Annotated in this window: 58 protein-coding genes (1 of these 58 only partly in view); 36 read left to right on the top strand and 22 right to left on the bottom strand. The window is 61.5% G+C overall.

Annotated elements, in window-relative coordinates:
• The 5 genes from J5M66_RS01000 to J5M66_RS01020 all read left to right on the top strand — a co-directional run.
• Positions 1-261, top strand: the final stretch of a protein-coding gene (locus tag J5M66_RS01000) for a YqgE/AlgH family protein (RefSeq protein ID WP_207807518.1). It extends 312 nt beyond the left edge of the window; 261 of the gene's 573 nt are visible here — the last part of the coding sequence; its start codon lies off the left edge, out of view; it ends in the stop codon at positions 259-261.
• Entirely contained in the window at positions 261-698 is a 438-nt protein-coding gene (ruvX, locus tag J5M66_RS01005) for a Holliday junction resolvase RuvX (protein WP_016772738.1), read from the top strand. The genes J5M66_RS01000 and ruvX overlap by 1 nt, the downstream gene beginning before the upstream one ends.
• 81 nt (positions 699-779) lie before the next feature.
• Complete coding sequence (gene pyrR, locus J5M66_RS01010) at positions 780-1,286, top strand: bifunctional pyr operon transcriptional regulator/uracil phosphoribosyltransferase PyrR (RefSeq protein ID WP_024014655.1); 507 nt, start codon at positions 780-782, stop codon at positions 1,284-1,286.
• A 27-nt stretch (positions 1,287-1,313) separates the two neighbouring features.
• On the top strand, positions 1,314-2,318 hold the full coding sequence (locus J5M66_RS01015) for an aspartate carbamoyltransferase catalytic subunit (protein ID WP_123441731.1): 1,005 nt from the start codon (positions 1,314-1,316) through the stop codon (positions 2,316-2,318).
• Positions 2,315-3,586, top strand: a complete 1,272-nt coding sequence (locus tag J5M66_RS01020; protein WP_110603640.1) for a dihydroorotase — start codon at positions 2,315-2,317, stop codon at positions 3,584-3,586. Before J5M66_RS01015 ends, J5M66_RS01020 begins: the two co-directional genes overlap by 4 nt.
• A 152-nt stretch (positions 3,587-3,738) precedes the next feature.
• On the opposite strand, the gene J5M66_RS01025 is transcribed toward J5M66_RS01020, so the two are convergent.
• A complete protein-coding gene (locus tag J5M66_RS01025) occupies positions 3,739-4,173 on the bottom strand; it encodes a TM2 domain-containing protein (RefSeq protein WP_016772734.1) in 435 nt (144 codons plus the stop codon).
• 248 nt (positions 4,174-4,421) lie between these two features.
• On the opposite strand from J5M66_RS01025, the gene J5M66_RS01030 reads away from it, so the two are divergent.
• Positions 4,422-5,039, top strand: coding sequence for a C40 family peptidase (locus J5M66_RS01030; protein ID WP_207807519.1), 618 nt, complete (start codon positions 4,422-4,424; stop codon positions 5,037-5,039).
• 125 nt (positions 5,040-5,164) lie between these two features.
• On the opposite strand, the gene J5M66_RS01035 is transcribed toward J5M66_RS01030, so the two are convergent.
• The gene (locus J5M66_RS01035; RefSeq protein WP_016772732.1) at positions 5,165-6,199 is read right to left on the bottom strand and encodes a type IV pilus twitching motility protein PilT; all 1,035 of its coding nucleotides are present in this window, start codon (positions 6,197-6,199) and stop codon (positions 5,165-5,167) included.
• Positions 6,200-6,255: 56 nt separating this feature from the next.
• On the opposite strand from J5M66_RS01035, the gene J5M66_RS01040 reads away from it, so the two are divergent.
• From J5M66_RS01040 to J5M66_RS01085, 10 genes are all read left to right on the top strand, one after another.
• Complete coding sequence (locus J5M66_RS01040; protein WP_016772731.1) at positions 6,256-6,942, top strand: YggS family pyridoxal phosphate-dependent enzyme; 687 nt, start codon at positions 6,256-6,258, stop codon at positions 6,940-6,942.
• A gap of 23 nt (positions 6,943-6,965) precedes the next feature.
• Positions 6,966-7,784 carry a pyrroline-5-carboxylate reductase gene (proC, locus tag J5M66_RS01045; protein ID WP_016772730.1) on the top strand — a complete coding sequence of 273 codons (819 nt, stop codon included), beginning with the start codon at positions 6,966-6,968 and terminating at the stop codon, positions 7,782-7,784.
• An 11-nt stretch (positions 7,785-7,795) separates the two neighbouring features.
• Positions 7,796-8,386 (top strand): YggT family protein, encoded by a 591-nt coding sequence (locus tag J5M66_RS01050; protein ID WP_016772729.1) that lies wholly within the window; start codon positions 7,796-7,798, stop codon positions 8,384-8,386.
• Positions 8,387-8,591: 205 nt separating this feature from the next.
• A complete protein-coding gene (locus J5M66_RS01055) occupies positions 8,592-9,731 on the top strand; it encodes a homoserine O-acetyltransferase (RefSeq protein WP_130888301.1) in 1,140 nt (379 codons plus the stop codon).
• Positions 9,732-9,738: 7 nt separating this feature from the next.
• Positions 9,739-10,359, top strand: a complete 621-nt coding sequence (gene metW, locus J5M66_RS01060; RefSeq protein WP_039757544.1) for a methionine biosynthesis protein MetW — start codon at positions 9,739-9,741, stop codon at positions 10,357-10,359.
• Positions 10,360-10,385: 26 nt separating this feature from the next.
• Entirely contained in the window at positions 10,386-10,820 is a 435-nt protein-coding gene (locus tag J5M66_RS01065; RefSeq protein WP_125916669.1) for a DUF4426 domain-containing protein, read from the top strand.
• Entirely contained in the window at positions 10,817-11,413 is a 597-nt protein-coding gene (gene rdgB, locus J5M66_RS01070) for an RdgB/HAM1 family non-canonical purine NTP pyrophosphatase (protein ID WP_024014661.1), read from the top strand. The genes J5M66_RS01065 and rdgB overlap by 4 nt, the downstream gene beginning before the upstream one ends.
• Positions 11,410-12,615 carry a radical SAM family heme chaperone HemW gene (gene hemW / locus J5M66_RS01075; RefSeq protein ID WP_243432825.1) on the top strand — a complete coding sequence of 402 codons (1,206 nt, stop codon included), beginning with the start codon at positions 11,410-11,412 and terminating at the stop codon, positions 12,613-12,615. Before rdgB ends, hemW begins: the two co-directional genes overlap by 4 nt.
• Positions 12,616-12,637: 22 nt before the next feature.
• Positions 12,638-12,961: a DUF3392 domain-containing protein gene (locus J5M66_RS01080; RefSeq protein ID WP_008083808.1), complete on the top strand. Its 324-nt coding sequence runs from the start codon at positions 12,638-12,640 to the stop codon at positions 12,959-12,961.
• 139 nt (positions 12,962-13,100) lie between these two features.
• Positions 13,101-13,649: an RNA 2'-phosphotransferase gene (locus J5M66_RS01085; protein ID WP_123441738.1), complete on the top strand. Its 549-nt coding sequence runs from the start codon at positions 13,101-13,103 to the stop codon at positions 13,647-13,649.
• Between the two features lie 129 nt (positions 13,650-13,778).
• Here the strand turns inward: J5M66_RS01085 and trmB are convergent, their stop codons facing one another.
• From trmB to J5M66_RS01105, 4 genes are all read right to left on the bottom strand, one after another.
• Positions 13,779-14,504 carry a tRNA (guanosine(46)-N7)-methyltransferase TrmB gene (gene trmB, locus J5M66_RS01090; protein ID WP_093097446.1) on the bottom strand — a complete coding sequence of 242 codons (726 nt, stop codon included), beginning with the start codon at positions 14,502-14,504 and terminating at the stop codon, positions 13,779-13,781.
• A gap of 9 nt (positions 14,505-14,513) precedes the next feature.
• A complete protein-coding gene (locus tag J5M66_RS01095; protein ID WP_007964131.1) occupies positions 14,514-15,308 on the bottom strand; it encodes a thiazole synthase in 795 nt (264 codons plus the stop codon).
• Between the two features lie 61 nt (positions 15,309-15,369).
• Complete coding sequence (thiS, locus tag J5M66_RS01100; protein ID WP_038861193.1) at positions 15,370-15,570, bottom strand: sulfur carrier protein ThiS; 201 nt, start codon at positions 15,568-15,570, stop codon at positions 15,370-15,372.
• A 71-nt stretch (positions 15,571-15,641) separates the two neighbouring features.
• Positions 15,642-16,022, bottom strand: a complete 381-nt coding sequence (locus tag J5M66_RS01105; protein WP_207807520.1) for a DUF423 domain-containing protein — start codon at positions 16,020-16,022, stop codon at positions 15,642-15,644.
• Between the two features lie 74 nt (positions 16,023-16,096).
• On the opposite strand from J5M66_RS01105, the gene mtgA reads away from it, so the two are divergent.
• Positions 16,097-16,819, top strand: coding sequence for a monofunctional biosynthetic peptidoglycan transglycosylase (mtgA, locus tag J5M66_RS01110; RefSeq protein WP_095181330.1), 723 nt, complete (start codon positions 16,097-16,099; stop codon positions 16,817-16,819).
• 179 nt (positions 16,820-16,998) lie between these two features.
• Here the strand turns inward: mtgA and rpoH are convergent, their stop codons facing one another.
• From rpoH to ftsY, 4 genes are all read right to left on the bottom strand, one after another.
• Positions 16,999-17,853, bottom strand: coding sequence for an RNA polymerase sigma factor RpoH (gene rpoH / locus J5M66_RS01115; RefSeq protein WP_016772717.1), 855 nt, complete (start codon positions 17,851-17,853; stop codon positions 16,999-17,001).
• 115 nt (positions 17,854-17,968) lie between these two features.
• Complete coding sequence (gene ftsX, locus J5M66_RS01120; protein WP_016772716.1) at positions 17,969-18,994, bottom strand: permease-like cell division protein FtsX; 1,026 nt, start codon at positions 18,992-18,994, stop codon at positions 17,969-17,971.
• Positions 18,991-19,662, bottom strand: coding sequence for a cell division ATP-binding protein FtsE (gene ftsE, locus J5M66_RS01125; protein ID WP_016772715.1), 672 nt, complete (start codon positions 19,660-19,662; stop codon positions 18,991-18,993). Before ftsE ends, ftsX begins: the two co-directional genes overlap by 4 nt.
• Entirely contained in the window at positions 19,659-21,137 is a 1,479-nt protein-coding gene (ftsY, locus tag J5M66_RS01130; protein WP_123441740.1) for a signal recognition particle-docking protein FtsY, read from the bottom strand. Before ftsY ends, ftsE begins: the two co-directional genes overlap by 4 nt.
• Between ftsY and J5M66_RS01135 the strand changes: the two genes are divergently transcribed.
• From J5M66_RS01135 to J5M66_RS01155, 5 genes are all read left to right on the top strand, one after another.
• On the top strand, positions 21,136-21,330 hold the full coding sequence (locus J5M66_RS01135) for a hypothetical protein (protein WP_016772713.1): 195 nt from the start codon (positions 21,136-21,138) through the stop codon (positions 21,328-21,330). The two genes, ftsY and J5M66_RS01135, sit on opposite strands and share 2 nt — an antisense overlap.
• 151 nt (positions 21,331-21,481) lie before the next feature.
• Entirely contained in the window at positions 21,482-22,837 is a 1,356-nt protein-coding gene (locus J5M66_RS01140; RefSeq protein ID WP_207807521.1) for a pitrilysin family protein, read from the top strand.
• The gene (locus J5M66_RS01145) at positions 22,830-24,320 is read left to right on the top strand and encodes a pitrilysin family protein (RefSeq protein ID WP_207807522.1); all 1,491 of its coding nucleotides are present in this window, start codon (positions 22,830-22,832) and stop codon (positions 24,318-24,320) included. Before J5M66_RS01140 ends, J5M66_RS01145 begins: the two co-directional genes overlap by 8 nt.
• Positions 24,320-24,934, top strand: coding sequence for a 16S rRNA (guanine(966)-N(2))-methyltransferase RsmD (rsmD, locus tag J5M66_RS01150; protein ID WP_123441743.1), 615 nt, complete (start codon positions 24,320-24,322; stop codon positions 24,932-24,934). The genes J5M66_RS01145 and rsmD overlap by 1 nt, the downstream gene beginning before the upstream one ends.
• Positions 24,935-24,999: 65 nt before the next feature.
• Positions 25,000-25,995, top strand: coding sequence for a hydrolase (locus J5M66_RS01155; protein ID WP_133335890.1), 996 nt, complete (start codon positions 25,000-25,002; stop codon positions 25,993-25,995).
• Between the two features lie 119 nt (positions 25,996-26,114).
• Here the strand turns inward: J5M66_RS01155 and J5M66_RS01160 are convergent, their stop codons facing one another.
• Together J5M66_RS01160 and J5M66_RS01165 are read right to left on the bottom strand one after the other, a co-directional pair.
• Complete coding sequence (locus J5M66_RS01160) at positions 26,115-26,969, bottom strand: sulfurtransferase (RefSeq protein ID WP_073471025.1); 855 nt, start codon at positions 26,967-26,969, stop codon at positions 26,115-26,117.
• Positions 26,970-27,000: 31 nt separating this feature from the next.
• Positions 27,001-27,672 (bottom strand): TetR/AcrR family transcriptional regulator, encoded by a 672-nt coding sequence (locus J5M66_RS01165; RefSeq protein ID WP_016772708.1) that lies wholly within the window; start codon positions 27,670-27,672, stop codon positions 27,001-27,003.
• Positions 27,673-27,819: 147 nt separating this feature from the next.
• Between J5M66_RS01165 and J5M66_RS01170 the strand changes: the two genes are divergently transcribed.
• From J5M66_RS01170 to J5M66_RS01190, 5 genes are all read left to right on the top strand, one after another.
• Positions 27,820-29,250 (top strand): coniferyl aldehyde dehydrogenase, encoded by a 1,431-nt coding sequence (locus tag J5M66_RS01170; RefSeq protein WP_207807523.1) that lies wholly within the window; start codon positions 27,820-27,822, stop codon positions 29,248-29,250.
• Between the two features lie 29 nt (positions 29,251-29,279).
• A complete protein-coding gene (locus J5M66_RS01175; protein ID WP_122698597.1) occupies positions 29,280-29,825 on the top strand; it encodes a twin-arginine translocation pathway signal protein in 546 nt (181 codons plus the stop codon).
• 133 nt (positions 29,826-29,958) lie between these two features.
• Positions 29,959-31,554 carry a GMC family oxidoreductase gene (locus J5M66_RS01180; RefSeq protein ID WP_207807524.1) on the top strand — a complete coding sequence of 532 codons (1,596 nt, stop codon included), beginning with the start codon at positions 29,959-29,961 and terminating at the stop codon, positions 31,552-31,554.
• Between the two features lie 115 nt (positions 31,555-31,669).
• Positions 31,670-32,149 carry a pantetheine-phosphate adenylyltransferase gene (coaD, locus tag J5M66_RS01185; protein ID WP_003229157.1) on the top strand — a complete coding sequence of 160 codons (480 nt, stop codon included), beginning with the start codon at positions 31,670-31,672 and terminating at the stop codon, positions 32,147-32,149.
• Positions 32,150-32,294: 145 nt separating this feature from the next.
• A complete protein-coding gene (locus tag J5M66_RS01190; protein ID WP_003195146.1) occupies positions 32,295-32,546 on the top strand; it encodes a YfhL family 4Fe-4S dicluster ferredoxin in 252 nt (83 codons plus the stop codon).
• A gap of 125 nt (positions 32,547-32,671) precedes the next feature.
• Here J5M66_RS01190 and J5M66_RS01195 read toward each other — a convergent pair whose 3' ends face one another.
• The 3 genes from J5M66_RS01195 to J5M66_RS01205 are packed head-to-tail and all read right to left on the bottom strand — an operon-like array spanning position 32,672 to position 34,689.
• Positions 32,672-32,995 (bottom strand): multidrug transporter, encoded by a 324-nt coding sequence (locus J5M66_RS01195; protein WP_076564452.1) that lies wholly within the window; start codon positions 32,993-32,995, stop codon positions 32,672-32,674.
• A 56-nt stretch (positions 32,996-33,051) separates the two neighbouring features.
• Complete coding sequence (gene mutM / locus J5M66_RS01200; RefSeq protein ID WP_207807525.1) at positions 33,052-33,864, bottom strand: bifunctional DNA-formamidopyrimidine glycosylase/DNA-(apurinic or apyrimidinic site) lyase; 813 nt, start codon at positions 33,862-33,864, stop codon at positions 33,052-33,054.
• Between the two features lie 12 nt (positions 33,865-33,876).
• Positions 33,877-34,689 carry an HDOD domain-containing protein gene (locus J5M66_RS01205; RefSeq protein ID WP_160769650.1) on the bottom strand — a complete coding sequence of 271 codons (813 nt, stop codon included), beginning with the start codon at positions 34,687-34,689 and terminating at the stop codon, positions 33,877-33,879.
• A 228-nt stretch (positions 34,690-34,917) separates the two neighbouring features.
• Here J5M66_RS01205 and J5M66_RS01210 point away from each other — a divergent pair, with 228 nt between their 5' ends.
• From J5M66_RS01210 to ilvD, 6 genes are all read left to right on the top strand, one after another.
• Positions 34,918-35,457, top strand: a complete 540-nt coding sequence (locus J5M66_RS01210; RefSeq protein ID WP_207807526.1) for a type 1 glutamine amidotransferase domain-containing protein — start codon at positions 34,918-34,920, stop codon at positions 35,455-35,457.
• Between the two features lie 162 nt (positions 35,458-35,619).
• Positions 35,620-36,816, top strand: coding sequence for a class I SAM-dependent rRNA methyltransferase (locus tag J5M66_RS01215; protein WP_016772700.1), 1,197 nt, complete (start codon positions 35,620-35,622; stop codon positions 36,814-36,816).
• 449 nt (positions 36,817-37,265) lie between these two features.
• Complete coding sequence (locus J5M66_RS01220) at positions 37,266-38,339, top strand: SagB family peptide dehydrogenase (protein WP_207807527.1); 1,074 nt, start codon at positions 37,266-37,268, stop codon at positions 38,337-38,339.
• Positions 38,336-39,313: a diiron oxygenase gene (locus tag J5M66_RS01225; RefSeq protein WP_071172201.1), complete on the top strand. Its 978-nt coding sequence runs from the start codon at positions 38,336-38,338 to the stop codon at positions 39,311-39,313. The genes J5M66_RS01220 and J5M66_RS01225 overlap by 4 nt, the downstream gene beginning before the upstream one ends.
• Positions 39,306-40,538 carry an MFS transporter gene (locus J5M66_RS01230; RefSeq protein ID WP_207807528.1) on the top strand — a complete coding sequence of 411 codons (1,233 nt, stop codon included), beginning with the start codon at positions 39,306-39,308 and terminating at the stop codon, positions 40,536-40,538. The genes J5M66_RS01225 and J5M66_RS01230 overlap by 8 nt, the downstream gene beginning before the upstream one ends.
• A gap of 256 nt (positions 40,539-40,794) precedes the next feature.
• Positions 40,795-42,636, top strand: coding sequence for a dihydroxy-acid dehydratase (ilvD, locus tag J5M66_RS01235; RefSeq protein WP_016772696.1), 1,842 nt, complete (start codon positions 40,795-40,797; stop codon positions 42,634-42,636).
• Positions 42,637-42,814: 178 nt separating this feature from the next.
• On the opposite strand, the gene J5M66_RS01240 is transcribed toward ilvD, so the two are convergent.
• On the bottom strand, positions 42,815-43,870 hold the full coding sequence (locus tag J5M66_RS01240; protein ID WP_123441753.1) for a haloacid dehalogenase-like hydrolase: 1,056 nt from the start codon (positions 43,868-43,870) through the stop codon (positions 42,815-42,817).
• A gap of 239 nt (positions 43,871-44,109) precedes the next feature.
• Here J5M66_RS01240 and J5M66_RS01245 point away from each other — a divergent pair, with 239 nt between their 5' ends.
• A complete protein-coding gene (locus J5M66_RS01245) occupies positions 44,110-45,498 on the top strand; it encodes an L-cystine transporter (RefSeq protein ID WP_123441754.1) in 1,389 nt (462 codons plus the stop codon).
• 73 nt (positions 45,499-45,571) lie between these two features.
• Here J5M66_RS01245 and J5M66_RS01250 read toward each other — a convergent pair whose 3' ends face one another.
• Positions 45,572-46,090, bottom strand: coding sequence for a dihydrofolate reductase (locus J5M66_RS01250; RefSeq protein ID WP_207807529.1), 519 nt, complete (start codon positions 46,088-46,090; stop codon positions 45,572-45,574).
• A gap of 85 nt (positions 46,091-46,175) precedes the next feature.
• Here J5M66_RS01250 and J5M66_RS01255 point away from each other — a divergent pair, with 85 nt between their 5' ends.
• Positions 46,176-47,549 carry a DUF2868 domain-containing protein gene (locus J5M66_RS01255; protein ID WP_207807530.1) on the top strand — a complete coding sequence of 458 codons (1,374 nt, stop codon included), beginning with the start codon at positions 46,176-46,178 and terminating at the stop codon, positions 47,547-47,549.
• Positions 47,542-48,918, top strand: a complete 1,377-nt coding sequence (locus tag J5M66_RS01260) for a GTPase/DUF3482 domain-containing protein (RefSeq protein WP_076564462.1) — start codon at positions 47,542-47,544, stop codon at positions 48,916-48,918. The genes J5M66_RS01255 and J5M66_RS01260 overlap by 8 nt, the downstream gene beginning before the upstream one ends.
• Positions 48,919-49,014: 96 nt before the next feature.
• Here the strand turns inward: J5M66_RS01260 and J5M66_RS01265 are convergent, their stop codons facing one another.
• The 5 genes from J5M66_RS01265 to J5M66_RS01285 all read right to left on the bottom strand — a co-directional run bounded on the left by J5M66_RS01265 (position 49,015) and on the right by J5M66_RS01285 (position 54,681).
• Complete coding sequence (locus J5M66_RS01265) at positions 49,015-49,569, bottom strand: phosphonate degradation HD-domain oxygenase (protein ID WP_207807531.1); 555 nt, start codon at positions 49,567-49,569, stop codon at positions 49,015-49,017.
• Entirely contained in the window at positions 49,566-50,699 is a 1,134-nt protein-coding gene (locus J5M66_RS01270; protein WP_207807532.1) for a TIGR03364 family FAD-dependent oxidoreductase, read from the bottom strand. The genes J5M66_RS01265 and J5M66_RS01270 overlap by 4 nt, the downstream gene beginning before the upstream one ends.
• A gap of 118 nt (positions 50,700-50,817) precedes the next feature.
• Complete coding sequence (locus tag J5M66_RS01275; protein WP_130900350.1) at positions 50,818-51,843, bottom strand: putative 2-aminoethylphosphonate ABC transporter substrate-binding protein; 1,026 nt, start codon at positions 51,841-51,843, stop codon at positions 50,818-50,820.
• A 37-nt stretch (positions 51,844-51,880) separates the two neighbouring features.
• Positions 51,881-53,605 (bottom strand): putative 2-aminoethylphosphonate ABC transporter permease subunit, encoded by a 1,725-nt coding sequence (locus tag J5M66_RS01280; protein WP_207807533.1) that lies wholly within the window; start codon positions 53,603-53,605, stop codon positions 51,881-51,883.
• Positions 53,605-54,681 carry a putative 2-aminoethylphosphonate ABC transporter ATP-binding protein gene (locus tag J5M66_RS01285; protein ID WP_207807534.1) on the bottom strand — a complete coding sequence of 359 codons (1,077 nt, stop codon included), beginning with the start codon at positions 54,679-54,681 and terminating at the stop codon, positions 53,605-53,607. Before J5M66_RS01285 ends, J5M66_RS01280 begins: the two co-directional genes overlap by 1 nt.
• Positions 54,682-54,836 lie beyond the last annotated feature (155 nt).

Here is a 54,836-nt window from a genome sequence, read left to right on the forward strand (position 1 = left end):
GACCTGGCCCTGTCGACTTCGCAGGACGTGCTGTTCGCCATCGCTGACGGCGTCGGCCCCGCGCAGAGCCTGATCACCCTCGGTTACGCCGGTTGGGAAGCCGGGCAACTGGAAGCCGAACTGGCCGACAACGCCTGGCTGACCTGCCCGTTCAACGCCGACATCCTCTTCAACACCCGCAGCGAATTGCGCCTGGAAGCGGCAGCGCGGCACTTGGGCATCGACCTCAATCTGCTCACCCGCCAGGCGGGTCACGCCTGATGGCCCTGCGCCTGATTCTCGGCTTCGACTACGGCACCAAACAGATCGGCGTCGCGGTCGGCCAGGTCATCACCGGCCAGGCCCGCGAGCTGTGCACCCTCAAAGCACAGAATGGCGTGCCGAACTGGGATCAGGTCGAAGCGCTGATAAAAGAATGGAAACCCGACGCCGTAGTGGTCGGCCTGCCGTTGAACATGGACGGCACGCCCAGCGAGATGTGCGTACGCGCGGAGAAATTCGCCCGCCGCCTCAACGGCCGCTACAACCTGCCCTTCTATACCCACGACGAACGCCTGACCACCTTCGAAGCCAAGGGCGAGCGACTGGTGCGTGGCGGGCAGAAAGGCAGTTACCGCGACAACCCGGTGGACGCCATCGCCGCCGCCCTGCTGCTGCAGGGCTGGCTCGATGAAAACACTGCATTGTTTGAATCCTGACAAGCGCTTCGGCGCTTTTCTTTTGGTTATAAACCGAGCTTCGTCCGGCAGGACGCAGCGCGGAATCACGAAGGAGCAACCATGAGCCTGCCCAATCCCGCCGATCTGATCAGCCAGATGGCGACCCGCCTCAAGGCGCACCTTGCCCAGCGTGACATCAGCGAACCGCGTTACATCGGCATCCGCACCGGCGGCATCTGGGTCGCGCAGGCGCTGCTCAAGGAACTGGCCAGCGATGCGCCACTGGGCACGCTGGATGTGTCCTTCTACCGCGACGACTTCAGCCAGAACGGCCTGCACCCGCAAGTGCGCCCGTCCGCCCTGCCCTTCGAGATCGAAGGCCAGCATCTGGTGCTGATCGACGACGTGCTGATGAGCGGTCGGACCATCCGCGCCGCCATGAATGAACTGTTCGATTATGGCCGTCCGGCCAGCGTCACCCTGGTCTGCCTGCTGGACCTGGACGCCGGTGAGCTGCCGATCCGCCCGAACGTGGTCGGCGCCACCCTGACCCTGGCCGGCAACCAGCGGGTCAAGTTGTCCGGCCCCGAGCCGCTGACGCTCGAACTGCAAGACGTCACCCTTTAATCCGCCCTATTGAGAGTCCCCCTCGCGATGACGCCTCTAGATACCAAGCGCCCGCTGCAGCTCAATGATCAGGGCCAGCTGCGCCACTTCCTCTCGCTCGACGGTTTGCACCGCGAGTTGCTGACGGAAATCCTCGACACTGCCGACTCGTTCCTTGAAGTCGGTGCCCGGGCGGTGAAGAAAGTCCCGTTGCTGCGCGGCAAGACCGTGTGCAACGTGTTCTTCGAAAACTCCACGCGCACCCGCACCACGTTTGAACTGGCGGCCCAACGGTTGTCGGCAGACGTGATCACCCTGAACGTGTCGACATCGTCGGCGAGCAAGGGTGAAACGCTGCTCGATACCCTGCGCAACCTTGAAGCGATGGCCGCCGACATGTTCGTCGTGCGCCACGGCGACTCGGGCGCGGCGCACTTCATCGCCGAGCATGTCTGCCCGCAGGTGGCGATCATCAACGGCGGCGACGGCCGGCATGCGCACCCGACCCAGGGCATGCTCGACATGCTCACCATCCGTCGGCACAAGGGCGGTTTCGAAAACCTCTCGGTGGCGATCGTCGGCGACATCCTGCATTCGCGGGTGGCGCGCTCGAACATGCTCGCGCTGAAGACCCTCGGCTGCCCGGACATCCGCGTGATCGCGCCGAAAACCCTGCTGCCGATCGGCATCGAGCAATACGGCGTCAAGGTCTACACCGACATGGCCGAAGGCCTGAAAGACGTCGACGTGGTGATCATGCTGCGTCTGCAACGTGAGCGCATGACCGGCGGCCTGCTGCCCAGCGAAGGCGAGTTCTATCGCCTGTTCGGCCTGACCACCGCACGTCTGGCCGGGGCCAAACCCGATTGCATCGTCATGCACCCGGGGCCGATCAACCGTGGCGTGGAGATCGAGTCGGCGGTGGCCGACGGCCCGCACTCGGTGATCCTCAATCAAGTGACCTACGGCATCGCGATTCGTATGGCCGTGCTGTCCATGGCCATGAGCGGGCAGACTGCGCAACGTCAATTCGAGCAGGAGAACGCCCAGTGAAGCTCAGCATTCTCGGCGCACGCGTCATCGATCCCAGCAGCGGCCTGGATCAAATCACCGACATCCACGTTGAAGCCTGCAAGATCGTCGCCCTCGGCGCCGCACCGGCCGGTTTCAGCGCAGTAGAAACCATCGATGCCCAAGGCCTGGTCGCCGCGCCTGGCCTGGTCGACCTCAACGTTGCCCTGCGCGAGCCGGGCTACAGCCGCAAAGGCTCGATCGTCAGCGAAACCCGCGCCGCTGCTGCCGGTGGCGTGACCAGCCTGTGCTGCCCGCCGAAGACCAAACCGGTGCTCGACACCTCCGCTGTGGCCGAACTGATCCTCGACCGCGCCCGCGAGGCTGGCAACACCAAAGTGTTCCCGATTGGCGCGCTGAGCAAAGGTCTGGACGGTGAGCAACTGGCCGAACTGGTCGCGCTGCGCGACGCCGGTTGCGTGGCGTTCGGCAACGGTCTGGAGAGCTTCCGCAACAGCCGCACCCTGTGCCGGGCGCTGGAATACGCGGCGACTTTCGACCTGACGGTGATCTTCAACTCGCAGGACCACGATCTGGCCGAGGGCGGTCTCGCTCACGAAGGCGCGGTCGCCAGTTTCCTAGGCCTGCCGGGCATCCCGGAAACCGCCGAAACCGTGGCGCTGGCTCGCGATCTGCTACTGGTCGAGCAGACCGGCGTGCGTGCGCACTTCAGCCAGTTGACCAGTGCTCGCGGTGTGGCGCTGATTGCTCAGGCGCAGGCCCGTGGCTTGAAGGTAACGGCGGATGTTGCGTTGTATCAGCTGATCCTGACTGACGAAGCGCTGATCGACTTCAACAGCCTTTATCACGTGCAACCGCCGCTGCGCACCCGTGCCGACCGCGATGGCCTGCGTGAGGCAGTGAAGTCCGGGGTGGTTTCGGCGATCTCCAGCCATCACCAGCCCCACGAGCGCGACGCCAAACTGGCACCGTTCGGCGCGACCGAGCCGGGCATTAGCAGTGTTGAGTTGCTGCTGCCGCTGGCGATGACGCTGGTCGAGGATGGTTTGCTCGACTTGCCGACGCTGCTGGCACGTCTCAGCGCAGGCCCGGCCGAAGCGCTGCGTCTGCCGGCGGGCAAACTGGCGGTAGGTGGTGCGGCGGATATCGTGCTGTTCGATCCGAAGGCATCGACGGTGGCTGGTGAGCACTGGCTGTCGAAGGGCGAGAACTGCCCGTTCATCGGCCACAGTCTGCCGGGCGTGGTGCGCTATACGCTGGTGGATGGGCGGATTACTCACCAGGCATGACTTGCTGCTGAGGGAGATTGTGGCGAGGGGATTTATCCCCGTTCGGCTGCGTAGCAGTCGCGAAGCCATTGCACGCGGTGGAACAAATCCACCGCGTTCTCGGATTCAGGACCGCTTCGCGGCCCAACGGGGATAAATCCCCTCGCCACTACTTACTGGAAGGCGCCGCGATTCTGCGCGTTGCGCACCGACACCTGATCGTTCAGGGTCCAGAAGTCATACAGCACACCAATAAAGAACAACCCGCCGGTCAGCAGATACAGCAGGCCGCTGATCCATTTGCCCTGATACATCCGGTGCACGCCGAACACACCGAGGAAAGTCAGCAGAATCCACGCGACGTTGTACTCGATCGGCCCGGCGGCAAAGCGCAGATCCGCTTCGCGATCCATCGCCGGGATCAGAAACAGGTCGATCAGCCAGCCAATCCCCAGCAAACCGAAGGTGAAGAACCAGATCGTCCCGGTCACCGGTTTGCCGTAATAAAAGCGGTGCGCGCCAGTGAATCCGAAAATCCACAGCAGGTAGCCGATGACTTTGCTGTGAGTGTCTTTTTCTTTCACGCGTGGGAGCTGATAGCTGTTCATTAAGACCTCATTGCACTCGATAGATAAATATTCTTCATTTCTTTGTGACTTTTTTACAGGTGGCCGACGTATGGCAAATGTTACCGTTGCTAGCGCGAAACCCTTGTAGAACCTGACTTCTGTCGGACAATTGCGTACTTTTTGAGCGTTTTTGGTTCCGTAGCCGGCGGAATGAATCGATGAACGGCCTCGGAACGGCAAAAAAAGCTGTTATAAAGTTGCGCGCTATCACTTATGAGCCACGCCTAATGCGACCATTTTTCAAGACATGGCTGACTATTTGCCTATTAATGCCACTGGCCGCCCACGCCACCAATCGTGAGCAACGTCTTCCTAACGTCAACGGCTTCACCCCAAAATCCCATGCTTCGGCTCCTTCGAGCAAAAGCAGCAAGAGCAAGACCACCACGCTGAACAGCAAGAGCCGCAGCAAGCTGGTGCCACCGATGGCGAGCAAGGAAAGCAGCAATGTGCTGAGCCGTGCGGTAAACGTCCTCGGTACACCTTATCGTTGGGGCGGCAGCAGCCCAAGTAAAGGCTTCGATTGCAGCGGTCTGGTGAAATATGCGTTCAACGACGCTACGTTCGACCTGCCACGCACCTCCAATGCCATGGCCAGCGGTCACGGCGAGAAAGTCGAGCGCAAGGATCTGAAGCCGGGCGATCTGATTTTCTTCAACATCAAGAGCCGTCGGGTCAATCACGTTGCCATCTACCTGGGCAACGACCGCTTCATCCACGCCCCGCGCCGGGGCAAAGCGGTGAGCATCGACACGCTGAACAAGCCGTACTGGGAAAAGCATTACGTCGTCGCCAAGCGCGTGTTGCCGAAAGAGCAACAGCAGCTGCGGGTAGTCCAGCGCTAACACCATACCGATCGTTCCCACGCTCCGCGTGGGAATGACTCAATGGACGCTCCGCGTCCGCTTCGGCAGGGACGCAGAGCGTCCCGGGCTGCATTCCCATGCAGAGCGTGGGAACGATCACTCCCTCAAAAGTTATCCGGGGTGCGCGCTTTCTCGCGTGCATGCTCGCGGCTGATCAAGCCCTTGGTGACCAGATCCTTCAGGCACATATCGAGTGTCTGCATGCCCAACGACCCACCGGTCTGAATCGCTGAATACATCTGCGCCACCTTGTCCTCGCGAATGAGGTTACGGATCGCCGATGTCCCGAGCATGATTTCATGCGCCGCCACCCGCCCGCCGCCGATCTTCTTGATCAACGTCTGCGACACCACCGCCAGCAACGACTCCGACAGCATCGAACGGACCATCGACTTCTCGTCGCCGGGAAACACGTCGACCACGCGGTCGATGGTCTTCGCCGCCGAGGTCGTGTGCAGCGTGCCGAACACCAGATGCCCGGTCTCAGCGGCGGTCAGCGCCAGGCGAATGGTTTCCAGATCGCGCATCTCGCCGACCAGAATCACGTCCGGGTCTTCACGCAGGGCCGAGCGCAGTGCAGTGGCGAAGCTGCGGGTATCTCGATGAACTTCGCGCTGATTGATCAGGCATTTGCGCGATTCATGGACGAACTCGATGGGGTCTTCGATGGTGAGAATGTGGTGATGGCGATGGGTGTTGAGGTAATCGATCATCGCCGCCAGCGTGGTCGACTTGCCGGAGCCGGTCGGCCCGGTGACCAGCACCAAACCGCGCGGCGCATCGGTGATCTTGCGGAAAACATCGCCCATGGCGAGGTCTTCCATGCTCAGCACTTTCGACGGGATGGTGCGGAACACCGCGCCGGCGCCACGGTTCTGGTTAAAGGCGTTGACCCGAAAGCGCGCCACGCCGGGTACATCGAAGGAAAAATCCGTTTCCAGATTTTTCTCGAATTCGATGCGCTGGGTGTCGTTCATGATGTCGTAGATCAGATCGTGCACTTGCTTGTGGTCCAGCGCCGGCAGATTGATCCGTCGCACGTCGCCATCGACACGAATCATCGGCGGCAGGCCGGCCGACAGGTGCAGGTCGGAAGCGCCCTGTTTGGCGCTGAAGGCCAGCAGTTCAGTGATATCCATAGCGTCCCTCAATTCCAGTAGAATGCCGCGAACCTACAGACCGCCGGCGCCTCTTGATGTCCACGATAGCAGACAACATCCTTCAGGTTAGTTCGCGCATCCAGGCAGCGGCGAAAGCTGCGCACCGCGACGAAAACAGCATCCATTTGCTCGCCGTGAGCAAGACCAAACCCGCCCAGGCCCTGCGGGAAGCCTATGCGGCGGGCCTGCGCGACTTCGGCGAAAACTACTTGCAGGAAGCCTTGGGCAAACAGCTGGAGCTGGCCGACCTGCCCTTGATCTGGCACTTCATCGGCCCCATTCAATCGAACAAGACTCGCGCGATTGCCGAGCATTTCGACTGGGTGCACTCCGTGGATCGTCTGAAAATTGCCCAACGCCTGTCCGAACAACGCCCGGCCGAACTGCCGCCACTGAACATCTGCATTCAGGTCAATGTCAGCGGCGAGGCGAGCAAATCCGGTTGCACCCCGGCCGATCTGCCAGCGCTGGCCGAGGCAATCAGCGCGCTGCCACGCTTGAAACTGCGCGGACTGATGGCGATTCCCGAGCCGACCGAGGAGCGCGCTGAACAGGACGCTGCCTTCGCCGCCGTACAGGCACTGCAGGCGAGCCTCGCTCTGCCGCTCGACACACTGTCCATGGGCATGAGCCACGACCTTGAGTCGGCCATCGCCCAAGGCGCCACCTGGGTGCGGATCGGTACCGCGCTGTTTGGCGCCAGAGATTATTCCCAGTCTTGAACGTTTCCAGATAAGGACCACACATGAGCAACACACGTATTGCGTTTATCGGTGCGGGCAACATGGCGGCCAGTCTGATTGGCGGCTTGCGCGCCAAAGGTCTGGAAGCGGCGCAGATCCGCGCCAGCGATCCGGGCGAAGACACCCGCGCCAAGGTCAGCGCCGAACACGGCATCGAAACCTTCGCTGACAACGCCCAGGCCATCGACGGCGTCGATGTCATCGTGCTGGCGGTCAAGCCACAGGCGATGAAAGCCGTGTGCGAGGCGATTCGCCCGAGCCTCAAGCCCAATCAACTGGTGGTGTCGATCGCCGCCGGCATCACCTGCGCGAGCATGACCGCGTGGCTCGGCGAACAGCCGATCGTGCGCTGCATGCCGAACACTCCGGCGCTGCTGCGTCAGGGTGTCAGCGGTCTGTACGCGACCAGCGAGGTGAGCGCCGAGCAGCGCCAGCAAGCCGAAGAGCTGCTGTCCGCCGTCGGCATTGCGCTGTGGCTGGAAGAAGAACAGCAACTGGACGCAGTCACCGCAGTGTCCGGCTCCGGCCCGGCGTACTTCTTCCTGCTGATCGAAGCGATGACCGCCGCCGGCGTCAAACTTGGCCTGCCAAAAGAGATCGCTGAGCAACTGACCGTGCAGACTGCTCTGGGCGCCGCGCACATGGCGGTATCCAGCGATGTCGACGCCGCCGAACTGCGTCGCCGCGTGACCTCGCCGAATGGCACCACGGAAGCTGCGATCAAATCATTCCAGGCTGGCGGCTTCGAAGCGCTGGTTGAAACCGCACTCGGCGCCGCCGCGCACCGCTCGGCCGAAATGGCCGAACAACTGGGCAAATAAAGGAGCCTTACATGATCGGATTGAACACCGCAGCGGTTTACGTGCTGCAAACCCTCGGCAGCCTGTACCTGCTGATCGTGCTGCTGCGCTTCGTCCTGCAACTGGTGCGGGCGAACTTCTACAACCCGCTGTGCCAGTTCGTGGTCAAGGCCACTCAGCCGCTGCTCAAGCCTTTGCGCCGGATCATCCCGAGCCTGTTCGGCCTCGACATGTCGTCGCTGGTGCTGGCGATTCTGGTGCAACTGCTGCTGATGGCGCTGACCCTGCTGCTGACCTACGGCACCACTGGCAACCCGCTGCAACTGGTGATCTGGTCGCTGATCGGCGTCACCGCGCTGTTCCTGAAGATCTTCTTCTTCGCCCTGATCATCAGCGTGATCCTGTCGTGGGTCGCACCGGGCAGCCACAATCCGGGCGCTGAACTGGTCAACCAGATCTGTGAACCGGCGCTGGCACCGTTCCGTCGTTTCCTGCCGAACCTCGGCGGCCTGGACCTGTCGCCGATCTTCGCCTTCCTTGCGCTGAAATTGATCGACATGCTGGTGATCAACAATCTGGCGGCGATGACGATGATGCCAGAGATTCTGCGTTTGCTGATGTAAGCCAGTGCGTTCGGTCTGACTGACCGAGTCGCCTTTTTCGCGAGCAGGCTCGCTCCCACATTGGGATGCATTTCAACTGTGGGAGCGAGCCTGCTCGCGAATGGCTGCACCTCGGTCCGAAGCGAAAACGCCGGACCTGATCGTTGCTTGCCGCTAACCCCCCCGGTCTTTAGACTTACGCCTCATTTCAACGAGAGCAGGGTCGATGCCAACTGCCTTTCCCGCCGATTCTGTTGGTCTGGTAACGCCGCAAACCGCGCATTTCAGCGAACCGCTGACGCTGGCCTGTGGCCGTTCGCTGGCCGCTTATGACCTGATTTATGAAACCTACGGCACGCTGAACGCCCAGGCGAGCAACGCCGTGCTGATCTGCCACGCGCTGTCCGGTCATCATCACGCCGCTGGTTATCACAGCGTCGACGACCGCAAGCCCGGTTGGTGGGACAGCTGCATCGGCCCCGGCAAGCCGATCGACACCAACAAGTTCTTTGTGGTCAGCCTGAACAACCTCGGTGGCTGCAACGGCTCCACCGGCCCGAGCAGTATCAACCCGGAAACCGGCAAGCCGTTCGGCGCCGATTTCCCGGTGCTCACCGTGGAAGACTGGGTGCACAGCCAAGCGCGTCTGGCTGACCTGCTCGGCATCCGCCAGTGGGCAGCGGTGATCGGCGGCAGCCTCGGCGGCATGCAGGCCCTGCAATGGACCATCACCTACCCGGATCGCGTGCGGCACTGCCTGGCGATCGCCTCGGCACCAAAACTGTCGGCGCAGAACATCGCCTTCAACGAAGTCGCGCGCCAGGCGATCCTCACCGATCCGGAATTCCACGGCGGTTCGTTCCAGGAAGCCGGCGTGATCCCCAAGCGCGGGCTGATGCTGGCGCGCATGGTCGGGCACATTACCTATCTGTCCGACGACTCCATGGGTGAGAAATTCGGCCGTGGCCTGAAGAGCGAAAAGCTCAACTACGACTTCCACAGCGTCGAGTTCCAGGTCGAAAGCTACTTGCGTTACCAGGGCGAAGAGTTCTCCGGGCGCTTCGATGCCAATACTTATCTGTTGATGACCAAAGCGCTGGATTACTTCGATCCGGCGGCGAACTTCGACGATGATCTGGCGAAAACCTTTGAAAACGCTACGGCCAAGTTCTGCGTGATGTCGTTCACCACCGACTGGCGCTTCTCCCCGGCTCGCTCGCGAGAACTGGTGGATGCGCTGATGGCCGCGCGCAAGGACGTCAGTTATCTGGAAATTGACGCACCGCAGGGCCACGACGCCTTTCTGATTCCGATCCCGCGTTACTTGCAGGCGTTCGGCAATTACATGAACCGCATTTCGTTGTGAGAAAGCCATGAGAGCTGATCTGGAAATCATCCAGGAATGGATCCCCGCCGGCAGCCGCGTCCTCGACCTGGGTTGCGGTGACGGCGAGCTGCTGACCTGGCTGCGCGACAACAAGAACGTCACCGGTTATGGCCTGGAAAACGACGCCGACAACATCGCCGAGTGCGTGGCCAAGGGCATCAACGTCATCGAGCAGGATCTGGACAAAGGCCTGGGCAATTTTGCCAGCAACAGTTTCGACATCGTCGTCATGACCCAGGCCCTGCAGGCGGTGCATTACCCGGACAGGATCCTCGACGAAATGCTCCGGGTCGGCCGTCAGTGCATCATCACCTTCCCCAACTTCGGCCACTGGCGCTGCCGCTGGTATCTGGCGAGCAAGGGCCGCATGCCGGTGTCCGAGTTTCTGCCGTACACCTGGTACAACACGCCGAACATCCACTTCTGCACCTTCGAGGATTTCGAAGAACTGTGCCGCGAACGTGATGCGAAGGTCATTGATCGGCTTGCCGTGGATCAACAGCACCGCCACGGGTGGGCCAGTAAGCTATGGCCTAATCTGTTAGGTGAAATCGGTATCTACCGCGTCAGCAGTCCGCAGTTGGCGGACCACCGAGTCGCGGTCTGAGCCTGGGCATTTGAAGGAGCACGAACATGAGTCGTCTAGCGTTGCTGTTACTCACCGCCTGCCTGAGCGCCAGTGCCATGGCGGCGGACGTCATCAAAGGTGAACGCAAGGAAACCTTCGGCGACATCACGGTACACTACAACACGTTCAACTCGACGTTCCTGCAACCGGACATCGCCAAGGCTGCCGAGCTGATCCGCAGCAAGAACCAGGGCGTGATCAACGTCTCGGTGGTCAAGGACGGCAAACCGCTGATCGCCAGCGTCACCGGCACGATCAAGGACCTGACCAGCAACAGCGTGGCGCTGAAATTCCGCCAGGTCACCGAGCAGGGCGCGATCTACTACATCGCCCAGTACCCGGTGCCGCAGCAGGAAACCCGCACCTTTGAAATCAAGGTGCAAAACGGCGACAAGATCAACACCATCAATTTCAACCAAGAACTCTTTCCCGGCGAATGATGAACATCAAGCAGCTCGTACTGGCCAGCCATAACGCCGGCAAACTCAAAGAACTCCAGGCCATGCTCGGCGACTCGGTGCAACTGCGCTCGATTGGCGAATGGAGCAAGGTCGAGCCGGAAGAAACCGGCCTGTCGTTCGTCGAGAACGCGATCCTCAAGGCCCGCAATGCCGCGCGCATTTCCGGGCTGCCGGCACTGGCCGACGATTCCGGGCTGGCAGTGGACTTCCTCGGCGGCGCACCGGGCATCTATTCGGCGCGTTACGCCGACGGCCAGGGCGACGCGGCGAACAACGCCAAACTGCTCGATGCGCTGAAGGACGTGCCGCAAGCTGAGCGCGGCGCGCAGTTCGTCTGCGTGCTGGCACTGGTGCGCCACGCCGATGATCCGCTGCCGATCCTCTGCGAAGGCCTGTGGCACGGGCGCATCCTCACCGCTGCCAGCGGCGAGCACGGCTTCGGTTATGACCCACTGTTCTGGGTGCCGGAGCGCGACTGCTCCAGCGCCGAACTGAGCCCGGCCGACAAAAACCAGATCAGCCACCGCGCCCGTGCAATGGATCTGCTGCGCCAGCGTCTGGGCTTGAAATGACCGACAGCCCCTCTGCGTCGTCGCTGATCATCGGCGGCGCCGCTTCTTCGCCTCGGGCGCCGCTGCCCACCCTGCCGCCCCTGGCGCTGTACATCCACATTCCGTGGTGTGTGCGCAAATGCCCGTACTGCGATTTCAACTCGCACACCGCCAGCCCGGTGCTGCCGGAGCAGGAATACGTCGACGCGCTGCTGGCCGATCTCGACCAGGATCTGCATGCGGTGTATGGCCGTGAGCTGACCTCGATTTTCTTTGGTGGCGGGACGCCGAGTCTGTTCAGCGCCGAAGCCCTCGGACGCTTGTTGCAGGGCGTCGAGCAACGCATCCCGTTCGCCGCCGACATCGAAATCACCCTTGAGGCCAATCCGGGCACCTTCGAGCAAGAGAAGTTTGTTGCTTATCGCAAGCTGGGGATCAATCGCCTGTCGATCGGCATCCAGAGTTTCCAGCAGGAAAAGCTAGAAGCCCTCGGCCGCATTCACAACGGTGACGAAGCCGTGCGTGCGGCGGGCATGGCCCGGCAGGCCGGGTTCGATAACTTCAATCTCGATCTCATGCACGGTTTGCCCGATCAGTCGCTGGACGATGCCTTGAGCGATCTGCGCCTGGCCATCGCGCTGAAGCCGACGCACATTTCCTGGTATCAACTGACGCTGGAGCCGAACACGGTGTTCTGGAACCAGCCGCCAGTGCTGCCGGAAGACGACACGCTGTGGGACATTCAGGAAGCCGGTCAGGCGCTGCTGGCCGAGCACGGTTACGCGCAATACGAAGTCTCGGCGTACGCCCAGGCCGGGCGACCGGCGCGGCACAACCTCAATTACTGGAGTTTCGGCGACTTCATCGGCATCGGCGCCGGCGCCCATGGCAAGCTGAGTCACCCGGACGGGCGCATCGTGCGCACATGGAAAACCCGGCTGCCGAAGGATTATCTGAACCCGGCGAAAAGCTTTCAGGCCGGCGAGAAATCCCTGAGCAATGACGAGATGCCGTTCGAGTTCCTGATGAACGCCCTGCGCCTGACTGCCGGGGTCGAATCGCGCCTGTATCCGGAGCGCACCGGCCTGTCGCTGGACACCCTCGCCGAAGGCCGGCGCGAGGCCGAACAAAGCGGCCTGTTGCAGGTCGAACCGTCACGCCTGGCGGCGACCGAACGCGGCCAGCTGTTCCTCAACGACTTGCTGCAACAATTTCTGAACTGACTTCAGCTCAAAGGGAAAACGCATGGATTTGATACTCGACCTGCTGGCCACCGTCTCCCGCTGGAGCCGCAGCAATCTCTCGGAAATCGCTCTGGCGCTGGTCGGTTGCCTGCTGGTGCTGTTCGGCGCTGACTTCAAAGGCTGGGTCGAACAACGCCTGGGCAGCATCGCCGGCGCCCTGCGCGTGCCCCTGATGGCCCTGCTCTGCCTGATCGGCAGCGGCGCCGCGCTGATCTACGCCACGCCGTGGGTGATCAAAGGCCTGAGCCAGTTCAACAACTACAGCCTGGCGCCGGTGCTGCTGGTGGTACTGGTGCTGATCGGCGTGGTTGCTGACCGCCGCTGACCCCGCAAACACCCCGAAACGAAATGTGGGAGCGAGCCTGCTCGCGAAGGCGTCATGACATCCAACATCATCGTTGATTGTCAGACCGCTTTCGCGAGCAGGCTCGCTCCCACAGTTGATTGCAATGAAAGGGAAGTTCATGAGTAAAAAACTACTGGATGAGACGAGCAAATTTCTCAGCTTCGTGTTGCGTCACCAGCCTCAAGCGATTGGTCTTACGCTGGATTCGGATGGCTGGGCAAATATCGACGCACTGATCAGCGGCGCGGCGCGTGATGGCAGACATTTAAGTCGTGAGCTGATTGAAAACGTCGTGACCAGCAGTGACAAGAAGCGTTTTACGATTTCCGCTGATGGCCACTGTATACGCGCTGTTCAAGGCCACTCGACGAAAAGCGTTGATCTGCAATTCGAGCAGAAACAGCCACCGCAAACGCTCTACCACGGAACAGCGACGCGTTTTCTCGACTCGATCCACGAACAAGGCTTGATTCCAGGACAACGCCATCAGGTGCATCTGTCCGATGAGATCGCCACCGCGTCGGCCGTGGGTCAACGCTACGGAACGCCAGTCGTTCTGAAGGTTGCCGCGAAGCAGATGGAAGAACAGGGCTTCAAGTTCTATCAGGCCGAAAATGGCGTCTGGTTGACAGAGCAGGTGCCCGCTCGATTTCTTGCCCCCCTGTAATCTCCTCATACACAAAATAATTGTGGGAGCGAGCCTGCTCGCGAAGGCGTCTTAACATCCAACATCATCGTTGATTGTCAGACCGCTTTCGCGAGCAGGCTCGCTCCCACAGTTTTTATTGCGTGATGCTTAAGCGATCTTTTCGAACTTCAGATCCCACACGCCATGGCCAAGGCGTTCGCCGCGGCGTTCGAACTTGGTGATCGGGCGTTCGGCCGGGCGCGGGACGCATTTGCCGTCTTCGGCGAGGTTGCGGTAGCCCGGGGCGACGCTCATCACTTCCAGCATGTACTCGGCGTACGGTTCCCAGTCGGTGGCCATGTGCAGAATGCCGCCGACCTTGAGCTTGCTGCGCACCAGTTCGGCGAACGAGGCCTGGACGATGCGGCGCTTGTGGTGGCGGCTCTTGTGCCACGGATCCGGGAAAAACAGCATCAGACGATCGAGGCTGTTGTCGGCGATGCAGCGGTTGAGCACTTCGATCGCGTCGCAATCGTAGACCCGCAGGTTGGTCAGCCCTTGGGTCAGCACGCCATTGAGCAGCGCGCCGACACCCGGGCGGTGCACTTCCACACCGATGAAATCCTGCTCTGGGGCAGCTGCGGCCATTTCCAGCAGCGAGTGGCCCATGCCGAAACCGATTTCCAGCGAGCGCGGCGCCGAGCGGCCGAACACCTGGTCGTAATCGACCGGCGCATCGGCCAGCGGCAGCACGTACAGCGGCGCGCCCTGGTCCAGGCCGCGTTGCTGGCCTTCGGTCATGCGCCCGGCGCGCATCACGAAGCTCTTGATGCGGCGGTGTTGGCGCTCGTCGCCTTCGTCCGGCTGGACAGGCGTGTCGTTCGATTCAGTCATCAATGGCTCTTACTTGATCAGACCATCCAGCGGCGAAGAGGCGCTGGCATAGAGTTTTTTCGGCATGCGGCCGGCGAGGTACGCCAGGCGACCGGCGACGATGGCGTGCTGCATGGCTTGGGCCATCATCACCGGTTGCTGGGCGTGGGCGATGGCCGAGTTCATCAGTACGGCGTCGCAACCCAGCTCCATGGCGATGGTCGCGTCGGAAGCGGTCCCGACACCGGCATCCACCAGCACCGGGATCTTGGCTTCTTCGAGGATGATCTGCAGGTTGTACGGATTGCAGATGCCCAGACCGGAGCCGATCAGACCGGCCAGCGGCATCACGGCGATGCAGCCGATTTCCGCCAACTGGCGAGCGATGATCGGGTCATCGCTGGTGTAGACCATCACGTCGAAGCCTTCCTTGACCAGGGTTTCGGCGGCCTTGAGGGTTTCGATCACGTTGGGGAACAGGGTTTTCTGGTCGGCCAGCACTTCCAGCTTCACCAGATTGTGGCCGTCGAGCAGCTCACGGGCCAGGCGGCAGGTGCGCACGGCTTCGATGGCGTCGTAGCAACCGGCAGTGTTCGGCAGGAAGGTGTAGCGATCCGGCGACAGCACTTCGAGCAGGTTCGGCTCGCCTTCGATCTGGCCCAGGTTGGTGCGGCGCACGGCGAAGGTGACGATCTCGGCACCCGAGGCTTCGATGGCCTGGCGGGTTTCTTCCATGTCACGGTACTTGCCGGTACCGACCAGCAAACGCGACTGGTAAGTACGACCGGCCAGCACAAAAGGCTTGTCGCTACGAACGATGCTCATGGGGAATCCTCTTTAAGGGTGAGGGTCTTGCAAAATTCTGTGCCCTTGCGGGCCGGGACAATCAGCCGCCGCCGATGGCGTGGACCACTTCGACGTTGTCGCCGTCGTTCAATGTGGTGTCGGCATGCTGGCTGCGCGGGACGATGTCCAGATTGAGCTCGACCGCCACCCGACGTCCGGCCAGATCCAGACGGGTGATCAGGCCCGCAACGGTTTCACCGTCGGGCAATTCAAAGGACTCGCCGTTCAACTGAATGCGCATGCACAACGCCGCCATCATTTTTAGGGGCTGGCATTCTAGCCCGATCATGACCTAAAGGTCAGTACCAAGCGTCAAGCGGTTGGCTGCAAGCGCCAGGCGGCGAGGCCGAGGCAAACCCAACCGATGAGAAACGCCAGGCCTCCGAACGGCGTGATGATGCCGAGTTTGCTGATGCCGGTCATGGTCAGCAGATACAGGCTGCCGGAGAACAACACAATGCCGACGGTGAAGGACAGGCCGGCCCAAGTAATCAGGCGCCCTTGAATCTGCGTGGCCAGCAGCGCAACGCCGAACAGCGCGAGTGCGTGCACCAGTTGGTAGGTGACGCCGGTGTGGAAAATCGTCAGGTATTCCGGCGTCAGACGGTTTTTCAGGCCGTGGGCGGCAAACGCACCGAGCGCAACACCGGTGAATCCGAAAAAAGCGGCCAGCATCAAAAAGCCACGCAGCATGGGGAACTCCAGTCAGACGCCATCGGCAGGGTCTGTATAATGGCCCGCTCCACGGGTTCGGCCAAGCCATCTCTATGCTGCGTTCAATTTTCCGTCGTCTCACGAAGGCTCTGCTCTGGTTCGCCGGCGGCAGCGTCTTGCTGGTGCTGGTGTTCCGCTTCGTGCCACCGCCGGGTACGGCGTTGATGGTCGAGCGCAAGGTCGAATCCTGGGTCGACGGCGAGCCGATTGACCTGCAGCGCACCTGGAAACCGTGGAACGAGATCTCCGATGACCTGAAAGTGGCGGTAATTGCTGGCGAAGACCAGAAATTCCCCGAGCACTGGGGCTTCGATCTGCGCGCGATTCAGGCCGCTCTGGCCCACAACGAACTGGGCGGTTCGATTCGCGGTGCCAGCACCTTGAGCCAGCAGGTGTCGAAAAATCTCTTTCTCTGGTCCGGCCGCAGCTATCTGCGCAAAGGCCTGGAGGCGTGGTTTACCGCGCTGATCGAGGTGTTCTGGCCCAAGCAGCGGATTCTTGAGGTGTACCTGAACAGCGTCGAGTGGGATGACGGCGTATTTGGCGCTGAAGCGGCGGCCCGCCACCACTTTGGCGTGAGCGCGAAGTCATTGTCGCGCCAGCAGGCGAGTTATCTGGCTGCCGTACTGCCCAATCCACGGGTGTGGAGCGCGAGTCATCCGACCGGTTATGTATCGCGACGTGCCGGGTGGATTCGGCAGCAGATGAGTCAGTTGGGCGGGGACAGTTATTTGCTCGGGCTGAACGATTCGCGGCGGGCGCCTTGGGCTGAATAACACCGAAATTCCAATGTGGGAGCGAGCCTGCTCGCGAAAGCGGTGTGTCAGCCTGTGTTGATGTGACTGATAAACCGCATTCGCGAGCAGGCTCGCTCCCACAGGGATTGGTGTTGAAACAGAAATGAAAACGCCCCGATCATCGCTGATCGGGGCGTTTTTTATTGCTGATGCGCCGCTTACGCGGCGATCGACAACTTGAGCTTGTTCATCGCGCTCTTTTCGAGCTGACGGATTCGCTCGGCCGACACGTTGTACTTCTGCGCCAGGTCGTGCAGCGTGGCTTTCTCTTCTGCCAGCCAGCGCTGGTAGAGGATGTCACGGCTGCGCTCGTCCAGCACTTCCAGTGCTTCGTGCAGGTTGGTGTTGGAGTTGTCGCTCCAGTCGGCATCTTCCAGTTGACGCGCCGGGTCGTACCGGTGGTCTTCCAGATAGTTGGCCGGCGACTGGAAAGCACTGTCGTCGTCGGCTTCGGCAGCCGGGTCGAAGGCCATGTCGTGGCCGGTCAGGCGGCTTTCCATCTCGCGCACTTCACGTGGTTCGACGCCGAGGCTTTCCGCCACACGGTGGACTTCCTCGTTGTTCAGCCACGCCAGACGCTTCTTCTGGCTGCGCAGGTTGAAGAACAGCTTGCGCTGGGCCTTGGTGGTCGCGACTTTCACAATGCGCCAGTTGCGCAGGATGAACTCGTGAATTTCCGCCTTGATCCAGTGCACGGCGAACGACACCAGACGCACACCCATTTCCGGGTTGAAGCGCTTGACGGCCTTCATCAGTCCGACGTTACCTTCCTGGATCAGGTCAGCCTGAGCCAGACCGTAGCCGGAATAGCTACGGGCAATGTGTACGACGAAACGCAGGTGGGCGAGCACCATCTGCCGAGCCGCCCCCAAATCCTGCTCATAGTAGAGACTCTCGGCCAGTTCACGCTCCTGCTCCGGCGTCAGCAATGGAATGCTGTTGACGGTGTGCACATAGGCTTCCAGGTTCGCACCCGGAACCAGCGCATACGCAGGTTGCAAAGAATTGGTCATACGAAAAAACCTCCCACTCACATACTCGTGCCTCTCGGCACTGCGAAAAATTGACCGGGAACTCAGGTACAAGTTCCCATAAAAACCGCAAGGTCAATCACGCGCAAAAAAGATTCTACTTCGGCGCCAGCTCCCTGAGATGACGTGCGACTGCAATCCATGCACCGATATAACCCAACAGCACCGCGCCAAGCAAGAGCGACAGACCGTCGGCCACTGGCACGCCGGCCAGGGCGAAATCACTGCCGTACAAACCGGCCAGTCCGACCACCGCATCGTTCAGCCAATTGAGGCCGAACGCCAATACGCCCCAGGACAACAGCCCTGCACCGAAGCCATACAACGCGCCCATATACAGGAAAGGGCGGCGCACATAACTGTCAGTGCCGCCGACGAGTTTAATCACTTCTATCTCGGTGCGGCGGTTTTCAATATGAAGACGAATGGTATTGCCTATCACCAAAAGTAATGCAGACACCAACAATACCGTCAGACCGAAGACAAAGCGGTCGCCAAGCTTGAGGATGGCGGCCAGACGCTCGACCCAGACTAGATCAAGTTGCGCCTGTTGTACCTTCGGCAGCTCGGAAAGTTTTTGTCTTAATGCTTCGAGTGTCGGCTTGTCGACTTCGTTCGGTGTCACCAGCACCACACCCGGCAACGGGTTGTCAGGCAGCTCACGCAGGGCTTCGCCCAGGCCGGACTGCTGCTGGAATTCTTCCAGCGCCTGATCGCGGCCGACATATTCGGCATCAGCGACGCCGGGCATGCCTTTGATCTGCTCACGCAGCGCTTCACCCTGCTCCGGGCTGGCGTCGAGTTGCAGGTACAGGGAAATCTGCGCCGCGCGCTGCCAGGAACCGCCAAGACGCTCAACGTTGTTGAGCAACAGCGACAGCCCCATCGGCAGACTCAACGCCACGGCCATCACCATGCAGGTGAAGAAGCTGCCGATCGGCTGCTTGCCGAGGCGGCGCAGGCTGTCGAGCAGGCTGGCGCGATGGCTTTCGATCCAGGCGCGAAACAGCGTGGCGAAGTCCGGGCCGTCGTCATCGTCGTGCTTTTTCTTTTTCTGCGGTTGCGGATCGGCGGCCTTCGGGGCCACGCGCTCGGAAACCTTCGGACTGCGTGTCGCACTCATACCCCGGCCTCCCCGTCGCCGATCAGGCGGCCGCGTTGCAGGGTCAGCATGCGATGACGCATGCGCGCGATCAGTGCCAGGTCGTGACTGGCGATCAGCACGCTGGTGCCCAAACGGTTGATGTCTTCGAACACGCCCATGATCTCCGCCGCCAGACGCGGGTCGAGGTTACCGGTCGGTTCGTCTGCCAGCAGCAAGGCCGGGCGATGGACGATGGCGCGGGCAATGCCGACGCGCTGTTGCTGACCGGTGGACAGATCGCCCGGGTACAGATCGGATTTGTCCGACAGTGCCACGCGTTCCAGCGCCGAATCGACGCGCTTGGCGATCTCGACCTTGGACAGGCCGAGGATCTGCAGCGGCAAGGCGACGTTGTTGAACACTGTACGATCGAACAGCAACTGGTGATTCTGGAACACCACGCCGATCTGTCGGCGCAGGAACGGAATCTGCGCGTTGCTGATGGTGCTCAGGTCCTGCCCGGCGAGCAGCAGTTTGCCGCTGGTCGGCCGTTCCATTGCCAGCAACAGGCGCAACAGCGTGGATTTACCGGCACCGGAGTGACCGGTGACAAACAAGAACTCGCCACGACGGACTCGAAAGCTCAGCTCATGCAAGCCGACGTGACCGTTCGGGTAGCGTTTACCGACCTGTTCGAAACGAATCATGAACGCTCCCGCTCGGCAAACAGTGCCTGGACAAAGGGTTCGGCTTCAAAGGTGCGCAAATCGTCGATGCCTTCACCGACGCCGATGTAGCGGATCGGCAGGCCGAATTGCTTGGCCAGGGCGAAAATCACCCCGCCCTTGGCGGTGCCGTCGAGCTTGGTCAGGGCCAGACCGGTCAGTTCGACGGTCTGGTTGAACTGCTTGGCCTGGTTGATGGCGTTCTGGCCGGTGCCGGCGTCGAGCACCAGCAGCACTTCGTGCGGGGCGTCGGCGTCGAGCTTGCCGATCACCCGGCGAACCTTTTTCAGCTCTTCCATCAGGTTGTCTTTGGTGTGCAGACGACCGGCGGTGTCAGCGATCAGCACGTCGATGCCACGGGCCTTGGCCGCTTGCACCGCGTCGAAGATCACCGAAGCGGAATCAGCGCCGGTGTGCTGGGCGATCACCGGAATCTTGTTGCGCTCGCCCCAGACCTGCAATTGCTCCACGGCCGCTGCACGGAAGGTGTCACCGGCCGCCAGCATGACTTTCTTGCCTTCCAGCTGCAGCTTCTTCGCCAGTTTGCCGATGGTGGTAGTTTTGCCGGCGCCGTTGACGCCAACCACCAGAATCACGAACGGCTTGTTCTGCGAGGCGATTTTCAGCGGCTGTTCAACCGGCTTGAGCATCGCGGCCAATTCGGCCTGCAAGGATTTGTACAAGGCGTCGGCGTCGGCCAGCTCCTTGCGTGCAACCTTCTGGGTCAGGCGCTGGATGATCTGCGTGGTGGCTTCGACGCCGACGTCGGCGGTGAGCAGACGGGTTTCGAGGTCGTCGAGCAGGTCATCGTCGATGGTCTTGCGCCCGAGGAACAGGCTGGCCATGCCCTCGCCGATGCTGGCACTGGTCTTCGACAGGCCTTGCTTGAGACGGGCGAAGAAGCCGGCTTTGGTTTCTTCGGTGCGCGGGGTTTCGACTGGCGCTTCTACAGGGACTTCGACCGGCACGACCGGAGCGACAACCGGCGCAGCGGCAATCGGTGCAGGCTCCGACGGCGGAACAACCGGGGCGGCGGGTTCAGAAATGATCGGCGCTGGCTCGGCAACCGGCTCAGGCACAGGCTGCGCAGCCACTTCGGCAACCGGCGCAGGAATCACTGGCGTCACATGCGGCGCTGCTTCTTCAACCAGCGCGACCGGTTCTTCTGCCACTGGCAAGGTCAGCCACGGCTCGGCGGCGGGCGTCAGCGGCAACTCGGCAGCGGCCGGCGTTTCGGGCTCGGCCTCAACCTCCGGTTGCAGCACCGGCTCGGCGATCGGCAGCACAATCGGCGCCGGCTCTTCTTCTATTACAGGTGCTGGCGCGGGGGCCGGCTCAGGAATCGCGGGCGGCTGTTCGACGACGGGTTCTTGCGGTTTCTTCCGCAGCCATCCGAACAGGCTTTTCTTCTCGCCAGCCGCAGCTGGGCTCTTCTTGTCGTCGTTGGAACCAAACATGGAGGACGGCTATCTCACGGTAGCGACGCGCCAACAGGGCGCCCCGGCAAATAAATATTCGATGCAGAACAGACTGTGTTTCACCCAGCTTGTTCACGCGCAACATTTTGTCGAGGCACCGAAGGCACCTCAAACTTCAATTAACACGAAGGACTGGAGCGGCATCGTCGGCGAAAACGCGCAGTACAGATGAAAAACTGCTGCTATCCGCGACAAACCCATACAGCCTGACCGGGTATCGAAACCTGATAGGCGTGGCCGCCAGTAAAACGGATCAGTATCCTAGCACCCTCTCGCCCGCTGACGCTAAGACCAAGCGGGCAGCCCAACAGGTTGAAAAACGAATGAATGCTCTTGCCCGCCGCGCTGCTGGCCTGCTGCTCAGCGCAGTCTGCCTGCCCCTTTCGGCCCTGGCGGCCGACCCGCAACCGACCCATGAATTCACCCTCGACAACGGCCTCAAGGTCGTCGTGCGCGAAGACCATCGTGCGCCGGTGGTCGTTTCGCAGATCTGGTACAAGGTCGGCTCCAGCTACGAGACTCCGGGCCAGACCGGTCTGTCCCACGCGCTCGAGCACATGATGTTCAAGGGCAGCGAAAAAGTCGGCCCCGGCGAAGCTTCGCTGATCCTGCGCGACCTTGGCGCCGAAGAGAACGCCTTTACCAGCGACGACTTCACTGCTTATTACCAGGTGCTGGCTCGCGATCGCCTCGGCGTGGCCTTCGAGCTGGAAGCCGACCGCATGGCCAACCTGCGCCTGCCGGCCGACGAGTTTGCCAAGGAAATCGAAGTCATCAAGGAAGAGCGCCGCCTGCGCACCGATGACAAGCCGATGTCCAAGGCTTACGAGCGCTACAAGGCCATGGCCTACCCGGCCAGCGGTTATCACACGCCGACCATCGGCTGGATGGCTGACCTCGACCGTATGAAAGTCGAGGAACTGCGCCACTGGTATCAATCCTGGTACGCGCCGAACAACGCCACGCTGGTGGTGGTCGGTGACGTCACTCCGGACGAAGTGAAAACCCTCGCCCAGCGTTATTTCGGCCCTATCGCCAAACGCGACGTGCCACCGGCGAAAAAACCGCTGGAATTGGCCGAGCCCGGCGAACGCCAGATCACCCTGCGCGTGCAGACCCAACTGCCGAGCCTGATGCTTGGCTTCAACGTGCCGAGCATTGCAACCGCTGAAGACAAACGCTCGGTCAACGCCTTGCGCCTGATCTCGGCGCTGCTCGACGGCGGCTACAGCGGACGCATCCCGGCGCAACTGGAACGCGGCGAAGAGCTGGTCTCCGGCGGCTCGTCGGACTATGACGCCTATACCCGTGGCGACAGCCTGTTCACCCTGTCGGCCACGCCAAATACGCAGAAGAAAAAGACCATCGCCCAGGCCGAAGCCGGCTTGTGGAAATTGCTTGAGCAACTGAAAACCACCGCGCCGTCTGCCGAAGAGCTGGAACGCGTCCGCGCTCAAGTCATCGCCGGCCTGGTCTACGAGCGTGACTCGATCACCAGCCAGGCCACCGCGATCGGTCAACTGGAAACGGTCGGCCTGTCGTGGAAGCTGATGGACACCGAACTGGCCGATCTGGAAAGCGTGACCCCGCAAGACATCCAGAACGCCGCGAAAAAGTATTTCACCCGCGAACGTCTCAGCGTCGCCCACGTCCTGCCAATGGAGACGACTCATGAGTGAGCGCAAAACCCCACGCCTGATGCTGCTTGGCCTGATTGCTGTCGCAGTGATCGGCTCGGCAGCGGTTTATTTGTCGCCAAGCGCTGACAGCAAGGCCAGCGAAGCACTGGATAACGCCAAGTCCAGCCAGAAACTGCAATCGCTGGCCGAACTCGACGGCAAGGCTCCGGCCAGCCGCAAGCTTGATGTGCAGACCTGGAACACTGCTGAAGGCGCGAAAGTGCTGTTTGTCGAAGCGCATGAGCTGCCGATGTTCGACATGCGCCTGATCTTCGCCGCTGGCAGCAGCCAGGATGGCAACGTCCCCGGCCTCGCCGTGCTGACCAACGCCATGCTCAACGAAGGCATTGCCGGCAAAGACGTCGGCGCCATCGCTCAAGGGTTTGAAGGCCTCGGCGCCGACTTCGGCAACGGTGCGTTCAAGGACATGGCGCTGGCTTCGCTGCGCAGTCTGAGCGCACCTGAGCAGCGTGAACCGGCGTTGAAGCTGTTCGCCGATGTGGTCGGCAAACCGACCTTCCCCGCCGACTCCTTCGCGCGCATCAAGAACCAGTTGCTCGCCGGTTTCGAATACCAGAAACAGAACCCCGGCAAACTCGCAAGCCTCGAGCTGATGAAGCGTCTGTACGGCGATCACCCATACGCGCATTCCAGCGATGGCAATGCCCAAAGCGTGCCGAAGATCACGGTCGAGCAATTGCGCGAGTTCCACGCCAAGGCCTACGCCGCCGGCAACGCTGTGATTGCACTGGTCGGCGACCTGTCGCGAGCCGAAGCCGAGGCGATCGCCAATCAGGTCTCCTCTGCCCTGCCGAAAGGCCCGGCACTGGCGAAAATCGCCGCACCGCAGGAACCGAAGGCCAGCGTCAACCACATCGAGTTTCCGTCGAAACAGACCAACCTGATGCTCGCGCAACTGGGCATCGATCGCGACGATCCGGATTACGCCGCGCTGTCGCTGGGCAACCAGATCCTCGGCGGCGGTGGTTTCGGTACGCGCCTGATGAGCGAAGTGCGCGAGAAGCGCGGCCTGACCTACGGCGTGTATTCGGCGTTCAGCCCGATGCAGGCCCGTGGGCCGTTCATGATCAATCTGCAGACCCGCGCCGAGATGAGCGAAGGCACCCTGAAACTGGTGCAGGACGTACTCGCCGACTACCTGAAAACCGGGCCGACACAGAAAGAACTCGACGATGCCAAGCGCGAACTGGCCGGCAGCTTCCCGCTGTCCACCGCGAGCAACGCCGACATCGTTGGCCAGCTCGGCGCGATGGGCTTCTATAATCTGCCGCTGAGCTATCTCGACGATTTCATGCGTCAGTCGCAGAGCCTGACCGTAGAGCAAGTCCGCGCTGCGCTGAACAAACACCTGAGCACGGAGAAAATGGTCATCGTCACCGCTGGCCCGACCGTGCCGCAAAAGCCGTTACCGGCCCCATCTGATAAACCTGCCGAGCAACCGCTCGGGGTTCCGGAGCATTAATGGCCACTCGAACACCGAAAAAACCTGTGCAAAACATGCACAACGGCGTGAACCAGCTGCGCATCATTGGCGGCCAGTGGCGCAGCCGCAAGCTGAGCTTCCCCGACGCACCGGGCCTGCGCCCGACCCCGGATCGCGTGCGTGAAACCCTGTTCAACTGGCTCGCGCCCTATGTCGAAGGGGCGAAAGTGCTCGACCCGTTCGCCGGCAGCGGCGCGCTGTTTCTCGAAGCGCTGTCCCGTGGCGCGGCCACGGCCCAGGCCCTGGACGCGAGCAACGTTGCAGTGTCCAGCCTGAAAGAACACCTCGGCACCCTGCGCTGCACCAACGGTCAGGTACAGACCGCCGACGCGCTGCGCTACCTGGAAACCCAGACCGCGACGCCGTTCGATCTGGTGTTCCTCGACCCACCGTTCAACCAGAACCTGTTGCCAGCGGTTTGTACCTTGCTGGAAGAGCGCCAATGGCTGGCGGCCGATTCGTGGATCTACACTGAAAGCGAAACAGCGCCATCGACGCTGGGCCTGCCGGGCAACTGGCGTCTGCATCGTGAACAGAAATCCGGTCGGGTTTTTTACGCGCTGTGGCAGCGCACGGCGGACATCGCCGGCTGACAAGGTCCCAAGCAACCTGCGGCGAGGGGGCGAGCTTCCTCGCCACAAGCCCATCGAGAATCATCGTGCCCCCTTCGCCAGAACGCTTCATCCCCGCCTTCGGCCTCGGCAATCCGCATCTGCAAACCCTGTGGGGGCCGCTGTGGCGCAAGACCGTGCACATCGAGCGCGAACGCGAACGCCTGTGGCTTGAGGACGGCGACTTCCTCGACCTCGACTGGCACGGCCCGCACAGCGCCGAGGCGCCGTTGGTCCTGGTGCTGCACGGTTTGACCGGCTCTTCCAATTCGCCCTATGTGGCGGGCATTCAAAAGGCCTTGGCCGAGCAGGGCTGGGCCAGCGTCGCGCTGAACTGGCGCGGTTGTTCCGGCGAGCCGAATCTGTTGCCGCGCAGCTACCACTCCGGCGCCAGCGAAGACCTTGCCGAAGCCATCCAGCACCTGCGCGCGAAACGACCGTTGGCGCCGTTGTACGCGGTCGGCTATTCGCTGGGCGGTAATGTGCTGCTTAAGCATCTGGGCGAAACCGGCAGCAACAGCGGTGTGCTCGGCGCGGTGGCGGTGTCGGTACCGTTCCGTCTCGATCAATGTGCCGATCGTATCGGCCAAGGATTTTCGCGGGTGTATCAGGCGCACTTCATGCGAGAGATGGTCGCCTACATCAGGAACAAGCAGCGTCAGTTCCAGCATGACGGGCGCGAAGACGGCCTGGCGAAACTGGCCGCGCTCGGCTCGCTGGAGAACATGCGTACGTTTTGGGATTTCGACGGCCGGGTTACCGCGCCGCTGCATGGCTTCAATGATGCCGAGGATTATTACCGCCGCGCCTCGAGCCGCTACTACCTCGGCGAGATCCGCACGCCGACGCTGATCATTCAGGCGGCGGACGATCCGTTCGTATTTCCCCACAGTCTGCCGCAAGCCGACGAGTTGTCAGCCTGCACCCGGTTCGAATTGCAGGCGCGTGGCGGTCATGTCGGTTTTGTCGACGGCTCGGTGCGCCGGCCCGGGTATTACCTGGAGCGGCGCATCCCGCAATGGCTGGCCGAGACCAGTGTGTGAACACCGCATATCCCCTGTAGGAGTGAGCCTGCTCGCGATCGCGGTGTGTCAGTCTGGAAATTCAATGCCTGACAGGACGCCTTCGCGAGCAGGCTCACTCCTACAGGAGATCGCTGAGTTTATTCGCCCGTGGCAATGCCGCGCGATGGCTCGTTGATCCATTCGCTCCACGATCCGGCATACAGCGCACCCAGCGGGTAGCCGGCCAGGCACAGTGCGAACAGGTTGTGACACGCCGTCACCCCGGAGCCGCAGTAGGCGACCAGTTCCGACGGTGAGCGATCACCCAGTTTCGCGGCAAAGCGCTGCTTGAGCTGCTCGGCCGGCAAAAACCGTCCATCACTGCCGAGGTTGTCGGTGAACGCCGCGCACTGCGCGCCGGGAATGTGTCCGGCGACCGGATCGATCGGTTCCACTTCGCCCTTGAAGCGCGGCAAGGCGCGGGCGTCGAGCAGGGTCAGGGTTGGCTGGCCGAGGCGCTGCTGCAATTGTTCGGCGCTGAGCAACAGGCTCATGTCCGGCTGACCGCTGAAGTTACCCGGCGTCACGCTCGGCGGGTCCAGGCTCAGCGGCAGGCCGGCGGCGTGCCAGGCTTTGAGCCCGCCATCGAGAATGAATACGCCGTCGCGCTTGCCCAGCCATGCCAGCAACCACCACGCCCGCGCCGCGTATGCACCCGGGCCGTCGTCATACAGAACCACATCGCTGTCGTTGCTGATGCCCCAGGCTTGCAGGCGTTCGATCAGCGCCGCCGGCTCGGGCAACGGATGACGCCCGGTCACGCCCTTCTCGACTTTACCGCTCAGATCACGTTCCAGATCGGCGAAACTCGCCCCGGCAATGTGCCCTTCGGCGTAGCTGCGCTGACCGTAATCCGGATCTTCGAGGGCAAAACGACAATCGAGAATCACCAGCCCCGGCTGCTCTTTGCGAGCGTCCAGTGCTTGTGGGCTGATCAACTGCGCAATCGACATAACGGGCTCCTGTGGAATTCGGCTGAACGGTTTATTTCACGTCTTCAAGGGCCTGCGCCAGCGGCACGTAGAACTCGTCGAACAATGCGTTGACTTCATCCCGCGCCTGATCGGTAACAAACCCTGCTTCCAGCACCAGCACCTGATACACGCCACGCTTCACGGCCTGTTCGCTGAGGTGGTTGGAGTTTTCCCGCGTGGTGCACAGAAAACGCACCCACGAGGTCAGGATGATCCACGCGTTGAGGGTCAGCGACTCGATCTGCACGCGATCCATTTTCAGGATGCCGGCGGCGACAAAACCTTCGTAGATTGCGGCCCCCTGGATCACGCAGCGCTGGGAGAAACGCCGATAACGCGCGGCCAGTTCCGCATCGCTGTCGAGCAGATGCTCAAGGTCACGATGCAGGAAACGGTAGCGCCACATGGCCGAGAGCAGTTCCTTGAGATAGAAACGCTTGTCCTCGACGGTCGCCGGGCGACCCTGGGGCGGGCGCAAAAAGCTGTCCACCAGGGCTTCGTACTCACTGAACAGCACGGCGATGATCGCCTGCTTGTTGGGGAAGTGGTAGTACAGGTTGCCCGGAGAAATCTCCATGTGCGCGGCGATGTGGTTGGTGCTGACGCTGCGCTCGCCCTGCTGATTGAACAGCTCCAGGCTGTTCTGAACGATGCGCTCGCTGGTTTTTATTCGTGGGGCCATGGCTTGAGCTTTAATTCAGAGTGCGTAGACGGCGCATCTTACGACCTAACCGGAAATGGATAAAACACTGACGTGCGCGGAAGTCGTTTGACTTTCTAGAGCTTAGACTCTAAAAAGTGCTCACTACAATAAAATCCGGAGCCCGCGATGACTGCCGACATTGCCTACCTGCAAACGCTGCAACAGCCTCTTGAAACCCTCGATCGGCAGTTCCAGGCACAACGGGCCGCGTACGCCGCCAACCCGATGCCACCGGCCGCGCAACGTCAGCAATGGCTCAAGGCTTTGCGCGATCTGCTCAGCGCTGAGCGGCAGGCATTGATCGACGCGATCAGCGCCGATTTCAGTCACCGCAGCGCCGACGAAACCCTGCTCGCCGAGCTGATGCCGAGCCTGCACGGCATTCACTACGCCAGTCGTCACCTGAAAAACTGGATGAAGCCCTCGCGACGCAAGGTTGGCATGGCGTTCCAGCCTGCTTCGGCGAAGGTGGTTTATCAGCCGCTGGGCGTGGTCGGCGTGATCGTGCCGTGGAACTACCCGCTGTATCTGGCCGTGGGGCCGATGGTCGGCGCCCTTGCTGCCGGCAACCGGGTGATGCTCAAGCTCAGCGAATCGACCCCGGCCACCGGACTGCTGCTCAAAGAACTGCTGGCGCGGATCTTTCCCGAAGACCTGGTTAGCGTGGTGCTGGGCGAAGCGGATGTCGGCGTGGCGTTCTCGCGTCTACCGTTCGATCATTTGCTGTTCACCGGTTCCACCAGCGTCGGCAAACACGTCATGCGCGCTGCGGCGGAAAACCTCACGCCGGTCACCCTGGAACTGGGCGGCAAGTCGCCGGCCATCGTCTCCAGAGACGTACCGCTCAAGGACGCCGCCGAACGCATCGCCTTCGGCAAGACCCTCAACGCCGGGCAGACCTGCGTCGCGCCTGACTATGTGCTGGTGCCGGAAGACCGCGTCGGCGCTTTCGTTGAGGCCTATCGCCAGGCTGTGAAAGGCTTCTACCCGACCCTGGCCGACAACGCCGACTACACCGCGATCATCAACGAACGCCAGTTGGCCCGACTGAACGGTTACGTCAGCGACGCGACCAGCAAGGGCGCGCTGCTGATCCCGCTGTTCGAACAAGGCCAGGGCCGACGCATGCCGCACAGCGTGCTGCTCAATGTCAGCGATGAAATGACCGTGATGCAGGACGAAATCTTCGGCCCGTTGCTGCCAATCGTGCCTTATCGCGATCTGGAGCAGGCATTCGCTTACATCAATCAGCGGCCTCGTCCTCTGGCTCTTTACTACTTTGGCTACGACAAACGCGAGCAGCATCGCGTACTGCACGAGACCCATTCCGGCGGTGTGTGCCTGAACGACACCTTGTTGCATGTGGCTCAGGACGACATGCCCTTCGGTGGCATCGGCCCCTCGGGCATGGGCCATTACCACGGCCACGAAGGTTTCCTGACCTTCAGCAAGGCCAAGGGTGTGCTGATCAAACAGCGCTTCAATGCGGCCCGGCTGATCTACCCGCCCTACGGCAGATCGATTCAGAAACTGATTCAGAAACTGTTCATTCGCTAAACGTTCGTCGACGCCGGGTAATAACAACAATGCACCCAAGCCTGACCGAAACACCCGCCCTGTCGCGCCGTGGCCTGCTGAAATTCAGCCTCGGCGCCACCGCGTTTCTCGCCACCGCCGGCCTTGGCGCCAGCCTCACTGGCTGCTCGTCGAGCGTCAGCGCCAACGGCTTTGTCGTTTTGCGCGACGGCGATCTGCTGTTCCTGCGCGCGCTGATCCCGGTGATGCTCGACGGCGCCGTTGCCACCGGGGAAATGCCCGCGGCGGTCGACGGCACGCTGAAGTCGCTGGACTACAGCCTCGATCACGTGTCGCCGGAAATGCTCAAGCTCACTCGGCAACTGTTCGACGTGCTGGGCATGGCCGTGACCCGTGGCCCGCTCACCGGCATCTGGGGCAGTTGGGAAAACGCCAGCCCTGAAGCGATGCGGCATTTCCTCGAACGCTGGGAGAACAGTTCACTGAGCTTGCTGCGCATGGGCCATAGCTCGTTGCAGCAAATGGTGATGATGGCCTGGTACACCCGCGCCGAATCCTGGGCGCATTGCGGTTATCCCGGGCCGCCTAAGGTCTGAAACCGGGGCGCGGCCTTCGCGAGCAGGCTCGCTCCCATATTTGAAATGCATGTCCCTGTGGGAGCGAGCCTGCTCGCGAAGGGGCCAGCCGCCACACACACCCGCATCCAGAATAATAAAGAGAACCTGACCGATGCCCGTACCCGATCCCTTCCGCGAAGGCCTCGCCCGAGGCTGGAAAACCTACAACGGCGCGCAACTGAGCGACGACCTCACCCTCGAAGCCGACGTGGCGATCATCGGCAGTGGCGCCGGCGGCGGCACCACGGCGGAGATCCTCAGCGCGGCCGGCTACAAAGTCCTGCTGATCGAAGAAGGCCCGCTGAAGACCAGTTCGGATTTCAAACTGCTCGAAGACGAGGCCTACAGCAGCCTCTATCAGGAAGGCATCGGGCGCATGAGCAAGGACGGCGCGATCACGATCCTGCAGGGCCGCGCGGTCGGCGGTACGACGCTGATCAACTGGACCTCGAGCTTCCGCACGCCCGAGCCGACCCTCGAACACTGGGCCAGCGAGCACAACGTCAAAGGCCATAGTCCGGCAGAGATGGCGCCGTGGTTCGAAAAAATGGAGCAGCGCCTCGGGGTCGCGCCGTGGATGGTGCCGCCCAATGCCAACAACGATGTGATCCGCAAAGGCTGCGAGCAACTCGGCTACAGCTGGCACGTGATCCCGCGCAACGTTCGCGGTTGCTGGAATCTCGGCTATTGCGGCATGGGCTGTCCGAGCAACGCCAAGCAATCGATGATGGTCACGACCATCCCGGCGACGCTGGAAAAGGGCGGCGAGCTGCTGTATCTCGCGCGGGTGGAGAAACTGCTGATCAGTGGCGACAAGGTTACCGGGCTGCATTGCGTGGCGATGGACGAGCGCTGCGTCGAGCCGACCGGGCGCAGCATCACCGTCAAGGCGCGGCATTACGTGCTGGCCGGCGGCGGCATCAACAGCCCGGCGCTGTTGCTGCGCTCCGACGCGCCGGATCCGCATGAGCGCGTGGGCAAGCGCACCTTTCTGCACCCGGTGAACATGTCCGCCGCGCGTTTCGCCGAGGTGGTCAATCCGTTCTACGGCGCGCCGCAGTCGATTTATTCCGACCATTTTCAATGGAAGGACGGCACCACCGGGCCGATGGCGTTCAAACTTGAAGTGCCACCGCTGCATCCGGCGCTGGCGGCCACGTTGCTGGGTGGTTTCGGCCGGGAGAACGCGCAACACATGGCCGACCTGCCGCACACCCACGCGATGCTGGCGCTGCTGCGCGATGGCTTCCATCCGGACAGCAGCGGTGGCTCGGTGGAGCTGCGCAGTGATGGCTCGCCAGTGCTCGACTATCAGGTTTCGCAGTACGCCTGGGACGGTTTGCGCCGGGCCTTTCACGTCATGGCCGAAATCCAGTTCGCCGGCGGCGCGCAATCGGTAATGCCGATGCACGCCGACGGCCGCTATGTGAAGACCCTGGCCGAGGCGCGCTCAATGATCGATGGACTGAGCCTGGAGCTGTACCGCACGCGACTCGGTAGCGCCCATGTGATGGGTGGTTGTGCGATGGGTGAAGATCCGCAAAGCGCAGTTGCCGACAGCCTCGGTCGCCATCATCAACTGCGCAATCTGTCGATTCACGACGGCTCGCTTTTTCCCACCAGCATCGGCGCCAACCCCCAGCTGTCGGTGTATGGCCTGACCGCGCAACTGGCGACAGCCTTGGCTGACCGACTGAAAAATCCATGAAAAAGCAGAGTATTCCTATCGTCTATAGTGCTTTCTTACCCAACAGGCGACTTGGCCGACCGGGAAGGCTGCGATACCATCCGACTCCCCAACGGACTCCCGCCAGGACGACGCGATGAACCGAGTGTTGTACCCAGGTACCTTCGACCCTATTACCAAGGGCCATGGCGATCTGGTCGAACGCGCCTCGCGCCTGTTCGATCACGTGATCATTGCGGTCGCCGCCAGCCCGAAAAAGAACCCGCTGTTCCCGCTGGAACAACGGGTCGAACTGGCTCGCGAGGTCACCAAACACCTGCCGAACGTGGAAGTGGTCGGTTTCTCGACGCTGCTCGCGCATTTCGCCAAAGAGCAGAACGCCAATGTGTTCCTGCGTGGTCTGCGCGCGGTGTCGGACTTCGAATACGAATTCCAGCTGGCCAACATGAACCGCCAACTGGCACCGGATGTGGAGAGCCTGTTTCTCACGCCGTCGGAGCGTTATTCGTTCATTTCCTCGACGCTGGTGCGGGAGATTGCCGCGCTGGGCGGCGATATCAGCAAGTTCGTCCACCCGGCTGTGGCCGACGCGCTGACCCTGCGCTTTAAAAAGTAGGAGCTGCCGCAGGCTGCGATCTTTGCTTTTGAAGATTGCAGTCTCGTGCCCTTGATCGCCCCCGCGTGCACTGCGCTCGCCAATGCGGCACAATTGCGCGCATTGATTTATAGCGCCCGGGCCTGCCGCCCCGGCTGGAGTTAGCATGTCCCTGATCATCACCGACGATTGCATCAACTGCGACGTCTGCGAACCCGAGTGCCCGAACGCCGCCATTTCCCAAGGCGAAGAGATCTACGTGATCGACCCGAACCTGTGCACCCAGTGCGTCGGCCACTACGACGAGCCGCAGTGCCAGCAGGTCTGCCCGGTGGATTGCATTCCACTGGACGAAGCCCATCCGGAGACTGAAGAACAGTTGATGGAGAAGTACCGCAAGATCACCGGCAAGGCCTGATCACTTCAGCGCCTGTACCGCCCTCTTCGCGAGCAGGCTCGCTCCCACATTTGCAATGCATTCCCCTGTGGGAGCGAGCCTGCTCGCGAATGGGCCATCAGCCACACCACTGAAACCCGATCAGCTCACTCGCGCTGCTCGAACCCCTCCCCTGTACACCCCAGACACCGCACAAACGCCGCTTTCGCCGGGTCGACCACCAGCGCCTGACCGGCATCGCCAACACCGCCGCCCAGTGCGGTAAACGGCAACGACACCACAAACGCTCCCGCACCGATCACCGTGGCCACCACCAGCAAGGGCCGGGCAATCAGCAGGTCGCCAAGCATGGCGTAGGCCGGGGGATTCTGGATGGTGTAACGCGGATCACCGCTGCCGGTTTCCGAGGCCTGAACGGCCAGGCTGGAACACAACAGCAGCGTGACGAAGAAGACTTGCAGGACTTTCATGGCACGATCCTTCGGGCTGAGCAGTAAGACTTCTCACTATAGACCGAAGGATTTTTTCAGGTCTGGCAGCGCGGGCAAAACACGCTGGCGCGCTGGCCCAGCTTCACTTCGCGCAGGCCGCTACCGCAGACCTTGCAATGCTGACCACCGCGGCCGTAGACAAACAGTTCCTGCTGGAAGTATCCCGGCTGACCGTCTCCGCCAATGAAGTCGCGCAATGTTGTGCCGCCTCGCTCGATGGCGGCGGCGAGGATGCGCTTGATCTCGATTGCCAGTTTCAAGTAACGCCCGCGGGAGATGCCCCCGGCTTCGCGGCGCGGATCGATGCCGGCGGCGAACAGCGCTTCGGTCGCGTAGATATTGCCGACCCCGACCACCACCGCGTTGTCCATGATGAACGGCTTGACCGCCATCGAGCGCCCGCGTGACAGCTTGAACAATCTTTCGCCATCGAACAGATCGGTCAGCGGCTCCGGCCCGAGGCGAATCAGCAGTTCGTGATTGAGCGGGTCGTTGCTCCACAGCATCGCACCGAAGCGTCGCGGATCGGTGTAGCGCAGGGCCAGTCCCGACTCCAGTTCAATGTCGACGTGCTCGTGCTTCAACGCCGGCAACCCGGCCTCGACCAGACGCAGATTGCCGGACATGCCCAAATGGCTGATCAGCGTGCCGATCTCGGCGTTGATCAACAGGTATTTGGCGCGCCGCTCGACCAGCACGATGCGCTGCCCGGACAGGCGCACATCGAGGTCTTCGGGGATCGGCCAGCGCAGGCGCCGGTCGCGGACGATGACCCGGCTGACCCGCTGGCCTTCCAGGTGCGGGGCGATCCCGCGACGGGTGGTTTCGACTTCCGGCAGTTCAGGCATGGTGTCCTCGGATCAATGCGCGCCGAGGTCGCGAATCGTTTGTTTGAGTGTTTCGAAGTCGTAGTCCGACAGACCGACGTAATCGAGCACCAGCGGGCCGACCGCGCTCCACTCGAAATCCTCGCTCTGGTTGCCCAGCACGCGATAAGAGGCGCAGATGTGCTCGGCCATTTTCAGAATCGCCAGCAAATTCTTCAGTTGGCTGTTCTTCGACGATTCGTCGCTGAAAATCGCCAGCGCGTTGTGGTGGTTGGCAATGGCGGCGCTGACATGCTCCGGCAGGCGCCAGGACTTGGCGGTGTAGTAACCGACCACAGCGTGGTTGGTGTTGAACACACGGTTTTCCGTATCGACCACGCGGCATTCCGGGCTGGCGCTGGCGTAGGCCTCTTCCAGCACGGTCATGTAATTGGGGAAACGCTGCAGCATCAATGGCACGCCGCAATCGTGGAACAGGCCCAACGCATAGGCTTCGTCACCGGCCTGGGTGCCGATGCGCTTGGCCAGGGTCAGGCAGGTCATCGCCACATCCTGCGCGGTGTCCCAGAAACGGTTGAGGGTGACGATGGTGTCGTCGTTCATCTCGCCCTTGATCGACTGCGCGTTGATCAGGTTGATGATCGAGCGGCTGCCCAACAGGTTTACCGCACGCTGGATCGAGGTGATCTTGTTGCTCAGGCCGTAATACGGCGAGTTGACGATTTTCAGCAGCGCGCCGGACAGACCGGGGTCCTGGGAGATCAGTTTGGCGATCACCTCCAGGTCCGGGTCGGGCATGTACTGCTCCATTTGCAGATCCACCATGATCTGCGGTTGCGCCGGCACACTGATGCCTTGCAGCGATTGTTGAATCTGTTCGGTGGTCAGCTCTTGGGACATAAGTACACACTCCGGGGCAGGCGGCGATTCTAACCGCTGAAACCGCAGGGCGACACACCGATGGGCACATCGCCGGAACTTTCATCTGTGCCCAGGCTTCGGAATCTGTAGGGCGCATCGGACCTCATCGGTCCGCTGCGAAGGCAAAATCTCCACAGACTCAGGAGCTTACCGATGGCAATTTCCCTCAATGGCAAACGCGTCGCTATTTTGGTTACCGATGGTTTCGAACAGGTCGAACTGACCGGCCCCAAGGATGCCCTGGAGCAGGCCGGCGTGCAGGTCGATATCCTTTCCGCCGAGGCTGGCACGGTGAAAGGCTGGAACCATGACAAACCGGCCGACGACTTCCCCGTCACCAACACTTTCCAGGCTGTGAGCGTCGATCAATACGATGCCGTGCTGCTGCCGGGCGGTGTGCAGAATTCCGACACCATCCGTATCGATCAGGATGCTCAGCATCTGGTCAAGACTGCCGCTTCGGCGGGCAAGCCGATTGCCGTGATCTGCCACGGCAGCTGGTTGCTGATCTCGGCAGGACTGGTCAATGGCAAGACCATGACCAGCTACAAAACGGTCAAGGACGATCTCGTCAATGCCGGGGTCAACTGGGTCGACCAGGAAGTGGTCAAGGACGGCAACCTGATCAGCAGCCGCCAGCCGGATGATGCGCCAGCGTTCAGTCAGGCCCTGATCGACGCACTGGCTGCATAAGAGCTGAAATCGCTTTCGCGAGCAGGCTCGCTCCCACAGGTGAATGCATTCCAAGTGTGGGAGCGAGCCTGCTCGCGAAGGGGCCATCCGCTTTTCATCGCAGGCCAGACCGGAGCACGCGTCAACACGCTATACTCCCGCTCTTTTTTCCGGAGCGACGTCATGTCCCTGCCTAGCCTGCGCCTCAAAGCCAACGCCGACCGTCGCCTGCGCAACGGCCACTTGTGGGTCTACAGCAACGAAATCGACGTGGCCGCCACGCCTCTGCATGGCTTCAAAGCCGGCGATCAGGCGGTGCTCGAAGCCGCTGGCGGCAAGCCGTTGGGCATCGTCGCCATGAGCCCGAACAACCTGATCTGCGCGCGCCTGCTGTCGCGCGACATCAAACTGGCCCTCGACAAGTCGCTGCTGGTGCATCGCCTGAACGTCGCGCTGTCGTTGCGCGAGCGTCTGTTCGACAAGCCGTTCTATCGTCTGGTCTACGGCGACTCCGACCTGCTGCCGGGTCTGGTGGTCGATCGCTTCGGCGACATCCTCGTGGTGCAGATCGCCTCGGCGACCATGGAAGCGCACAAAGACGACGTGATCGCCGCGTTGACCCAAGTGCTCAAGCCAAGCGGCATCCTGTTCAAGAACGATTCCGCCGCCCGCGACGCCGAAGGCCTCAACCGCTACGTCGAAACCGTATTCGGTCTGGTGCCGGAATGGGTCGCGCTGGAAGAGAACGGTGTGAAGTTCGAAGCGCCGGTCATCCAAGGGCAGAAAACCGGCTGGTTCTACGATCACCGCATGAACCGCGCGCGCCTGGCACCTTACGCCAAGGGCAAACGCGTACTTGATCTCTATAGCTACATCGGTGGCTGGGGCGTGCAGGCCGCTGCGTTCGGCGCCAGCGAAGTGTTCTGCGTCGACGCCTCTGCATTCGCCCTCGACGGCGTCGAGCGCAACGCCGCGCTGAACGGCTTCGCTGACAAGATGACCTGCATCGAAGGCGACGTCTTTGAAGCGCTGAAGGAACTGAAAGCCAGCGAAGAGCGCTTCGACGTGATCGTTGCCGATCCGCCGGCCTTCATCAAACGCAAGAAAGACATGAAGAACGGCGAAGGCGCCTACCGTCGTCTCAACGAGCAAGCCATGCGCCTGCTGACCAAGGACGGCATTCTGGTCAGTGCTTCGTGCTCCATGCACCTGCCGGAAGACGATCTGCAGAACATCCTGCTGACCAGCGCCCGTCATCTGGACCGCAACATCCAGATGCTCGAACGTGGCGGTCAGGGTCCGGATCATCCGGTGCATCCGGCCATCGCTGAAACCCGCTACATCAAAAGCATCACCTGCCGTCTGCTGCCCAACAGCTGATTGCGCTTGAACACCGGGGAGCCACTGAGCTCCCCGTTTTTTTGCGCCCCCCCGCCCGTTTTTTTCACACTCGACATGAGTGCCTTGCTCTCTTCCTACAACTTCTTTCTCGCCGCCTTGCAGGAAGTTTCGTCATGCCTGTAAAACATGGAAACTAAACCTACACAGTAAGTCTCCTGCAAAAGATCACTCCGACAAAATTACTGGAATATTCCTACCTAATATCCGCTTGCCAATATTCGATTACAAACTAATATGAAGTTGTCGCAACGAAGCGACTCCAACTACCAACGAACAAGGAGTTCACATCATGAAAACCATTTATCTCGAAACAGACAAACTCGCCAACCTGGCCTTTCTGGTTGCAGCCACCGGCCGCTAAGTAGCCTGGACGCTGGAGAGTGCCGGCACTCTGGCGTCCATCAGACTTTCCTGAGTGATCTGAACCCATGTATATCAATCCTTTTCTTTTTATATTGCCGCGCCCGCCCGGACAAGTAGTCTGGAACTACAAGAACCATACTCAACACGAACTTGATCTTGAATACTCCCATCGCCTCGCCAGCCTTATACACAACCCTGATATATTTGACCCCAACAACGTAATAGACAGTCAACTTCTGAACGCAGGCATTATAACAACTTCAAAAATAGACAGCCCGGATTGGGGCTGGGATGAACTATCGAAGATTTATCACATCGGCACACAAAATATACCTTGCGCACATACGCCTCGGAATATCCACGAGTGGTCCAGGCAATATCTGGCGCACTGCAGCGAAGTGCTGGCGAAGCCGGAACCTGCGAACACCCCGGCGCCGCGATCAGTGCAGCCCTTGATTACCCTGCCCGTACCAGGCGCCATTAATGATGACAGCCTGACTCAGGCCCTGATGAGGCGCAAAACCTGTCGTTCCTACACCGGTGCGGCGGTGACACTGAACGAGGTCGGCACGCTGCTCTATCTGACCCTCGGCTATCTTCCCCCGCGCGAAGATGCCCACGCCGATCCGGTCGCGCCGGGTCTCGAGGCCCGCCGGAGCTGCCCGTCCGGCGGCGGATTGAACGCCTGTGAGGGATTTGTCCTGGCGCAAAATGTCAGCGGGCTGGAACCCGGCATCTACGCCTACCACCCTGCCGAACACGCTCTGAGTCGGATCAATGCGCTGCCGGATCCGGAACTGGGCCAGTTGCTCGGCGGCCAGCACTTCATCAACAACCTGCCGCTGGGCGTGTTCATCACCGCCAGGTTTGATCGTCTCTGGTGGAAGTACGAACACTCGCGCGCCTATCGCATGGCATTCATCGAGGCCGGTCATCTATCGCAAACCTTTCAACTGGTAGCAACAACGCTGGGGCTGAACACCTGGCTGACCGGCGCATTTGCCGACGCACAGGTTGAAACCCTGCTCGGCATCGCGGGCAGCGCCGAGCAACCGCTGTTCTTTGTCGGTTGCGGCGAAAGCGATGGTCACGCCATGTGCCAGGAAATGCGTGATCTGCTCAGCGGAGCACAGTCATGATTCCCACGGCGATGGACGAGAGCGAAGCCCCGGTGTCATGGTCGCTGAAATTCACGCTTCCAGACTGGGAGAGCCGTGCATCGGTACGCAGCAGTACCCATGACTACCGGTTACCGGGCGATGTCGAGCAGCAATTGCAAACCCGCTACTGGTTCCCCCCGGCCTTCGTGCCCTATCTGGCGCATCCGGCCATCCAGGCCAAAGGGCGCGAAACCCTGCACCGCCTTACCGCCAATCATCTGGTGTATTTCCTCGACTACACCACCCTGCTCGAACACCGCATCGTCAACCGCGCCGTGGAAGTCATCGCGCACCGCGAACTGCCCATCTACATACCGCTGCCGATGAAACATGCGGCACTGCAGCTGTATACCGACGAGGGCTACCACGCGCTGTTTTCCAACCAGATTGCCGAGCAGATCGCTGCGTATTACAGCATCACCCGGCGTCCGGTCATTCCGAAGCGGATCAGCCGCATGAACGCCTTGATCGCGCGCACGCCGGAGAAAAACCGCGCTCTGGCCTGGTTCCTGCTGGGATTTGTCTCGGAAACGATCATTGCCCGCGAGTTGCTGGAGGTCTGTCGCGACACGCTGGTGTCCAGCGTGAACGACATGCTGCGTGATCACCTTGCCGACGAAGCCCGGCACAGCCGTTATTTCGCCGAAGCCTTCCATTACTTCTGGATTGCGATGAACAGTCGTCAGCGCCTGTTCGCCAGCAAGACCCTCGTGGAGATCATTTCCATTTTCTTCGAAGCAGATGAAAGCTGGCTGCAACAAAGCCTGCGTTCGGCCGGTATTGCCGAGATCGACGTGATGGAGATTGTCGGCAGCACGGTAACGGTGCAGGCCAACCGCGCCCGTGCACGCGCTGGCTGCAAACCTACTGTGGAGGCCCTGCACAAGGCCGGCTTCTTTGCATTGCCCCATAACCAGACACTCTTCGCCAAAGCAGGATTGATCGATGGATAAACACAGCCGTGCAACCACCCGCCGACAGCAGCGCGGAGCAATCAGCCTGTTGTTGGCGATGATCCTGCTTGGCGTGTTTCCGCTGGATGTGCTGCTGCCTTCCTTTCCGGCATTGGCAGCCCACTTTGGCCGATCGTCAAACGACATCGCGCTGTCGATCAGTCTGTTTGCCGTGGGCATCGCATTTGCCCAGTTATTGATCGGCCCGTTGTCCGATGTGATCGGGCGCAAAGGTCTGCTGCTTGCCGGCATGAGCGTGTCGCTGCTCGGCGCACTGGGCTGCGTGCTGAGCAATGACTACACGCTGTTCCTGATTTTCCGGGTGATGCAGGCGCTGGGATGTGGTTGCTTCGTGCTGTCCCAGGCACTGGTGCAGGATCTGTTCGAAGGCAACGAGCGTGATCGCCTGCGGATCCTGATGGTCACCGCCACGGGCATCTTCATTTCGGTATCACCATTGGCGGGCACGTTTCTGCAGGCCACGCTCGGCTGGCGCGGCAGCTTCTGGGTGTTCATCGCCCTGGCCGCCGTGGTTCTGGTGAAAACGTGGCGGCTGCTCGATAACAGCCGGCCCGTTCAGAATGGGCCACACGTGGGTTTCATAAAGCCCTACAGATTGGTGCTGAGCAATTTCGAATTCGTCGGCTGCTGGCTGATTTCTGCATTCGCTTTCGCCTGCCACTTTTCCTTCATTGTCATTTCCCCGCTGATCTTCATGGAGCAGCTGCAGATGGCACCTTACGATTTCGCCTTGATCCTGCTGATCTACGGCGCCGCCTATGTCTTTGGCGGCCTGTTCGCCAGCGTGCTGAATCGGCATATCAATGCGCAACAGCAGATTTTCACCGGGCTGAGTCTGATCCTGCTCTCGGGGCTGGTGATGCTCTATCTGGCGGCCAGTCATGATCTGTCAGCGGCGACGGTGCTGATTCCGATGCTGATCTGCACGGTAGGCACGACCATTTCACGCCCGCCGGCTACCTCCCGCGCCATGAGCCTGTTTGCCGAAAATGCCGGCGCATCGGCGTCTGCCGGCAGCACCATCATCTTTATCTGTGGCGGGCTGGTCAGCGCCTTGATCAGCCTCGGCCCGGCCAACCTGCAAGCGACGCTGGGCTACGGTTTCGTCCTGTTGAGCGGCATATCCCTGTTGCTCAACAGCGTGATTGGCCGTCGCGTCAGCAACCTGCGCAGCAACAGGTTGATGCCCGGAGGCGACCATTGACCCTGCCAGTCGTCATCCCGCGCACCGCATCAGCAAGTCAACGATGCTTTGCGCCATTCCCTCGCGACGCCAGCGGTGTAGAATCGCCTCATTCATCGCCATTCATCCCCGGCGGGTTTATGAGCTCAGGCTGAGACCAGCGGCGATCCCGCAACGTCATCGGCAGCTTCCGGACACACGGCCATTTTTCGGGTGTTTCAGAGGTCAACAGAAGCTCACTCCCCTTTAGTACGTGATTAGCCGCCCGGAGTGCTCCATGCCAGATTACCGCTCGAAAACATCCACCCACGGCCGCAACATGGCCGGCGCCCGCGCACTGTGGCGCGCCACCGGCATGAAAGATGACGACTTCAAGAAGCCGATCATTGCCATCGCCAACTCGTTTACCCAGTTCGTCCCGGGGCATGTGCACCTGAAGGACCTGGGTCAACTGGTCGCCCGCGAAATCGAACGCGCCGGTGGCGTGGCCAAGGAATTCAACACCATCGCTGTCGATGACGGCATCGCCATGGGCCACGACGGCATGCTGTATTCGCTGCCGAGCCGCGAGATCATCGCCGACTCCGTCGAGTACATGGTCAATGCCCACTGCGCCGACGCCATCGTGTGCATTTCCAACTGCGACAAGATCACACCGGGCATGCTGATGGCCGCGCTGCGCCTGAACATCCCGGTGATCTTCGTTTCCGGTGGCCCGATGGAAGCCGGCAAGACCAAACTCGCTTCCCACGGCCTCGACCTCGTCGACGCCATGGTAATCGCCGCCGACTCCAGCGCTTCTGACGAGAAAGTCGCCGAGTACGAGCGTAGCGCCTGTCCGACCTGTGGTTCGTGCTCCGGCATGTTCACCGCCAACTCGATGAACTGCCTGACCGAAGCACTGGGTCTGGCCTTGCCGGGCAACGGTTCGACCCTGGCCACCCACAGCGACCGCGAACAGCTGTTCCTCCAGGCCGGTCGCACCATCGTCGAGCTGTGCAAGCGTTACTACGGCGAGAACGATGACTCCGTGCTGCCGCGCAACATAGCCAACTTCAAGGCGTTCGAGAACGCGATGATGCTCGACATCGCCATGGGCGGTTCGACCAACACCATCCTGCACTTGCTCGCAGCTGCCCAGGAAGCCGAGATCGATTTCGACCTGCGCGACATCGACCGTCTCTCGCGCAGCGTGCCACAGCTGTGCAAAGTTGCACCGAACATCCAGAAGTACCACATGGAAGACGTGCACCGCGCCGGCGGCATTTTCAGCATCCTCGGTTCGCTGGCCCGTGGCGGCCTGCTGCACACCGACCTGCCGACCGTACACAGCCGCAGCATGGAAGAAGCCATCGCCAAGTGGGACATCACCCAGACCAGCGACGAAGCCGTGCATCACTTCTTCAAGGCTGGTCCGGCGGGCATTCCGACCCAGACCGCGTTCAGCCAGTCGACCCGTTGGGAAACCCTCGACGACGATCGTGAAAACGGCTGCATCCGCAGCTTCGAGCACGCCTATTCGAAAGAAGGCGGCCTCGCCGTGCTGTACGGCAACATCGCGCAGGACGGTTGCGTGGTGAAAACCGCCGGGGTCGATGAGTCGATCCACGTCTTCGAAGGCAACGCGAAAATCTTCGAAAGCCAGGACAGCGCCGTGCGCGGCATCCTCGCCGACGAAGTGAAGGAAGGCGACATCGTCATCATTCGCTACGAAGGCCCGAAAGGCGGCCCGGGCATGCAGGAAATGCTCTACCCGACGTCCTACCTGAAATCCAAAGGCCTGGGCAAAGCCTGCGCGCTGCTCACCGACGGGCGTTTCTCCGGCGGCACTTCCGGCCTGTCGATCGGCCACGCTTCGCCAGAGGCTGCGGCCGGTGGCGCGATCGGTCTGGTGCAGGATGGCGACAAGGTGCTGATCGACATTCCGAACCGCTCGATCAACCTGTTGGTCAGCGACGAAGAACTGGCGGCACGCCGCGCCGAGCAGGACAAGAAAGGCTGGAAACCGGTCGAGGTGCGCCCACGCAAGGTGACCACCGCCCTCAAGGCCTACGCCCTGCTGGCGACCAGTGCCGACAAGGGCGCTGTGCGTAACAAAGCGATGCTCGACGGGATTTGAGGCAGCTACAGCTGCAAGCTGCAAGCTGCAAGCTGCAAGCTGCAAGCTGCAAGCTGCAAGCAAAGGTGATCGTTCCCACGCTCTGCGTGGGAACGATCAAAAGCTTCAAGCTGCAAGCTTCAAGCAAGAGCCAAGTTGCTTTTTCTTGCCGCTTGTAGCTTGTAGCTTGCAGCTGCTTTTATTGAATTTCTTCCGGCTTGACGATCACCCAGTTCTTGTCCGCTGTCACCGGCAAGCCTTCCTTGGCCTGCGCCGCTGCGTGCTTGGCCATCATGCCGTTGATTTGCGTCATGTACTTGTCCTTGCGGTTGATCCACAAGTGAATGCCGCCCTTGGCCACGTCGACATCGTGGAACAGCATGTAACCGTCGCTCGTCGGGGTATCGCCGCCGACCAGTACCGGTTTTTTCCATTCATCGATGTAGGTGAGGATCGCCGCGTGCTTGCCGGCCATCCAGGTTGCCGGGGTCCACAGGTACGGCGTCAGCTCCAGGCCCAGGTTGGCCTTCTCGTCATATTTGCCGGCAGTGATCTGTTTGCGCGCAGTGGTCAGCTCGCCGGTCTTCTGATCCTTGAGCAGCAGTGAAACGCCAATGACGTTCTGCGGTTTGACGTTGTAGCCGTACTTGGGATCCGCCGCGACCATACGCACCAGTTCCTCTGAAGCGGCGGTCATCACGTAAACCTCGATGCCGTTCTCCATCAGCTTGTTATACAGCTCTTGCTGGCCAGTGAAGATCTTCGGCGGATTGACGTCGAGCTTCTTCACCACATCGCCTTCGTAATACGTCGCCGGCACCGGTTTGCCCGAAGCCATCAGCTCATCGACGTAGCCCTTGAGCTCCTTGAGTGTGAAGCCGGAGAACACCTGCGCCACCCACGGGTAGCAGACCATGTCGTCGACTTCGCAGAGCCGGTAGTAATAACTGAACAGGCTTTCCTTGTGCTCGGCGGTGTCCTTGAACGGCATCAGTTTCAGCGAGGGGTCGAGCTTGTCGCGGGTGATCAGGCCCTTGTTTTCCATGAACGGCAGCAAGGATTCTTCGAGGTCGTAGCGGTAACTGGTGTTGTCCATGTCGAACACCGCGTAATTACCCTTGTTGGCGTTGGCAGCGATCATCGCGTCCAGCGCCTTGGCCTGATCTGCCGGCCAATGCTTGAGGTCCGTGGCCAATGCCTGGCCGACGAGGCCAGCCGCCAGTGCTACAGCCAACAACGTGCGTGCAATTTTCATAGCGCTACTCCCCGATGCAAAGAGTTCGACGCTAACAAATCAGTGTGACAACCCTCGCCTGTCAGCGACCGCTTGCGTCCCCTGCGCGTCAGTTGCATTGCCGACAGCGACACGCGCTTATTCCAAAAACGACGGACGCCCTGCCATTTCGGTATTAAATCATTGCAAATCAAGCTGTTAGGCTTTCCGGTTCGCAGCAGCCCCGGACGGCTGTTGGCACAGTCTTTACTGGAGTTCTCATGAATCTACCGTTGATTCTCAACCTGCTGGTGTTCCTCGCCTTGCTCCTCGGTCTGGCGCAAACCCGCCACACCACTTGGAGCCTAGCGAAAAAAGTCCTGCTTGCACTGGTCCTCGGCGTGGCGTTCGGCGTTGCGCTGCACACGATTTACGGTGCCGGCAACCCGGTGCTGAAAGCCTCGATCGGCTGGTTCGATCTGGTCGGCAACGGTTACGTGCAGTTGCTGCAGATGATCGTGATCCCGCTGGTGTTTGCTTCGATCCTCAGCGCCGTGGCACGCCTGCACAACGCTTCGTCGCTGGGCAAAATCAGTTTCCTGACCATCGGCACGCTGCTGTTCACCACCGCCATCGCGGCGTTGATCGGCATCGGCCTGACCAACCTGTTCGGCCTCAGCGCTGAAGGTCTGGTCGCCGGCACCCAGGAAATGGCGCGCCTGCAAACCATTCAGAACGACTACGCCGGCAAGGTTGCCGACCTGAATGTGCCGCAATTGCTGCTGTCGTTCATTCCGCAGAACCCGTTCGCCGACCTGGCCCGGGCCAAGCCGACCTCGATCATCAGCGTAGTGATCTTCGCCGCGTTCCTTGGGGTTGCTGCGTTGCAGTTGCTCAAGGATGACGTGGAAAAAGGTCAGAAAGTGATCAACGCCATCGACACCCTGCAAGCCTGGGTGATGCGTCTAGTGCGTCTGGTGATGAAGCTGACCCCCTATGGCGTGCTGGCGCTGATGACCAAAGTGGTCGCCGGTTCCAACCTGCAGGACATCATCAAGCTCGGCAGTTTCGTCGTGGTCTCGTATATCGGCCTGGGCCTGATGTTCGTTGTGCACGGCGTGCTGGTGTCGGCCGCCGGGATCAACCCGCTGCGCTTCTTCCGCAAGATCTGGCCGGTGCTGACGTTTGCTTTCACCAGTCGCTCCAGCGCGGCGACCATCCCGCTGAGCATTGAAGCGCAGACCCGCCGCCTGGGTATTCCGTCGTCGGTCGCCAGTTTCGCTGCCTCGTTCGGTGCGACCATCGGCCAGAACGGTTGCGCAGGCCTGTACCCGGCGATGTTGGCCGTGATGGTCGCGCCAACGGTCGGCATCAACCCGCTGGATCCGCTGTGGATCGCGACGCTGGTGGCGATTGTCACGTTGAGTTCGGCCGGCGTGGCCGGAGTCGGTGGCGGCGCGACGTTCGCCGCCCTGATCGTGCTGCCGGCGATGGGCTTGCCGGTGTCACTGGTGGCGTTGCTGATTTCGGTCGAACCGCTGATCGATATGGGCCGCACGGCGTTGAACGTGAGTGGCTCGATTACCGCCGGGGCGATTACCAGTCAGGTCATGCAGCAGACGGATAAAGCGCTGCTGGATGCCGATGAACACGCGCAGCTAGTCAGCTGAAGCTGCAAGCTGCAAGCTGCAAGCTGCAAGCTGCAAGCCAAGAGCCAATCAGCTTTTACTTGCAGCTTGAGGCTTAAAGCTGCTTTTTCTCCCAGACTTCGAAGTTGTACGCGGGTTTATCTTCAACCGCCGGGTTTTCAACATTCGACACCAGCTTCCATTCGCTCAGATCAAACTTCGGAAACCACGCATCCCCTTCCGGGCTCAGCGCCACGCGGGTCAGGTACAGCCGATCGGCATGCGCCAGTCCCTGCGCATACAACTGCGCGCCGCCAATCAGCATCAGCTCATCAACGCCCTGGGCTTTCGCCCATTCCTCGGCGCGGGCCACGGCGGCTTCCAGCGACGGATAGACCTCGGCGCCTTCGAGCTGCAGATCGGTCTGGCGGCTGACCACGATGTTCAAGCGCCCCGGCAGCGGCCGGCCGAGCGAATCCCAGGTCTTTCGGCCCATGATGATCGGCTTGCCGAGCGTGGTCGCCTTGAAGTATTTGAAGTCCCCCGGCAGGTGCCAGGGCATGCTGTTGTCGACGCCGATCACGCGGTTTTCACCGAGGGCTGCGATCAGGCTTAGGGGCAGTGATTTAGTCATGCCGGCGAGGATACCAGAGCCGCGCTTACCCCGATAAGCGCCACAGCGGTTATGCTCAGCGCTCGATTTAGCGACGGGACGCCGCGTGACTGAACTGACTCCACTGCAAAACCTCTGGCTCACCGAAACCATCCGCCTGCGCGAAGAACACGCGGGGCCGCTGGATGACCTGGAAGCCAATCGTCTGGCCCGCGCCGCTGGCGGCGATCTGCCGAGCCGCATTGCGCGCCGGGCGCTATGGCTGGCCGAGCGTGACGGGCTGACCGCCGCGCTCAAGCACTGGCTGCAAGGCGCGCGTCTGGCGCTGGTGCTGTTGATGATTTTCGCCGTACTCAGCGGCGCCGGTCTGGCATTCGCCGCACTTGGCCAGACGCCGGTGAATGTGTTCTGGGCGCTGGGCAGTCTGCTCGGGATCAATCTGATTTTGCTGCTGAGCTGGGCGCTGGGTTTGATTTTCGCTGGCGAACACGGCGCCACCCTTGGGCGCTTGTGGCTGTGGCTCAGCGAAAAATTCGCCCGCGACGCCAAAGCCGCGCAACTGGCGCCGGCCCTGCTGTTGCTGCTGCAACGCAAGAAACTCAACCGCTGGGCACTCGGCGCGTTGGTCAATGGCCTGTGGCTGCTGGCAATGCTCAGCGCGCTGATTCTGCTGCTGACGCTGATGGCCACGCGGCGCTACGGCTTTGTCTGGGAAACCACGATCCTCGGTGCAGACACCTTTATCCATGTCACCCAGGCCCTTGGCTATCTGCCGGCGCTGCTCGGCTTCAACGTGCCGACCGAGGAAATGATCCGCGCCAGCGGCGCCGGCGCACTGAATATTGAAAGCGCGCGACAGGCCTGGGCGACCTGGCTGGTCGGCGTGCTGGTGGTCTACGGCGTGCTGCCGCGCCTGCTGCTCGCGCTGTTCTGCCTGTGGCGCTGGAACAGCGGCAAAGCCGCGCTGCGCCTGGATCTGAATTTGCCCGGCTACGCGCAACTGCGCGAAAGGCTGATGCCGACCAGCGAGCGCCTCGGCGTCAACGACCCGGAGCCGGCGCAACTGCATCGCGTCGAAAGCAACGTCGGCGAACTGGCCAGTGAAGGCGCGCTGCTGGTGGCGATCGAGTTGGACGAACAGCGTCCGTGGCCACCCGCGCTGCCGAAAAACGTCAGCAACGCGGGCATCCTCGATAGTCGCGAATCGCGGCACAAACTGCTCGAACAACTCAGTCGCTTCCCGCCGGCGCGGCTGGCCATCGCCTGCGATCCGCGACGCTCGCCGGATCGCGGCAGCCTCGCGCTGATCGCCGAACTCGCGCGCAACGCCGGCGCCACTCGCATCTGGCTGCTGCAAGCGCCGCCTGGCGAAGCGCTGGACGGGCAACGTCTGGGTGACTGGCACGCGGCGCTGCAACAACTGGACCTGCCGTTTGCCGATTGCGCGCCGATGAACTGGCTGGAGAGCGGACATGACTGATGCACGCAAGGCCCCGCTGAAACTCGCGGTGGTCGGCCACACCAACGTCGGCAAGACCTCGCTGCTGCGCACGCTGACCCGCGATGTCGGCTTCGGCGAAGTCTCGCATCGGCCGAGTACCACCCGGCATGTTGAAGGCGCGCGGTTGTCGGTGGACGGCGAGCCGTTGCTCGATCTGTACGACACGCCGGGGCTGGAAGATGCGATCGCCCTGCTGGATTTTCTCGAGCGTCTGGAACGCCCCGGCGAACGTCTCGACGGCCCGGCGCGGCTGGCGCGGTTTCTCGACGGCAGCGAGGCGCGCCAGCGTTTCGAGCAGGAGGCCAAGGTGCTGCGGCAATTGCTCGCTTCCGACGCTGGTCTGTATGTGATCGACGCCCGTGAACCGGTGCTGGCCAAGTATCGCGACGAGCTGGAAGTGCTCGCCAGTTGCGGCAAACCGCTGCTGCCGGTGCTGAATTTCGTCAGCAGCGCCAACCATCGTGAGCCGGATTGGCGCGAGGCGCTGGCGCGGTTGGGCCTGCATGCGCTGGTGCGCTTTGATAGCGTCGCGCCGCCCGAGGATGGCGAGCGGCGCTTGTACGAGAGCCTCGCCCTGCTATTGGAAAACGCCCGGCCGCAACTGGAGCGGTTGATCGCCGACCAGCAGGCGCAGCGCCTCGCCCGTCAGCAAAGCGCCGCACGCCTGATTGCCGAATTGCTGATCGACTGCGCCGCGTGCCGGCGCAGTGTGGTCAGCGAAGCCGAGCAGGAACAGCAGGCGATCAGCGAGCTGCGCAAAGCCGTACGCCAGCGTGAGCAGAAGTGCGTCGAGGCGTTGCTCAAGCTCTACGCGTTTCGCCCGCAGGACGCGGCGGCCAGCGACTTGCCGCTGCTCGACGGGCGTTGGGGCGATGATCTGTTCAACCCGGAAACCCTGAAGCAACTCGGCGTGCGCGTCGGCGGCGGCATTGCTGCCGGTGCAGCGGCCGGGGCTGGTGTGGATTTGCTGGTCGGCGGGATTACCCTCGGCGCAGCAGCATTGGCCGGCGCGATTGCCGGCGGTGCGCTGCAAACGGCGCGCAGTTATGGCAGTCGCCTGCTCGGCAAGATCAAAGGCCAGCGGGAATTGACGGTGGATGACGCCGTGCTGCGCCTGTTGGCGTTGCGCCAGCGCCAGTTGTTGCTGGCGCTCGATCAGCGCGGGCATGCGGCGATGGACAGCATTCAGGTGGCCACGCCTGTGGATAAAACCTGGCGCGAAGGCAAGTTGCCGGAAGCGCTGAACAAGGCGCGCGCGCATCCGCAGTGGTCGTCGCTCAATCCGCAGGCGAAGTTGAATCAGGCGGAAAGGCAGGAGCAGGTTGAGGCGTTGGCTGAAAATTTGTAGCGCTGACTCATTCGCGAGCAGGCTCGCTCCCACCCTGGAATGCGGATCCCTGTGGGAGCGAGCCTGCTCGCGAATGCAGCACCTCGGTGCACAGTCCTAAACAGCCAGCAGTCGCGCCGCTTTCGCTTTCAATCCAGCCAGATCCACCAGCGGCACCGCAACCTCCTTCGCCAACTCATCCCAGCGCCGCATGCGCAAACTCAGCGCACACAACGGATCAGCCTCGAACGCATCCGCCTCAGCCGCGCTCATCACACCGCCCTGATATTCCAGCGTCCTGCGACTCGCCTCACTCAACCGCGCGTAATAGCCCGGCTCGCGCAAGGTCAGATAGCGTTTGGCCTGGACGTGATATTCCACCAGTCGCGCCAGCCGCTCGCTGAAACCTGCCTCACGCAGATAATCGGCACCGAGCCGTTCATGGCTGACCACGCCATAACCGCCCATGTTTTCCGCGCCCTCGGCACACAAATGGCCGACGTCATGAAAAAACGCCGCCAGCACCACTTCATCGTCACAGCCTTCAGCCATGGCCAGTTCTGCGGCCTGGGACATGTGCTCGAGTTGCGACACCGGTTCGCCGATGTAATCGCTCGCGCCGAAGCGTTCATACAGGCCGAACACCCGGGCGATCACCTGTTCTTGATTCATGCTTGCTCCAGTAACTGCGCGATGTTGCGTTCGGCCAGCGCCGGGCCGACGCTCATGCCGACGCCGGTGTGCATCAGCGCCACGCTCAGGCCCGGTGCCGGGCGCAGGAAAGAAAACGGCCCTGGCCCCCGAGAACCATAGACGCCCTGCCAGCGTTCGACCACTTGCACCTTGCAGCCCAGCGTCTGCTCGGCGAGTTCGAGCATCCAGTTGTCAATCTGCTCGGCATTGAACGGTGACGCATCGCTGCCGTAATGATGCGAATCGCCAATGATCAGTTCGCCATACGGCGTCGGGCTGATCAGCAGGTGAATGCCGTTGGCGTGCAGGTGCGGTTGTTCACGGAGAATCTGCGCCTGCACCGCTGCGGCTTCCGGCAAATCGGCGAAAGCGCCGTAGTGCACGCAGCTCAGGCCGGTGAGCACGGCGTGTTGCAGATTGAGATCGACCTGCGGTTTGGCCCGCAGCATTTGCAGACGACAGATCTGCGGATTGAGCGCAGCAATCGGCTCGGCCAGTAGGGTCTGATAATCGTGGCCGGAGCAGACGATGATCTGCTTGCCGGTAAAACTGCCGGCGGTGCTGTGCAGACGCCCCGGTTCGACGTCGCGCACCAGCGTGGAAAAGTGAAACTCGACGCCGAGGTCACGGCGCAAGTAGTCGATCAGCGCGGGAATCGCTTCGCGTGAGTACAACTGCTGATCATCGATACCGTGCAGCGCGGCGCGGTGATGGCTGAACTGGCTGCCATACAAATCACGCAACGCCGCGCCGCGCAGCAGCTCGACGTTGTAGCCATGCTCGACCGCGCGGCCGGCGCAGAAGGCTTCGAGCAGGTGTTCTTCGGCCTCGTTACGGGCGAACAGGTATGAGCCGTTGCGCTTGACCTGCAGGCCGGCAAGTTGCGCCCAGTCGCCCCAGATCTCGCGGCTGGCCTTGGCCAGTTCGAGCATGATGCCGGGCGGCTGACCGGTCACCAGCGCCTGGCCGAAGTTGCGCACCGAAGCGCCAAGGGGCGTGGCGGTGCGTTCGAATACCGCGACTTTCAGGCCGCGTTTGGCAGCGGCATAGGCGTGGGACAGACCGAGAATGCCGGCGCCGATGATGAGCAGGTCTTTGGGTTGTGTCATGTAGAGGTGCTCTGAATGAGAAACCGCTTTCGCGAGCAGGCTCGCTCCCACAGGGGACAGCATTGCAACTGTGGGAGCGAGCCTGCTCGCGAAGGGGCCTTGTCAGTCGATAAAGATCTTACTTGGCGACAACTTTCTCGGACTTGCCGTCATACCGCTTGCGCCATTCAGCCAGGATCTCGTCGCGATTCTTCGAGGCCCAGGCAAAGTCGTTCTTGATCAGACGCTGCTCATAGTCGGCCGGCAATTCGGTCTGCGGCTTGGCTATCCCCGGCTGGGCGAGCACGGCGAAGTTCTCTTTGTACAGATCCATCGCCTCGGCGCTGGCGGAGAAGTCAGCGAGTTTCTTCGCTGCCTCTTCATGCGGCGTGCCTTTGATCACCGCTGTCGCTTCAATCTCCCAGCCCAGACCTTCCTTCGGCAGGATGATGTCCAGCGGCGCGCCCTGGCGTTTCAACTGTACGGCTGGATATTCAAAGGAAATCCCGATCGGAAACTCCCCCGCCGCCGCCAGCTTGCACGGCTTGGAACCGGAGTGGACGTACTGGCCGATGTTCTGGTGCAGGCCGTCCATATACGCCCAGCCCTGCTTCTCGCCGAAGGTTTGCAGCCAGGCGCTGACGTCGAGGAAACCAGTGCCGGACGACGCCGGGTTGGGCATGACGATCTTGCCCTTGTACTCAGGCTTGGTCAGATCCTGCCAACTGACCGGTTTGCTCAGCCCCTGCTTCTCGGCTTCGACAGTGTTGAAGCAAATGGTCGCGGCCCACACGTCCATGCCGACCCAGGCTGGCGGGTTGGCGGCGTCGCGGTAGTTCGCGCCGATCTTGCCGAGATCCTTCGGTGCATAGCTTTGCAGCATGCCTTGCTGATCGAGAATCGCCAGGCTCGACGCGGCAAGGCCCCACACCGCGTCGGCCTGCGGGCGGGCTTTTTCGGCGAGCAGTTTGGCGGTGATGATCCCGGTCGAATCGCGCACCCACTTGATTTCGACGTCCGGGTTGGCCTTTTCGAAAGCGTCCTTGTAGGACTTCAGCTGTTCGGCTTCGAGTGCGGTGTACACCGTCAACTCGGTTTTTGCCGCGAAGGCATTCAGGCTGAAAGTCGCGAGCACAGCAGCGGCCAGGGCCATAGGCTTGAACATGAGCGTTTTCCTGTAGATGAGTTGATCGGGTTTGCAATCAGTGACCGGGCGCGGTTTGCCGCCAGGCCTGGGAACGGCGCAACAGGCCGCGCGAAGCCCACGCCAGCAGCAGCGACACGCCGGCCGAAGTGAACAGAATCAGGGTCGACATTGCCGCCGCGCCGCCGACGTTGCCGGCATCGTCCATATTCAGCACCGCCACCGCCGCGAGGATGGTGTCGGGGCTGTAGAGGAAGATCGCGGCGGAAACCGTGGTCATTGCCGAGACGAACAGGTAGCGCACGATGTCCAGCAGCGCCGGCAAGCAGATCGGCACAGTCACGCGCAGGTAATGCCGGTACAGCGGCGACTTCAGCGACAGCGCCGCAGCCTCGAACTCACCATCGAGCTGGCGCAGCGCGGTGGTCGCGGTCATTTGTGCGGTGGTCAGGTAGTGCGCAATGGTGCAGACGATCAGCAGCGTCATCGTCCCGTAGAGCACGTGCAGCGGATTGCCGCTGAGGTTGAAGAAGAAGACGTAGCCCAGGCCCAGCACCAGCCCCGGCACCGCCATCGGCACGAAGCTGAGCATGCGCAAAGCCAGGTTCAAGCCGCGCTGGGTGCGGGTTTTCTCCATCAGATAGGCGCCAGTGAAAATCAGCACGCTGCCAATCAGCGCGGTGCCCAGCGCCATTTTCAGACTGTTGCCGTAGGCGAGCCAGCCACCGCCGGCGGTCTCGTTGAACTGATAGTGGTTGAGCGACAGCGACAGGTTGTACGGCCAGAACTTCACCAGCGACGAGAACACCGCCATGCCGAACACCAGCAGCAGCGCGGCGCAAATCAGCAAAACGATCGCCAGATAGCAGCCGTCGCGCATTTTCGACGGCAGCGGTTTGAACACTTGCGCGCGCCCGCTCATGGAATCGCCGTGACGCCGACGCAACCATGCATCGACACCGAAACTGAACAGCGCCGGCAGCAACAGCACCATACCGATCAACGCGCCGCGACCGAATTGCTGCTGGCCGACCACGGCTTTGTAGGCTTCCAGCGCCAACACTTGATAGTCGCCACCGACCACCACCGGCACACCGAAATCGGTGATGGTCAGGGTGAACACCAGACAGAACGCAGCGAATACCGCCTGGCGGGTCGCCGGCCAGGTGATGCTGCGAAACGCTTTGGCCGGACTGGCGCCCATGCTCGATGCGGCGTCGAACAGCCGCGCATCGGCCAGCGACAATGCCGAGAGCAAAATCATCAGCGCATGGGGGAAGGTGTAGATCACCTCGCCCAGCACAATGCCCCAGAACCCATAGATATTGTCCGAGAGCAGCCCACGCAACATGCCCTGATTGCCGAACAGATAGACCAGCGCAATTCCCGGCAGCATCGACGGCGCCATCAGTGGCAGCAGCGAGATTCCGCGCCAGATGCCTTTGCCCCGAATCAGCGTGCGTTGCAGCGCGTAGGCAAACAGGTAGGCCAGCGGTACGACAATGGCCGCAACGCTGAGGGACACTTTCAGGCTGTTGCCGAGCAGCCAGTGGAAATTGGCACTGGTCACCAATTCTTTCGCGGCGAGCCAGCCACCGCCCTGCCCGGCGTCATTGCTGAAGCCGCGCCAGAAGATCGCCAGCAACGGCAGCAGCACCGCGAGGCCGAGCAACACCAGCAGGAGGATTTTGCCGCCGAGCACGAACAGGCGATCGCCGATCTCGGCTTTCGAGGACTGTCGCACCTGCTTGTGCGGTAGCGGCAGCGCGAGGTTGCTGTTCATCAGGCGAACACCTGCAAACTGCGCGGCGGCAAGGCGACCATGATTTGCTGGGCGCCGAGGCGCGGCATGGCTTCTGGCGCGATTTCGGCGAGCAGTGCGTGGCCCGGCAATTGATCGAGTTCGAAGCTCATCCGGCAACGATTGCCGAGGAAAGTGATTTCGCGAACCTTGGCCGGAAACAGGTTCTCTTCGTGCACCAGCGGGTTGACGTTGATCGCCTCCGGGCGGCAAAACAGTCGACCCGAAGCGCCGTGTACGCTGCCCTCGGCCAAGCGCAGATTCATCCCGCCAACCTTGGCGTGACTGTCGCTGCTGCGCTGAAACGGCAGCCAGTTGCCCTGGCCGACAAACTCGGCCACGAACGGCGTGGCCGGGCGGTTGTAGATTTCCTGCGGGGTGGCGTACTGCTCGACGCGACCGTTGTTCATCACCGCGATGCGGTCGGCCATCAACATCGCTTCGTCCTGATTGTGCGTGACCATCAGCGTGGTGATGCCGAGGTTGCGTTGCAGCTGACGCAGCTCGGTGCACAGATGCTCGCGCACCCGCGCGTCGAGGGCCGACATCGGTTCGTCGAGCAACAGCAGCGACGGCGCCGGCGCCAATGCGCGAGCGAGCGCTACTCGCTGTTGCTGACCGCCGGACAATTGGCCTGGATACTTTTTCTCACTGCCGCTGAGGCCGACCAGTTCCAGCATCTGACCGACACGCCGGCGCACTTCATCGCGACCGCTGCCGACGAGGCCGTAGGCAATGTTCGCCTCGACCGTCAGATTGGGAAACAACGCGTAGGACTGGAACAGAATCCCGTAATCCCGCGCTTGCGGAGCAAGATGCGAGACATCGCGATCGCCCAGATACAACTCGCCGCTGTCCTGCTGCTCCAGCCCGGCAATGCAGCGCAACAATGTGGTCTTGCCACAGCCCGACGGGCCGAGCAGGCACACCAGTTCGCCGGCGGCGACATCGAGGGAGACGTTGTCCAGCGCAGTGAACGCACCGAAACGCTTGTGCACGCCGCGCACTTTCATCGGCGCGCCGGGGTTGGTCAGGGCAGTTGCGATGGCAGGATTCATGGACGGACCTCAGCAAACGAATGAGGCCAATCCTAGAGTTGTAATGCGTCCGTCATGTGGCAGCGAGGCAAAAACGGCTGATAGTGGTATTCAAGGATTTTGGTTCACTGCAGATCGTTCCCACGCTCTGCGTGGGAATGCCTCATCGGACGCTC

Source organism: Pseudomonas sp. 67(2021), from assembly GCF_017491835.1.
Lineage (GTDB): Bacteria > Pseudomonadota > Gammaproteobacteria > Pseudomonadales > Pseudomonadaceae > Aquipseudomonas > Aquipseudomonas atacamensis.

What these genes read in the sequence shown, in the direction of transcription:
- J5M66_RS01265 (WP_207807531.1), bottom strand. Translation starts at nt 49,569, where the DNA reads ATGAATCAAGAACAGGTGATCGCCCGGGTGTTCGGCCTGTATGAACGC.
- ftsE (WP_016772715.1), bottom strand. Translation starts at nt 19,662, where the DNA reads ATGATTCGTTTCGAACAGGTCGGTAAACGCTACCCGAACGGTCACGTC.
- J5M66_RS01280 (WP_207807533.1), bottom strand. Translation starts at nt 53,605, where the DNA reads ATGAACAGCAACCTCGCGCTGCCGCTACCGCACAAGCAGGTGCGACAG.
- J5M66_RS01250 (WP_207807529.1), bottom strand. Translation starts at nt 46,090, where the DNA reads ATGACTAAATCACTGCCCCTAAGCCTGATCGCAGCCCTCGGTGAAAAC.
- J5M66_RS01055 (WP_130888301.1), top strand. Translation starts at nt 8,592, where the DNA reads ATGCCAACTGCCTTTCCCGCCGATTCTGTTGGTCTGGTAACGCCGCAA.
- J5M66_RS01285 (WP_207807534.1), bottom strand. Translation starts at nt 54,681, where the DNA reads ATGAATCCTGCCATCGCAACTGCCCTGACCAACCCCGGCGCGCCGATG.
- trmB (WP_093097446.1), bottom strand. Translation starts at nt 14,504, where the DNA reads ATGACTGAATCGAACGACACGCCTGTCCAGCCGGACGAAGGCGACGAG.
- J5M66_RS01085 (WP_123441738.1), top strand. Translation starts at nt 13,101, where the DNA reads ATGAGTAAAAAACTACTGGATGAGACGAGCAAATTTCTCAGCTTCGTG.
- J5M66_RS01105 (WP_207807520.1), bottom strand. Translation starts at nt 16,022, where the DNA reads ATGCTGCGTGGCTTTTTGATGCTGGCCGCTTTTTTCGGATTCACCGGT.
- J5M66_RS01040 (WP_016772731.1), top strand. Translation starts at nt 6,256, where the DNA reads ATGTCCACGATAGCAGACAACATCCTTCAGGTTAGTTCGCGCATCCAG.
- J5M66_RS01230 (WP_207807528.1), top strand. Translation starts at nt 39,306, where the DNA reads ATGGATAAACACAGCCGTGCAACCACCCGCCGACAGCAGCGCGGAGCA.
- J5M66_RS01220 (WP_207807527.1), top strand. Translation starts at nt 37,266, where the DNA reads ATGTATATCAATCCTTTTCTTTTTATATTGCCGCGCCCGCCCGGACAA.
- J5M66_RS01215 (WP_016772700.1), top strand. Translation starts at nt 35,620, where the DNA reads ATGTCCCTGCCTAGCCTGCGCCTCAAAGCCAACGCCGACCGTCGCCTG.
- J5M66_RS01065 (WP_125916669.1), top strand. Translation starts at nt 10,386, where the DNA reads ATGAGTCGTCTAGCGTTGCTGTTACTCACCGCCTGCCTGAGCGCCAGT.
- J5M66_RS01245 (WP_123441754.1), top strand. Translation starts at nt 44,110, where the DNA reads ATGAATCTACCGTTGATTCTCAACCTGCTGGTGTTCCTCGCCTTGCTC.
- mtgA (WP_095181330.1), top strand. Translation starts at nt 16,097, where the DNA reads ATGCTGCGTTCAATTTTCCGTCGTCTCACGAAGGCTCTGCTCTGGTTC.
- J5M66_RS01175 (WP_122698597.1), top strand. Translation starts at nt 29,280, where the DNA reads ATGCACCCAAGCCTGACCGAAACACCCGCCCTGTCGCGCCGTGGCCTG.
- ftsY (WP_123441740.1), bottom strand. Translation starts at nt 21,137, where the DNA reads ATGTTTGGTTCCAACGACGACAAGAAGAGCCCAGCTGCGGCTGGCGAG.
- J5M66_RS01030 (WP_207807519.1), top strand. Translation starts at nt 4,422, where the DNA reads ATGCGACCATTTTTCAAGACATGGCTGACTATTTGCCTATTAATGCCA.
- J5M66_RS01270 (WP_207807532.1), bottom strand. Translation starts at nt 50,699, where the DNA reads ATGACACAACCCAAAGACCTGCTCATCATCGGCGCCGGCATTCTCGGT.
- ilvD (WP_016772696.1), top strand. Translation starts at nt 40,795, where the DNA reads ATGCCAGATTACCGCTCGAAAACATCCACCCACGGCCGCAACATGGCC.
- J5M66_RS01160 (WP_073471025.1), bottom strand. Translation starts at nt 26,969, where the DNA reads ATGTCGATTGCGCAGTTGATCAGCCCACAAGCACTGGACGCTCGCAAA.
- rdgB (WP_024014661.1), top strand. Translation starts at nt 10,817, where the DNA reads ATGATGAACATCAAGCAGCTCGTACTGGCCAGCCATAACGCCGGCAAA.
- J5M66_RS01195 (WP_076564452.1), bottom strand. Translation starts at nt 32,995, where the DNA reads ATGAAAGTCCTGCAAGTCTTCTTCGTCACGCTGCTGTTGTGTTCCAGC.
- J5M66_RS01210 (WP_207807526.1), top strand. Translation starts at nt 34,918, where the DNA reads ATGGCAATTTCCCTCAATGGCAAACGCGTCGCTATTTTGGTTACCGAT.
- coaD (WP_003229157.1), top strand. Translation starts at nt 31,670, where the DNA reads ATGAACCGAGTGTTGTACCCAGGTACCTTCGACCCTATTACCAAGGGC.
- J5M66_RS01145 (WP_207807522.1), top strand. Translation starts at nt 22,830, where the DNA reads ATGAGTGAGCGCAAAACCCCACGCCTGATGCTGCTTGGCCTGATTGCT.
- mutM (WP_207807525.1), bottom strand. Translation starts at nt 33,864, where the DNA reads ATGCCTGAACTGCCGGAAGTCGAAACCACCCGTCGCGGGATCGCCCCG.
- J5M66_RS01015 (WP_123441731.1), top strand. Translation starts at nt 1,314, where the DNA reads ATGACGCCTCTAGATACCAAGCGCCCGCTGCAGCTCAATGATCAGGGC.
- J5M66_RS01165 (WP_016772708.1), bottom strand. Translation starts at nt 27,672, where the DNA reads ATGGCCCCACGAATAAAAACCAGCGAGCGCATCGTTCAGAACAGCCTG.
- J5M66_RS01190 (WP_003195146.1), top strand. Translation starts at nt 32,295, where the DNA reads ATGTCCCTGATCATCACCGACGATTGCATCAACTGCGACGTCTGCGAA.
- J5M66_RS01035 (WP_016772732.1), bottom strand. Translation starts at nt 6,199, where the DNA reads ATGGATATCACTGAACTGCTGGCCTTCAGCGCCAAACAGGGCGCTTCC.
- proC (WP_016772730.1), top strand. Translation starts at nt 6,966, where the DNA reads ATGAGCAACACACGTATTGCGTTTATCGGTGCGGGCAACATGGCGGCC.
- J5M66_RS01225 (WP_071172201.1), top strand. Translation starts at nt 38,336, where the DNA reads ATGATTCCCACGGCGATGGACGAGAGCGAAGCCCCGGTGTCATGGTCG.
- J5M66_RS01180 (WP_207807524.1), top strand. Translation starts at nt 29,959, where the DNA reads ATGCCCGTACCCGATCCCTTCCGCGAAGGCCTCGCCCGAGGCTGGAAA.
- J5M66_RS01025 (WP_016772734.1), bottom strand. Translation starts at nt 4,173, where the DNA reads ATGAACAGCTATCAGCTCCCACGCGTGAAAGAAAAAGACACTCACAGC.
- pyrR (WP_024014655.1), top strand. Translation starts at nt 780, where the DNA reads ATGAGCCTGCCCAATCCCGCCGATCTGATCAGCCAGATGGCGACCCGC.
- J5M66_RS01170 (WP_207807523.1), top strand. Translation starts at nt 27,820, where the DNA reads ATGACTGCCGACATTGCCTACCTGCAAACGCTGCAACAGCCTCTTGAA.
- J5M66_RS01275 (WP_130900350.1), bottom strand. Translation starts at nt 51,843, where the DNA reads ATGTTCAAGCCTATGGCCCTGGCCGCTGCTGTGCTCGCGACTTTCAGC.
- ftsX (WP_016772716.1), bottom strand. Translation starts at nt 18,994, where the DNA reads ATGAGTGCGACACGCAGTCCGAAGGTTTCCGAGCGCGTGGCCCCGAAG.
- J5M66_RS01140 (WP_207807521.1), top strand. Translation starts at nt 21,482, where the DNA reads ATGAATGCTCTTGCCCGCCGCGCTGCTGGCCTGCTGCTCAGCGCAGTC.
- thiS (WP_038861193.1), bottom strand. Translation starts at nt 15,570, where the DNA reads ATGCGCATTCAGTTGAACGGCGAGTCCTTTGAATTGCCCGACGGTGAA.
- metW (WP_039757544.1), top strand. Translation starts at nt 9,739, where the DNA reads ATGAGAGCTGATCTGGAAATCATCCAGGAATGGATCCCCGCCGGCAGC.
- J5M66_RS01135 (WP_016772713.1), top strand. Translation starts at nt 21,136, where the DNA reads ATGGAGGACGGCTATCTCACGGTAGCGACGCGCCAACAGGGCGCCCCG.
- hemW (WP_243432825.1), top strand. Translation starts at nt 11,410, where the DNA reads ATGACCGACAGCCCCTCTGCGTCGTCGCTGATCATCGGCGGCGCCGCT.
- J5M66_RS01260 (WP_076564462.1), top strand. Translation starts at nt 47,542, where the DNA reads ATGACTGATGCACGCAAGGCCCCGCTGAAACTCGCGGTGGTCGGCCAC.
- ruvX (WP_016772738.1), top strand. Translation starts at nt 261, where the DNA reads ATGGCCCTGCGCCTGATTCTCGGCTTCGACTACGGCACCAAACAGATC.
- J5M66_RS01080 (WP_008083808.1), top strand. Translation starts at nt 12,638, where the DNA reads ATGGATTTGATACTCGACCTGCTGGCCACCGTCTCCCGCTGGAGCCGC.
- rpoH (WP_016772717.1), bottom strand. Translation starts at nt 17,853, where the DNA reads ATGACCAATTCTTTGCAACCTGCGTATGCGCTGGTTCCGGGTGCGAAC.
- J5M66_RS01095 (WP_007964131.1), bottom strand. Translation starts at nt 15,308, where the DNA reads ATGAGCATCGTTCGTAGCGACAAGCCTTTTGTGCTGGCCGGTCGTACT.
- J5M66_RS01240 (WP_123441753.1), bottom strand. Translation starts at nt 43,870, where the DNA reads ATGAAAATTGCACGCACGTTGTTGGCTGTAGCACTGGCGGCTGGCCTC.
- rsmD (WP_123441743.1), top strand. Translation starts at nt 24,320, where the DNA reads ATGGCCACTCGAACACCGAAAAAACCTGTGCAAAACATGCACAACGGC.
- J5M66_RS01050 (WP_016772729.1), top strand. Translation starts at nt 7,796, where the DNA reads ATGATCGGATTGAACACCGCAGCGGTTTACGTGCTGCAAACCCTCGGC.